50 protein-coding genes and 2 pseudogenes (1 of these 52 running past the window's edge) are annotated in these 57,320 nt (G+C 77.2%); 17 read left to right on the top strand and 35 right to left on the bottom strand.

All coding sequences use genetic code 11. The features are described from left to right. From ACI8AC_RS16670 to ACI8AC_RS16655, 4 genes are all read right to left on the bottom strand, one after another. Positions 1–790: the 5' portion of a M16 family metallopeptidase gene (locus ACI8AC_RS16670; protein ID WP_456898939.1), read on the bottom strand. Its footprint begins 575 nt before the window's first position; 790 of the gene's 1,365 nt are visible here — the first part of the coding sequence; its start codon is at positions 788–790; its stop codon lies beyond the left edge, outside the window. After that, positions 787–2,097 carry a M16 family metallopeptidase gene (locus tag ACI8AC_RS16665; protein ID WP_456898938.1) on the bottom strand — a complete coding sequence of 437 codons (1,311 nt, stop codon included), beginning with the start codon at positions 2,095–2,097 and terminating at the stop codon, positions 787–789. The genes ACI8AC_RS16670 and ACI8AC_RS16665 overlap by 4 nt, the downstream gene beginning before the upstream one ends. Positions 2,098–2,352: 255 nt before the next feature. Beyond that, positions 2,353–3,207: a DUF2510 domain-containing protein gene (locus tag ACI8AC_RS16660; protein ID WP_456898937.1), complete on the bottom strand. Its 855-nt coding sequence runs from the start codon at positions 3,205–3,207 to the stop codon at positions 2,353–2,355. A gap of 35 nt (positions 3,208–3,242) precedes the next feature. Next, the gene (locus ACI8AC_RS16655; RefSeq protein ID WP_456898936.1) at positions 3,243–4,658 is read right to left on the bottom strand and encodes a M20/M25/M40 family metallo-hydrolase; all 1,416 of its coding nucleotides are present in this window, start codon (positions 4,656–4,658) and stop codon (positions 3,243–3,245) included. 57 nt (positions 4,659–4,715) lie between these two features. Here ACI8AC_RS16655 and ACI8AC_RS16650 point away from each other — a divergent pair, with 57 nt between their 5' ends. Next, entirely contained in the window at positions 4,716–5,543 is an 828-nt protein-coding gene (locus tag ACI8AC_RS16650; RefSeq protein ID WP_456898935.1) for an alpha/beta fold hydrolase, read from the top strand. After that, positions 5,540–6,046, top strand: coding sequence for a GNAT family N-acetyltransferase (locus ACI8AC_RS16645; RefSeq protein ID WP_456898934.1), 507 nt, complete (start codon positions 5,540–5,542; stop codon positions 6,044–6,046). Before ACI8AC_RS16650 ends, ACI8AC_RS16645 begins: the two co-directional genes overlap by 4 nt. A 42-nt stretch (positions 6,047–6,088) precedes the next feature. On the opposite strand, the gene ACI8AC_RS16640 is transcribed toward ACI8AC_RS16645, so the two are convergent. The 9 genes from ACI8AC_RS16640 to ACI8AC_RS16600 all read right to left on the bottom strand — a co-directional run bounded on the left by ACI8AC_RS16640 (position 6,089) and on the right by ACI8AC_RS16600 (position 18,525). Then, positions 6,089–9,397, bottom strand: coding sequence for a UvrD-helicase domain-containing protein (locus tag ACI8AC_RS16640; RefSeq protein ID WP_456898933.1), 3,309 nt, complete (start codon positions 9,395–9,397; stop codon positions 6,089–6,091). Next, positions 9,394–12,645, bottom strand: coding sequence for an ATP-dependent helicase (locus tag ACI8AC_RS16635; RefSeq protein WP_456898932.1), 3,252 nt, complete (start codon positions 12,643–12,645; stop codon positions 9,394–9,396). The genes ACI8AC_RS16640 and ACI8AC_RS16635 overlap by 4 nt, the downstream gene beginning before the upstream one ends. A 65-nt stretch (positions 12,646–12,710) precedes the next feature. Continuing rightward, complete coding sequence (locus ACI8AC_RS16630) at positions 12,711–13,043, bottom strand: MGMT family protein (protein WP_456898931.1); 333 nt, start codon at positions 13,041–13,043, stop codon at positions 12,711–12,713. Continuing rightward, on the bottom strand, positions 13,040–14,011 hold the full coding sequence (locus ACI8AC_RS16625) for a hypothetical protein (protein WP_456898930.1): 972 nt from the start codon (positions 14,009–14,011) through the stop codon (positions 13,040–13,042). The genes ACI8AC_RS16630 and ACI8AC_RS16625 overlap by 4 nt, the downstream gene beginning before the upstream one ends. 87 nt (positions 14,012–14,098) lie before the next feature. Beyond that, the gene (locus tag ACI8AC_RS16620; RefSeq protein WP_456898929.1) at positions 14,099–14,686 is read right to left on the bottom strand and encodes a TIGR03086 family metal-binding protein; all 588 of its coding nucleotides are present in this window, start codon (positions 14,684–14,686) and stop codon (positions 14,099–14,101) included. A 118-nt stretch (positions 14,687–14,804) separates the two neighbouring features. Continuing rightward, complete coding sequence (moeZ, locus tag ACI8AC_RS16615) at positions 14,805–15,965, bottom strand: adenylyltransferase/sulfurtransferase MoeZ (protein ID WP_456898928.1); 1,161 nt, start codon at positions 15,963–15,965, stop codon at positions 14,805–14,807. 143 nt (positions 15,966–16,108) lie between these two features. Then, entirely contained in the window at positions 16,109–16,303 is a 195-nt protein-coding gene (locus ACI8AC_RS16610) for a hypothetical protein (RefSeq protein WP_117377078.1), read from the bottom strand. A gap of 77 nt (positions 16,304–16,380) precedes the next feature. Next, positions 16,381–17,136: a DUF3152 domain-containing protein gene (locus ACI8AC_RS16605; RefSeq protein ID WP_456898927.1), complete on the bottom strand. Its 756-nt coding sequence runs from the start codon at positions 17,134–17,136 to the stop codon at positions 16,381–16,383. A 330-nt stretch (positions 17,137–17,466) separates the two neighbouring features. Next, entirely contained in the window at positions 17,467–18,525 is a 1,059-nt protein-coding gene (locus ACI8AC_RS16600; RefSeq protein WP_456898926.1) for an alpha/beta fold hydrolase, read from the bottom strand. A gap of 68 nt (positions 18,526–18,593) precedes the next feature. On the opposite strand from ACI8AC_RS16600, the gene ACI8AC_RS16595 reads away from it, so the two are divergent. After that, positions 18,594–19,241: a TetR/AcrR family transcriptional regulator gene (locus tag ACI8AC_RS16595; protein WP_456898925.1), complete on the top strand. Its 648-nt coding sequence runs from the start codon at positions 18,594–18,596 to the stop codon at positions 19,239–19,241. 96 nt (positions 19,242–19,337) lie between these two features. Then, entirely contained in the window at positions 19,338–19,574 is a 237-nt protein-coding gene (locus tag ACI8AC_RS16590; protein ID WP_456898924.1) for a DUF3107 domain-containing protein, read from the top strand. A 153-nt stretch (positions 19,575–19,727) separates the two neighbouring features. Here the strand turns inward: ACI8AC_RS16590 and ACI8AC_RS16585 are convergent, their stop codons facing one another. Then, positions 19,728–20,384: a ferritin-like fold-containing protein gene (locus ACI8AC_RS16585; RefSeq protein ID WP_199522221.1), complete on the bottom strand. Its 657-nt coding sequence runs from the start codon at positions 20,382–20,384 to the stop codon at positions 19,728–19,730. Between the two features lie 423 nt (positions 20,385–20,807). Between ACI8AC_RS16585 and ACI8AC_RS16580 the strand changes: the two genes are divergently transcribed. The 4 genes from ACI8AC_RS16580 to ACI8AC_RS16565 all read left to right on the top strand — a co-directional run bounded on the left by ACI8AC_RS16580 (position 20,808) and on the right by ACI8AC_RS16565 (position 25,405). Continuing rightward, positions 20,808–22,343, top strand: coding sequence for a DEAD/DEAH box helicase (locus ACI8AC_RS16580; protein ID WP_456898923.1), 1,536 nt, complete (start codon positions 20,808–20,810; stop codon positions 22,341–22,343). A gap of 113 nt (positions 22,344–22,456) precedes the next feature. Further along, positions 22,457–23,560, top strand: coding sequence for an outer membrane protein assembly factor BamB family protein (locus ACI8AC_RS16575; protein WP_456898922.1), 1,104 nt, complete (start codon positions 22,457–22,459; stop codon positions 23,558–23,560). A 31-nt stretch (positions 23,561–23,591) separates the two neighbouring features. After that, complete coding sequence (locus ACI8AC_RS16570) at positions 23,592–24,527, top strand: alpha/beta fold hydrolase (protein WP_456898921.1); 936 nt, start codon at positions 23,592–23,594, stop codon at positions 24,525–24,527. Continuing rightward, the gene (locus ACI8AC_RS16565) at positions 24,524–25,405 is read left to right on the top strand and encodes an oxygenase MpaB family protein (protein WP_456898920.1); all 882 of its coding nucleotides are present in this window, start codon (positions 24,524–24,526) and stop codon (positions 25,403–25,405) included. The genes ACI8AC_RS16570 and ACI8AC_RS16565 overlap by 4 nt, the downstream gene beginning before the upstream one ends. A 16-nt stretch (positions 25,406–25,421) precedes the next feature. On the opposite strand, the gene ACI8AC_RS16560 is transcribed toward ACI8AC_RS16565, so the two are convergent. From ACI8AC_RS16560 to ACI8AC_RS16540, 5 genes are all read right to left on the bottom strand, one after another. After that, positions 25,422–26,264, bottom strand: a complete 843-nt coding sequence (locus tag ACI8AC_RS16560; protein WP_456898919.1) for a RecB family exonuclease — start codon at positions 26,262–26,264, stop codon at positions 25,422–25,424. Positions 26,265–26,302: 38 nt separating this feature from the next. Next, entirely contained in the window at positions 26,303–27,160 is an 858-nt protein-coding gene (locus ACI8AC_RS16555; protein WP_456898918.1) for a PHP domain-containing protein, read from the bottom strand. Beyond that, positions 27,160–27,867, bottom strand: a complete 708-nt coding sequence (locus tag ACI8AC_RS16550; protein ID WP_456898917.1) for a PH domain-containing protein — start codon at positions 27,865–27,867, stop codon at positions 27,160–27,162. Before ACI8AC_RS16550 ends, ACI8AC_RS16555 begins: the two co-directional genes overlap by 1 nt. Before the next feature lie 33 nt (positions 27,868–27,900). Then, positions 27,901–28,059 carry a hypothetical protein gene (locus ACI8AC_RS16545; protein WP_199522220.1) on the bottom strand — a complete coding sequence of 53 codons (159 nt, stop codon included), beginning with the start codon at positions 28,057–28,059 and terminating at the stop codon, positions 27,901–27,903. A gap of 146 nt (positions 28,060–28,205) precedes the next feature. Further along, on the bottom strand, positions 28,206–28,829 hold the full coding sequence (locus ACI8AC_RS16540) for a DUF6758 family protein (RefSeq protein WP_456898916.1): 624 nt from the start codon (positions 28,827–28,829) through the stop codon (positions 28,206–28,208). Positions 28,830–28,903: 74 nt separating this feature from the next. On the opposite strand from ACI8AC_RS16540, the gene ACI8AC_RS16535 reads away from it, so the two are divergent. Then, on the top strand, positions 28,904–29,896 hold the full coding sequence (locus ACI8AC_RS16535; RefSeq protein WP_456898915.1) for a putative glycolipid-binding domain-containing protein: 993 nt from the start codon (positions 28,904–28,906) through the stop codon (positions 29,894–29,896). Between the two features lie 81 nt (positions 29,897–29,977). Here ACI8AC_RS16535 and ACI8AC_RS16530 read toward each other — a convergent pair whose 3' ends face one another. Then, a complete protein-coding gene (locus tag ACI8AC_RS16530) occupies positions 29,978–30,484 on the bottom strand; it encodes a MaoC family dehydratase (RefSeq protein ID WP_456898914.1) in 507 nt (168 codons plus the stop codon). 138 nt (positions 30,485–30,622) lie between these two features. Between ACI8AC_RS16530 and ACI8AC_RS16525 the strand changes: the two genes are divergently transcribed. Next, the gene (locus ACI8AC_RS16525; protein ID WP_456898913.1) at positions 30,623–31,111 is read left to right on the top strand and encodes a hypothetical protein; all 489 of its coding nucleotides are present in this window, start codon (positions 30,623–30,625) and stop codon (positions 31,109–31,111) included. Then, positions 31,108–32,049, top strand: a complete 942-nt coding sequence (locus tag ACI8AC_RS16520; RefSeq protein WP_456898912.1) for an HTTM domain-containing protein — start codon at positions 31,108–31,110, stop codon at positions 32,047–32,049. The genes ACI8AC_RS16525 and ACI8AC_RS16520 overlap by 4 nt, the downstream gene beginning before the upstream one ends. 115 nt (positions 32,050–32,164) lie before the next feature. Here ACI8AC_RS16520 and ACI8AC_RS16515 read toward each other — a convergent pair whose 3' ends face one another. Next, positions 32,165–32,458, bottom strand: coding sequence for a WXG100 family type VII secretion target (locus ACI8AC_RS16515; RefSeq protein WP_456898911.1), 294 nt, complete (start codon positions 32,456–32,458; stop codon positions 32,165–32,167). Positions 32,459–32,608: 150 nt separating this feature from the next. Between ACI8AC_RS16515 and ACI8AC_RS16510 the strand changes: the two are divergent. After that, positions 32,609–35,680: pseudogene (locus tag ACI8AC_RS16510) on the top strand (FtsK/SpoIIIE domain-containing protein); the annotation flags it as partial. A gap of 1,220 nt (positions 35,681–36,900) precedes the next feature. On the opposite strand, the gene ACI8AC_RS16505 reads toward ACI8AC_RS16510, so the two are convergent. The 4 genes from ACI8AC_RS16505 to ACI8AC_RS16490 all read right to left on the bottom strand — a co-directional run bounded on the left by ACI8AC_RS16505 (position 36,901) and on the right by ACI8AC_RS16490 (position 41,189). After that, positions 36,901–37,407: a DUF6912 family protein gene (locus ACI8AC_RS16505; protein WP_456898952.1), complete on the bottom strand. Its 507-nt coding sequence runs from the start codon at positions 37,405–37,407 to the stop codon at positions 36,901–36,903. A gap of 88 nt (positions 37,408–37,495) precedes the next feature. Beyond that, positions 37,496–38,878: a WS/DGAT/MGAT family O-acyltransferase gene (locus ACI8AC_RS16500; RefSeq protein ID WP_456898910.1), complete on the bottom strand. Its 1,383-nt coding sequence runs from the start codon at positions 38,876–38,878 to the stop codon at positions 37,496–37,498. Positions 38,879–38,958: 80 nt separating this feature from the next. Then, a complete protein-coding gene (locus ACI8AC_RS16495) occupies positions 38,959–40,260 on the bottom strand; it encodes an AAA family ATPase (protein WP_456898909.1) in 1,302 nt (433 codons plus the stop codon). After that, the gene (locus tag ACI8AC_RS16490; RefSeq protein ID WP_456898908.1) at positions 40,260–41,189 is read right to left on the bottom strand and encodes an SAF domain-containing protein; all 930 of its coding nucleotides are present in this window, start codon (positions 41,187–41,189) and stop codon (positions 40,260–40,262) included. Before ACI8AC_RS16490 ends, ACI8AC_RS16495 begins: the two co-directional genes overlap by 1 nt. A gap of 190 nt (positions 41,190–41,379) precedes the next feature. On the opposite strand from ACI8AC_RS16490, the gene ACI8AC_RS16485 reads away from it, so the two are divergent. After that, the gene (locus tag ACI8AC_RS16485) at positions 41,380–41,661 is read left to right on the top strand and encodes a helix-turn-helix domain-containing protein (protein ID WP_456898907.1); all 282 of its coding nucleotides are present in this window, start codon (positions 41,380–41,382) and stop codon (positions 41,659–41,661) included. Between the two features lie 10 nt (positions 41,662–41,671). Here the strand turns inward: ACI8AC_RS16485 and ACI8AC_RS16480 are convergent, their stop codons facing one another. Next, positions 41,672–42,256 carry a hypothetical protein gene (locus ACI8AC_RS16480; RefSeq protein ID WP_456898906.1) on the bottom strand — a complete coding sequence of 195 codons (585 nt, stop codon included), beginning with the start codon at positions 42,254–42,256 and terminating at the stop codon, positions 41,672–41,674. A gap of 79 nt (positions 42,257–42,335) precedes the next feature. Here ACI8AC_RS16480 and ACI8AC_RS16475 point away from each other — a divergent pair, with 79 nt between their 5' ends. Continuing rightward, positions 42,336–43,193 carry a hypothetical protein gene (locus ACI8AC_RS16475; RefSeq protein WP_456898905.1) on the top strand — a complete coding sequence of 286 codons (858 nt, stop codon included), beginning with the start codon at positions 42,336–42,338 and terminating at the stop codon, positions 43,191–43,193. Next, positions 43,190–43,720: an Rv3235 family protein gene (locus ACI8AC_RS16470; RefSeq protein WP_456898904.1), complete on the top strand. Its 531-nt coding sequence runs from the start codon at positions 43,190–43,192 to the stop codon at positions 43,718–43,720. Before ACI8AC_RS16475 ends, ACI8AC_RS16470 begins: the two co-directional genes overlap by 4 nt. 478 nt (positions 43,721–44,198) lie before the next feature. On the opposite strand, the gene secA is transcribed toward ACI8AC_RS16470, so the two are convergent. The 3 genes and pseudogenes from secA to ACI8AC_RS16455 all read right to left on the bottom strand — a co-directional run. Continuing rightward, the gene (gene secA, locus ACI8AC_RS16465; RefSeq protein WP_456898903.1) at positions 44,199–47,381 is read right to left on the bottom strand and encodes a preprotein translocase subunit SecA; all 3,183 of its coding nucleotides are present in this window, start codon (positions 47,379–47,381) and stop codon (positions 44,199–44,201) included. A gap of 66 nt (positions 47,382–47,447) precedes the next feature. Continuing rightward, entirely contained in the window at positions 47,448–47,639 is a 192-nt protein-coding gene (locus ACI8AC_RS16460; protein WP_456898953.1) for a hypothetical protein, read from the bottom strand. 58 nt (positions 47,640–47,697) lie between these two features. Beyond that, positions 47,698–48,102, bottom strand: a pseudogene (locus ACI8AC_RS16455) (SDR family NAD(P)-dependent oxidoreductase); the annotation flags it as partial. 88 nt (positions 48,103–48,190) lie between these two features. Between ACI8AC_RS16455 and ACI8AC_RS16450 the strand changes: the two are divergent. Next, a complete protein-coding gene (locus ACI8AC_RS16450; protein WP_456898902.1) occupies positions 48,191–48,583 on the top strand; it encodes a pyridoxamine 5'-phosphate oxidase family protein in 393 nt (130 codons plus the stop codon). Positions 48,584–48,654: 71 nt separating this feature from the next. Continuing rightward, entirely contained in the window at positions 48,655–49,221 is a 567-nt protein-coding gene (locus tag ACI8AC_RS16445) for a GNAT family N-acetyltransferase (protein ID WP_456898901.1), read from the top strand. 45 nt (positions 49,222–49,266) lie between these two features. On the opposite strand, the gene hpf is transcribed toward ACI8AC_RS16445, so the two are convergent. The 6 genes from hpf to ahcY all read right to left on the bottom strand — a co-directional run bounded on the left by hpf (position 49,267) and on the right by ahcY (position 56,981). Beyond that, the gene (gene hpf, locus ACI8AC_RS16440) at positions 49,267–49,941 is read right to left on the bottom strand and encodes a ribosome hibernation-promoting factor, HPF/YfiA family (protein WP_456898900.1); all 675 of its coding nucleotides are present in this window, start codon (positions 49,939–49,941) and stop codon (positions 49,267–49,269) included. Between the two features lie 34 nt (positions 49,942–49,975). Then, positions 49,976–50,737 (bottom strand): ComF family protein, encoded by a 762-nt coding sequence (locus ACI8AC_RS16435; protein ID WP_456898899.1) that lies wholly within the window; start codon positions 50,735–50,737, stop codon positions 49,976–49,978. 63 nt (positions 50,738–50,800) lie between these two features. After that, a complete protein-coding gene (locus ACI8AC_RS16430) occupies positions 50,801–52,519 on the bottom strand; it encodes an LpqB family beta-propeller domain-containing protein (protein ID WP_456898898.1) in 1,719 nt (572 codons plus the stop codon). Further along, positions 52,516–54,270, bottom strand: coding sequence for an MtrAB system histidine kinase MtrB (mtrB, locus tag ACI8AC_RS16425; protein WP_456898897.1), 1,755 nt, complete (start codon positions 54,268–54,270; stop codon positions 52,516–52,518). The genes ACI8AC_RS16430 and mtrB overlap by 4 nt, the downstream gene beginning before the upstream one ends. Before the next feature lie 31 nt (positions 54,271–54,301). Next, complete coding sequence (gene mtrA, locus ACI8AC_RS16420) at positions 54,302–55,018, bottom strand: MtrAB system response regulator MtrA (protein ID WP_456898951.1); 717 nt, start codon at positions 55,016–55,018, stop codon at positions 54,302–54,304. A 466-nt stretch (positions 55,019–55,484) separates the two neighbouring features. Continuing rightward, on the bottom strand, positions 55,485–56,981 hold the full coding sequence (ahcY, locus tag ACI8AC_RS16415; RefSeq protein ID WP_456898896.1) for an adenosylhomocysteinase: 1,497 nt from the start codon (positions 56,979–56,981) through the stop codon (positions 55,485–55,487). Between the last annotated feature and the right edge of the window lie 339 nt (positions 56,982–57,320).

Genomic DNA, 57,320 nt, shown 5'->3' with positions numbered 1-57,320 from the left:
CCAGGCGCAGGTTGGACTGCACCGCCCCCGGCCGGTCGATCAGCTCGAGGTGCCCGGCGGCCAGCTGCGGCGCCGGCGGGGCGGCCACCGCCGTCCCCTCGCCGGTCCAGCCGGCCAGCGCGGCACCGGCCGCGTCCACCGCGGCCGCCGGGTCGAGGTCGCCGACGAGCACCAGCGTGCTGCCGGCCGGCAGCACCCGCTCGCGGTGCAGCTTGCGCAGCGCCTGGCTGCGGACCCCGGCGACCAGCTCGACGGCCGGCAGCTGCTCGGCGTAGGGGTGGGTGCCGTAGCGCCGGGCGGCGAGCGCGGTGCGCGCGACGACCCCGGGCTGGGAGCGCGCGATGGCGATCCGCTCGGCGACGCGGGCCCGCTCGGCCTCGACGCGGTCGGCCGGGTAGGTGGCGCCGGTGAGCACCTCGGCGAGGACCCCCAGCACCGGGGCGAGGCCCTCGGCCAGCAGGGTGGTCGAGAACAGCAGCCGGTCCGGGTCGGCGGACACCGACAGCTCGCCGCCGTGCTCCTGCACGAGCATCGCGATCCCGGTGGCGTCGTGCGCGCCCGTGCCCAGCAGCACGGCGCCGGAGAGGACCGAGGTCCGGGCCACGTGCTGCGCGGCACCGCGGGGTGTGGCCGCCGCGAAGGGCACGCGCAGGCGGAGCTCGACCAGCGGGACGCCCGGCCGCGGGACGACGACCAGCCGCAGCCCGCCGGGCAGGGTCTCCTCGGTGACGGCCAGCTCGGGCTGGGGGCGGGGCTCGCCCAGCGGGGGGACGAGGTCCGGCGGGGTCATCGGGCACCTCCGGTGGCACGCAGCTCCAGCACCGCCACGGTGCCCGGGTCCAGCCCGCGGGCGGCCACCTGCACCTGCTCGGGGGTGACCGCCGCCAGCCGCGCGGCGAGCTCGCCGGCCAGCTCGGCGCGGCCGTGCACCAGCTCGGCGGCGGCGAAGGCGAGGGTGCGGCCGAGCACGGAGTCGGCCTGGCGGAGCAGCTGGGCCTCGGCCCGGGCCTGCACCCGGGTCAGCTCGTCGGCGTCCACGCCGTCCGTGGCGACCCGCCCGACCTCCTCGTGCACCGCGGCGATGACGTCGTCGGCCGGCACGGCGGCCGGGTGGTGGACCTGGGTGGTCAGCAGCGTGGCGTCCCGGACGTCGAAGGGGTCCCCGAAGAGCCCGACGTAGCTGCTCTGCGCGACCGCGATCCGGTCGTCGTGGACCAGCCGGCGCTCCAGCCGCGAGGCGTCGCCCTCGCTGAGCAGCTCGGCGAGCAGCACGGTGCCGAGGTAGGTGTCGAGGTCGCCCACGGGGTCGGGCACCCGCCAGCCGAGCGCGAGCGCCGGGGTGGGCACCAGGCGGTCCTCGACCACGCCGCGGCGGACCGTCGTCGGGGACGGCTCGCCGGTGGCCGCCGTCGGCGGGACGTCGCGCCCCTCGATCGGGCCGAACCAGCGCCGCACCAGCCGCTCGGTCTCGGCGACGTCGAGGTCGCCGCCGAGGCAGAGGACGGCGTTGCCCGGCGCGTAGTAGCGGTGGAAGAAGTCCAGCGCGTCGTCGACGGTCGAGGACTCCAGGTCGACGAAGGAGCCGTAGCCGTCGTGGGTGTTGGCGAAGCTGTCGAAGGCGATCTGGGGCAGCTGCAGCCAGGGGAAGGCGCCGTAGGGCCGGTTGAGCACGTTGACCCGGATCTCCTCCTTGACCACGTCGATCTGGTTGCGGAGGTTCTCCGGCGTGATCGCCGGGGCGGCCATGCGGTCGGCCTCGAGGAACAGCGCCCGCTCGAGCGCCTCGGCCGGCAGCGCCTCGTAGTAGTTCGTGTAGTCCTGGTGCGTCGAGCCGTTGAACGTGCCGCCGGCGGCCTGGACCAGGCGGGCGTGCTCCATCTTCGGCACGTGCGCCGAGCCCTGGAACATCATGTGCTCGAAGAGGTGCGCGAACCCGGTGCGGCCCTCCGGCTCGTTGCGCATCCCGACGTCGTAGGACACCGTCACCGCCACCACGGGGACGCTGCGGTCCGGGGTGACGACGACCCGCAGGCCGTTGTCGAGCCGGAAGCGTTCGACGGGGTGCCGGAGGGTGAGGTCGGCAGCAGCTGCTGTCACGACCCGACACTAACCGCTGGCCCGGGCACCTCCCGCGCCGAGCGGGAGGGCCCGGCACCCCGACGCGCCGCCGACGACCCGCCGGACCAGGCTGGGCTCGACGGCGGCCGCGGTGCGACTTCCCCGCAGTCGCGCCTCAGCGGCGGGCCCGCAGGGCCCCCGAGGAGGGACGCAGCTGCTCCGGCTCAGCGCGGGCCGGGACGGCACCTGGCCGCGTCGGGGGCCGGTAGGCCGACCGAAGTCACAGCGCGCAGCTCAGAGCACCTCGACCGCGCCGATCACCCGGTCGATGACGCCGTAGAGCTCGGCGTGCGTGTTGGGGATGGAGAGGTACAGCAGCGCCGGCGTCTCCCGGCCCACGTCGACGAGCAGCAGCGCGGCCCGCTCCCCGGTGGCGTCGTACCCCTCGACGTCCCAGGACAGGTCGAACGCGAGCACGTGGGCCGGGGCGCCGTCGACGGTGATGCCCTCGTCGCGCAGCACCCGGCGCTCGTTGGGGCCGGGGTAGTAGTTGAGCCGCACGCTGTCGGCGACCTGGGCGAGGGTGCCCTGCAGGGTGGTGGGGCCGGCGTACCCGAACTCGGGCGCGAGCGGCCCGGAGGTGCACTGGGCGATGAAGGTGCCGCCGTCGGGGGTGAGGTCCTGGGTGGTGAAGAACTGCCCGGCGACGGCGGTGGTCTCCAGCACCGGGCCGAGGTCGTACTCGTACCAGCCGTCCCCGAGGAACGGGTAGGCGATGCCGGCGGCCTCGTCGACGATCCGGACCGTGCCGGGCGGGAAGGTGGGGCCCGCGGGCACGGCGGGGCCGGCCACCGGCGGGTCGGCGTCCTCCCCGCCGGTGGAGAGCCCGACCACCAGGCCGACGACGACCAGCACCACGACGGCGACCACGGACAGACCCACCACCCACGGGGTGCGGCTGCGGGCCGGAGCCGCGGGAGGGGCGGCCGGCGGGGTCTGGACGGCGACCGCCTGGACCTGCACCCCGGGCCCGGCCGGGGTGGTCACGTCCGACCAGCCCAGGCCGTTCCACCAGCGCACGGTCCCCGGCGTCCCGTCCGGGTCGGGGTACCAGCCCGCCGGTGCGCTCGGCTGTCCAGGTCCGGTCACGGCGACACCCTAGGACGGCGACGTCCCGGCCGGGCTCAGCGCACGACCGGGACCCGCGCCAGTTCCCGCCACAGGTGGGCCGCCGCCTCCGCCCCGCGGTGCAGCATCGGCAGCAGGACCCGCTCGTTCGGGGAGTGGATGCGGTCGGTGGGCAGCCCCGCGCCGAGGAAGAGCAGCGGCGCGCCGAGGGCGTCGACCAGGTCGGCCTCGGGGCCGCTGCCGCCCTCGCGGGTGAACAGGACGTCGGCGGGGTCGGTGTCGAAGGCCTGCCCGATCGCGGCGAGCAGCGCGGCCACCGCCGGGGAGTCCAGGTCGCTGGCGCACGGGGAGACCCCGCCCGCGGGCACGTGGACGTCCGCCTGGATCCCCTCGGGCAGGTTCGCGGCGACCCACCCCTTCACCTGCTCGGCGAGGTCGGCGGGGCGCTGGTCGGGCACGAGCCGGAAGGTGATCTTGGCGTGCGCCTCGGCCGGGATGATCGTCTTGTGCCCGGGGCCGGTGTAGCCGCCCCACATGCCGTTGACCTCCGCCGTCGGCCGCGCGCCGATGCGCTCCAGGGTGCTGAACCCGGCCTCACCGGTCGCGGTGCGGGAGGCGGCCGGCCCGGCCAGCCAGGCGGCCTCGTCGAACGGCACCCGGCCCATGAGTTCCCGCTCCCGATCGGTGAGCGGCCGGACCGCGTCGTAGAAGCCGGGCAGGGTGACCCGTCCCTGGTCGTCGTGCAGCGCGGCGATCAGCCGGGCCATCGCGTGCAGCGGGTTGGGCACCCCGCCGCCGAAGGAACCGGAGTGCAGGTCGACGGCCGGTCCGCGCAGGGTGATCTCGGCATCGGCGAGCCCGCGCATCGCCACGACGGCGCTCGGGACGTCGGGCGCGGCCATCCCCGTGTCGCTGACCACGACGACGTCGCAGCGCAGCCGGTCGGCGCGCTCGCGGAGCAGGGCGGCGAAGTGCGGGGACCCGGACTCCTCCTCCCCCTCGACCAGCAGCTTGACCGTGACGGCGGGGCTGGTGCGCCCGGTCGCGGCCAGGTGGGCGCGGATGCCCAGCAGGTGGAAGGCGACGTTGCCCTTGTCGTCGATCGCCCCGCGGGCGTGCAGCTCCGGACCGTCGGGGCCCTCGACGTGGGTGGGCTCGAAGGGCGGGTGCTCCCACAGCTCGAGCGGGTCGACCGGCTGCACGTCGTGGTGGCCGTAGACGAGGGCCACGGGGGCGGCGGAGTCCTCGGCGGGCCACTCGGCGAACACCGCGGGCGCGCCGGGGGTCTCCCAGACCTCCACAGTGGGGAACCCGGTGCGGCGGAGCGCGTCGGCGAGCCAGGCGGCGCTGGCGGCGACGTCGCCGGAGTGCGCCGGGTCGGCGGAGATCGACGGGATGCGCAGCCAGGCGTCGAGGTCGGCGTGCAGGTCGTCGAGGTGCGCGGTCACGAAGTCGCGTTCAGGGCTGGCCACGGCGTCCGACGGTAGCGGCGCGCGCGGGCGCCGTCCGCCGGGGCTAGCGTCGCGGCCATGCCCGGAGAGCTGCTTCAGGTGGACGTCGGCGACCTCACCTTCGACGTCCGGGCCGACGGTCCGGACGACGGGCGGCCGGTCGTGCTGCTGCACGGCTTCCCGCAGACGTCGCTGTCGTGGGCGGCGGTCACCCCCCGGCTGACCGAGGCGGGGCTGCGGACCTACGCCGTCGACCAGCTCGGCTACTCCCCCGGTGCCCGGCCGGCCGAGGTGGAGGCGTACGCGCTGCCCAACCTGGCCCGGGTGACCGCCGACCTGATGAGCGCGATGGACGTGCCCGTCGCGGACGTGGTCGGGCACGACTGGGGCGCGAACGCGGCGTGGGCGCTGGCCGCGTGGCACCCCGACCGGGTGCGGTCGCTGACCGCGGTGTCGGTGCCGCACCCGACCGCGTTCACCGAGGCCTACCGCTCCGACCCCGAGCAGAAGGAGCGCTCCGGCTACATCCGGCTGTTCTGGCAGGAGGGCAAGGCCGAGGAGGTGCTGCTGGCCGACGGCGCCCGGCGGCTGCGCCGCATGCTCGGCGACACCGTGCCCGCCGACGAGTACGTGGCGGTGCTGTCCGCGCCCGGGGCGCTGACCGCGGCGCTCAACTGGTACCGCGCGATGAGCGCGGGGACGCCGGTCGACCCGGTGACGGTGCCCACGACCTACGTGTGGAGCGACGGCGACGTCGCCATCGGCCGCACCGCCGCCGAGGGGTGCGCCCGCTGCGTGACCGGCGACTTCCGCTTCGTCGCGCTGGAAGGGGTCAGCCACTGGATCCCCGAGGAGGCCCCGGACGCGCTCGCCGCCGCCGTCCTGGACCGGATCGCCTCGGCGTGACCCCCGCGGGCGCGGTGCGGCTCCGCGTCCCCACGGACGCCGACGCCGCGTCCTGGTCCGACCTGTTCGCCGACCCGGCGGTCATGCGGTACGTCGGGACGGGCGAGGTCCGGGACCCCGCCTGGTACGCGGCCTTCGTGCGGCGGCAGCAGGAGCTGGCCCGGGAGACGCGCCTGTGCCTCTGGTCGGTCCTCGTGGAGGACCGGGTCGTCGGCTTCGCCGGGATCCAGCCCTGGCCGCAGCCGTGGGGGCCCCGCGGCGAGTCGGAGATCGGCTGGCGCCTCGGGCGCCGGTCGTGGGGGCGCGGCTACGCGACGACGGCCGCGCGGATCGCCCTCCACCGGGCGCGGGAGGTCGGCCTGCCCCGGGTCGTCGCCCTGGTCCACGCGGACAACACGCCGTCCCTCGCCGTGGCGGGGAGGCTGGGCATGACGGAGGAGGCGGTGCTCCGGGCACCGGGCGGCGCGCCGGTCCGGCAGTTCGGCCTGGTCCTCGGCGGCTGACCGGGGTGCCACGGGCGCGTCCGCCGCGCCGTGGTGCCCCGCTCACTCCTCGGCGGTGCCGGTGACCAGTGCCAGCAGGCCGGCCTCGTCGAGGAGGTCGACCGGCCGCACGGTGACCCGCGCGGCCACGTGGTGGAAGCCGGCGCTGACCCGCTCGACGGGGACTCCGGTCAGCCGCGACCACCCCAGCCGGTAGGCGGCCAGCTGCACGGCGGCGGCGGCGAGCTGCCGGCCGGTGGGCGGCGGGCCGGTCTTCCAGTCGACCACCTCGTACCCGCCGTCCCCGTCGGCGAAGACGGCGTCGATCCGCCCGCGCAGGGTCAGCGGGCCCAGCGGCGTCTCGAAGGGGACCTCGACCTCCAGCGGCTGGCGGTCGGCCCACTCGCCGGCGAGGAAGGCCTCCTGCAGCTCGGCCAGCGCGCTGTCGGGCGCGGCCAGCGCGTCGCCGGAGCCGGGCAGCTCGTCGAGGTCGACCAGCCGGGCGGCGCCGAAGCGCTCCTCGAGCCAGGTGTGGAACGCCGTCCCCCGGCGGGCCTGCGGGGCCGGCGCGGCGGGCATGGGCCGCCGCAGCCGGCGGGCCAGCTCGGCCGGGTCGCGGCGGAGGGTGACCAGCTCGGAGACCGACAGGTGCGAGGGCAGCGGGACGTCGACCGCGGGGGCGGCCGCGGCCGCCCGCTCCCGCAGCAGCAGGTCGGCGTCGCGGACCCACTGCTCGACGACGGGGTCCCCGCCGAGCGCCGCCTCGGCGTCGAGCGGGTGCGGCGGGGTGCCGGCGACCAGCTCGGCGGCGGCGGTGAGGGCCCGGCGCCGGCCGGACGAGAGCGGGTCGGCCGGCCAGACCCCGACCGGCCACTCGGCCAGCGCGGGGTTCTCCGCCCCCTCCTCCGGCGCCGGTGCCCAGGCGAGGACCGTGCCGGCGCCGGCCTCGCAGGCCTCCCGGACCGTCTCCAGCAGCGTGGACGGGCCGTTCGGCCGCAGCCCGTCGCGCCACCAGCTCCCGGAGCAGACCAGCAGGGCCCGGGCCCGGGTCACCGCCACGTAGCCCAGCCGGATCTCCTCGCCGAGGCCGAAGGCCTTCCACTCCTCGACGTACTCCTCCAGGGAGGCCTTCACCGCCGCCTGGTCGCCCGACCCGGGCACGGGCAGCCGCCACTGCGGCAGCTCGGCCCGGTCGGTCGTGCGCAGGTCGACCGGCACCGCGCCCGGGTCCTTGATCCAGGAGTCGCTGGCCTGCGAGCGGGCCGGGAACTGGTCGGCGGTCATGCCGGGGACGGCCACGACGTCCCACTCCAGCCCCTTGGCCGAGTGACCGGTGAGCAGCTGCACCGCCTCCGGGTTGACGGCGACCTCGCCGGGCTCGAGGCCGCGCTCGCGTTCCTCGGCGTCGCGGAGGTACCCGAGGAAGGCCGGCAGCGAGGGCAGGTCGGCCAGCTCGGTGAAGTCGGCGGCGACGGCGTGCAGCGCGTCGAGGTGCGCCCGGGCACCGGCCGGGCTGACCTCCGGGGCGCTGGCCAGCTCGGTCTCCAGGCCGAGGGTGCGGGCCACCTCGTCGACGAGGTCGGGCAGCGACTCCCCGAGGCGGCCGCGGAGGGCCGACAGCTCGGCGCCCAGCCGGCGCAGCCGGGCGTGGCCGGCCGGCGAGTAGGCGGCGGGGTCCCCGGGGTCGTCGAGCGCCTCGACGATGCTGCCGCGCTCGGGTGCCGGCGCGGGCTGCCCCTCGGCGGGGTCCTCGGCGGCCGCGCGGCGGGCGTGCACGAGCGCCCGGGCGCGGGCCTCCAGGGCGGCCAGGTCGCGCGGGCCGACCCGCCACCGGGCACCGGTCAGCAGCCGGCCCAGGGCGTCACCGGCGGTGGGGTCGACCAGCACGGTGAGGGTCGCCACCACGTCGGAGACCTCCGGGACCTCCAGCAGGCCGCCGAGACCGACCACCTCGACCGGCAGGCCGCGCTCGCGCAGGGCCGCGGCGATGCCGGGCAGCTGCTTGCGGGTCCGGGCGAGGACGGCCACGGTCGGCGGCCGGCCGTCCGGTCGCCGGCCGACGACCGGGTCGGTGCCGTGCCAGCAGGCGGCCAGCCGGTCGGCCAGGGCCGCGGTCTCCTCGGCGACGGTGGTGTAGAGCCCCACGGTGACGGCGCCGCGCCCGGCGGTGGGGGCCGGCGCCAGGTCGGGCAGCGGGTTCTCGGGCTCCGGCAGGGTCGCGGAGACGGCGTTCGCCACCGCGAGGACGGCGGCGTCGTTGCGCCAGCTGGTGGCCAGGGTGAGCCGCTGCGCGGGCCGCCCGGAGGTGCCGGGGAACGTGCGGGCGAACCGCTCGATCGTGCCGGCCGAGGCGCCGCGCCAGCCGTAGATGGACTGCCGGGGGTCGCCGACGGCCAGCACGGGATGACCCGTGGCGCCGCCGAAGAGCGCCTCGAGCATGCGCAGCTGGCCGACGCTGGTGTCCTGGTACTCGTCGAGCAGCACGACCCGCCACCGGGCGCGCTCCCGGCGACCCACCTCCGGGGCGGCGACCGCGATCCGCGCGGCGGAGGCCACCTGGTCGGCGTGGTCGATGGACCCCATCGCCCGCTTGCGGGCCTCGAAGGCCTCGACCAGCGGCAGCAGGGCCACCCGGGCGCGCTGACGGGCGAGGACGTCGAGCACGTCCTTGTAGGGCCCCTTCTTCCGCGGCGCGTCGGGGTAGGAGGCGAGCCGCGCCTCCAGCCGGGCGGTCCAGGTGCGCAGCGCGTCGGGCGTGACGTCGTGCTCGCCCATCTCCGCGGCGAGGGCCAGCACGTCCTCGACCGTGGTGAGCAGCGAGAAGGGGACGGCGTCCATGTCACCGGTCCAGGCCGTGACCACACCGGTCGCCTGACCCCAGCACATCGCCGGGCCGAGCACGCCCGCGCCGGGCTCGACGCCGATGCGCAGGCCGTGCTCGGCGACCAGCGAGGCGGCGTACCCGTGGTACGTGGCGACCGTCGGCTGCGCCACGGCGAGCCGCTCGCGCAGCTCCGGCTCGGTGTCGGGGTGGCGGGCCAGGGCGGCCAGCCGGAGCCGTACCCGCTCGCCGAGCTCGCCGGCGGCCTTGCGGGTGAACGTCAGCCCCAGCACCGCGTCGGGCTCGACGACCCGGTTGGCGACCAGCCAGGAGACCCGGGCGGCCATCGTCTCGGTCTTCCCCGACCCGGCGCCGGCGACGACGACGAGCGGCCGGTCGGCGGGGGCGGCCACTACGCGGGCCTGCTCCTCCGACGGGGCGTAGGACAGCCCGCAGCGCGCGGCGACCTCCGCGGGGGTCAGCACCCGGTGCGGCTCGGGGACGGCCGGGACGGCGTCGGGCAGCAGGTCGTCGAACGGCAGCTGGCTCACCCCGTCACCTGCCGGCCCCGCTCGTGCAGGGGGCAGCTGCGGCGGGCCGGGCAGCGCTGGCAGTGCGTGCCGGAGCGCACCTCGAAGGCCGCGGCGCCCATGCCCTCGCCGACCTCGGCGACCAGCTGCCCGGCCGGTGTCGCCTCGAGCGGGACGTCGGCCGGCAGCGGGTCCTGGCGCTGCTCGCGGGCCTTGGTCCCGGTGCCCACCTGGAGCAGGGCGGCCCCGCCGGGCACCGTGCCGTGCTCGGCGAACCCGCCGGCGGCGACCGCGACCTGGTAGGCGGCGAGCTGGCCGTGCTGCTCGACGTCCTTGGCCGACGTGCGGCCGGTCTTGAGGTCGACGACCAGGAGCCGGCCCTGCTCGTCGCGCTCGAGCCGGTCCACCTGGCCGCGGATCCGGGCCCTGCCGACGACGACGTCGACGTCGGCCTCGGCGGCGACCAGCTCGCGGCGGTTGGCCGCGTGCCAGCGCAGGAACCGGTCGAGCATGTCCCGCGCGGCGGTGCGCTGCCGCTGGTCGGCCCAGCCGGGGCCGAGGAAGAGCAGGTCGAGCTCGGCGGCCAGCGCGTCGCCCGCCTCGGCCGGGGGCAGCCCCTCGGCGACCCGCTGCGCGACCGCGTGCACCGCCGAGCCGACGGTCCGCGTGGTGTCCGGGGACGCCTCGGCGCCGACCGCGCCCAGCACCCAGCGCAGCGGGCAGCGCTGGTAGGTCTCGATGGCCGACGGGCGCACCCGCACCGGCTCGTCGGGTGGCACGAGGGGCGCGTCGTCCGACAGCGGGGCCAGGCCCCACCAGTCGGCCGGCGCGGCCCCCGGGACACCCTCGGCGGCCAGCCGGCGCAGCACCGCGGCGGCCGCCGACCGGCGCCCGGCGGGCGTGTGCGGGTCGGTGAGCGCCCGGCGCAGCTCGGCGACGAGGGCCGGCAGGGTGAGCGAGCGCGGCAGCTCGGTCAGCGGCCGCCCGTCGTCGGGCGGCGGGGCGACCAGGTCGAGGAAGCGCGAGGGGGTGGCCCCGGCGTCCGGACCGTCGAGGGCGCCCTGCACCGCGGTGACGACCAGGCGGGTGCGGGCCCGGGTGCAGGCCACGTAGAACAGCCGGCGCTCCTCGGCCAGCGCCAGGCTGCGCCGGTCGACCGCGGCGGAGTCGACCCCCGCCACCCGCTCGACGAGCACCTCGGTGCCGAGCAGGGAGGCGCGCTCCCGCAGGTCGGGCCACACACCCTCCTGCACGCCCGCCACGCAGACGACGTCCCACTCCAGGCCCTTGGCGGCGTGCGCGGTGAGCAGCCGGACCGTCTCGGCCCGCCCGCCCGCCGCGCCGTCGCCACCGGGCAGCTCCTGGGCCGACAGGTGGGCCAGGAACGCCCGCACGTCGGCCGAGGGCAGCCGGTCGACGAAGCCGGCCGCGGCGTCGAACAGCGCCACCACCGCGTCGAGGTCCCGGTCGGCCACCGCACCGGCGGCTCCCCCGGCCGCGCTCGCCCTCGCCCAGCGCCCGGCCAGCCCGCTGCGCTGCCACATCGCCCACAGCACGTCCTCGGCGGAGCCGTCGGCGGCCAGCGCGACGCGGCCCGCGGCGAGCACGCCGGCGACCCGCCGGGCCGGGCGGGCCACGTGCTCGGGCAGCCGGTCGAGCAGCAGCTCGTCGGCGAGGGCGGTCGCCAGCGGCGCACCGCGCTCGGCGGCGTCCACCCCCTGCTGGGCCAGGGCGATCCGCGCCGCGCGGCGCAGGCGGCGCAGGTCGAGCACCGTGGCGCCGCCCAGGGCCGAGGTCAGCAGCGCCTCGGCGGCGGGCTCGTCCGGGCCGGGCGGGCTGCCGTCGCCGTCCGGCAGCAGGGCGTCGAGCGCCAGGAGGAACGGCGCCACGGCCGGCTGCGCCGACAGCGGCAGCTCGTCGGAGGCGACCCCGACCGGGACCCCGGCCGAGGTCAGCGCGCGGCGCAGCGGGACGAGCGCCTGCGCGGTGCGGACGACGACGGCCATCTCCCCCCACGGGACGCCGTCGAGCAGGTGCGCGCGGCGCAGGACGTCGGCCAGGTAGGCCGCCTCCACCGCCGCGGACCCGAACACGTGCACCTCGGCGACCCCCTCCGGCCCGTTCCCGGCCGCGCGCAGCCGGCGGTGCTCCCAGGGGCCGGGCAGCCCGTCGGCGACCACCCGGCTGACCCGCAGCAGCTCCGGGCCCATCCGCCGGCAGACCCCGAGCGAGAGCCGGGCGGCGGGGCGGCCGTCGACGTGGCGGAACCGGGTCGGGAACTCGGTCATGCCCCGCGGCTCGGCCCCGCGGAAGGCGTAGATCGCCTGGTCCGGGTCACCGACGGCGACCAGGTTCCCGCCGCGACCGGCGAGCAGGTCGAGCAGCTCCACCTGGGCGGGGTCGGTGTCCTGGTACTCGTCGACGAACAGCCACCGGGCGCGCTCCTGCTCCTGGCGGAGCAGCTCGGGGTCGGCGGCGAGCTCGGCGATCGCCTCGCGGACCAGCTCGGCGGGGTCGAAGCCGGAGGCGTCACCGCGCCCCGCGGTCGCGAAGGCGGTGACCGCCTCGTACTGCTCCTGGAACGCCGCCGCGTGCACCCAGGCCTCGTGCCCCGACTCGCGGCCCCAGGCGGCCAGCAGCTCCGGGCCGATGCCCCGTTCGGTGGCGCGCAGCAGCAGGTCCCGCAGCTCGGCGCGGAAGCCCGCGGTGGACAGCGCCGGCAGCAGGGCGGCCGGCCACCGCACCGCCCCCTCCTCCTCGAGGTCCCCGCGCAGCAGCGCGGCGACCACGGCGTCCTGCTCGGCCGCGGTGAGCAGCCGGGGCGGGGCCTCGCCGCGCAGCAGCGCCGCCCGGCGGAGGACGCCGTAGGCGTAGGAGTGGAAGGTGCGGGCCGGCGGCTCGCGGACGGTGCGGGCGACGCGGGCGGTGACCCGCGCGCGCAGCTCGGCGGCGGCCTTGCGGCTGAAGGTGAGGACGAGGACCTGCTCGGGGTCGACCCCGCGGTCGATGCGCGCGGCCACCGCCTCGACGATCGTGGTGGTCTTGCCGGTGCCCGGTCCGGCCAGCACCAGCAGCGGGCCGCCGGGGTGGTCGACGACGGCCTGCTGGGTGGCGTCGAGCCGGGGCGGCGCGGCCGGGGTGGTCGTGGCCGGGGTGGTCGTGGCGGGGACCAGCCGGTAGACCGGCGCGGTCGTCTCCCCGCGGCGCCCGGCCGGGTCCACCCGGTGCGCCGCCCCGGTCCCGTCCGCCGTCTCCCCCCGCTGCGCCACGCCAGCGATTGGAGCACGGGCGGCCGACGCTCCCGGGACGGGGCGCCCGGCGTGTGGCGGACGGCTCAGGGCCAGCCGACGGCACCGAGGTCGACCCGGCCGCCCCGCACCGGGACACCCTCACCCGCGAGCAGCTCGAGCTGGTGGGCCCGCACCGGCTCGGCCGCGGTGCCGTCCGCCCGCACGACCCGGTACCAGGGGACGGCCGCGCCGCCCTGGGAGAGGGCCCGGGCCACCCGGCGCGGGCCCACGCCCACGAGCCGGCCGATGGCCCCGTAGGTGCTGACCCGGCCGGGCGGGATCCGCTCGACGGCGTCGAACACGGCCTCGTCGACGTCCTCCGGGTGCGCGGAGGCGCCCGGGGACCGTGGTCCGCCGGGCGCCTCCGCCGGGCTCACAGCAGGTAGTCGCTGTTGGTCGTCCACCACTGGTACAGCGTCGCCAGGTCGGCCTGGGTGCTGCCCGGCGCGGCGACGATGCCCTCGACCAGCGCGGCGTCGTCGGTCCAGTAGATGATCACCGCACCGTTCTCCGCGTCGATGGTGCACCCCACCAGGCCGGTGTTGGTCTCCGACTGCCAGGAGGTCACGCCGGTCGCGGTCGTGCAGTCCTGCCCCTGCGGGATGTCGGTGATGCCGGCGGAGGAGACGTCGTTGGTGAACACCGTGTCCAGCGTCTGCTGGTCGGGGTAGAGGTAGAACTCGGCCTGCTGCGGCCCCGGCTGCGTCGTGCTGGCACCGCAGGTGGCGTGCGCGAGGTCCCCGTCGCCGGCCGGCTCGGCGAGCTCGCAGTCGGTGAAGTCGGCCGGGAGGATCCCCAGGAAGTCCGTGTTGCCCGGGATCGGCTCGCTGGGTGGTGCGGTGGTGGTCGGCGGCGGTGCGGTGGTGGTCGTCGGTGCCGCGCTGCTGGTCGTGGCGCCGGTGGTGGCGCTCGGCGTGGCGGTCGTGGCCGTCCGCTCCCCGTCGTCGCCCCCGAGGGTGAGCCAGAGGACGACCCCCACCAGCGCGGCCACCAGGACGGCGGCCACGATGCCGATGACGAGCCCGCGCCTGCCCCCGCCACCGCCGGGTCCGCCCGGCGCCCCGTACTGCTGCGGCTGGCTGTAGGGCCCCGGCGGGCCTCCGGGCCCCGTGGGCCCGTACTGACCGGGCTGCCCGTACTGACCGGGCTGCCCGTACTGACCGGGCTGCCCGTACTGACCCGGCTGGCCGTACGGACCGGGCTGCTGCGGCTGACCGTACGGACCGGGCTGCCCCGGCTGCTGCGGCTGGCCGGGCTGGCCCCAGCCGCCCTGCCCCGGGGGCTGCTGCCCCCACCCGCCCTGTCCGGGCTGCCCGTGCGGGCCCTGGCCCGGTGGCTGACTCATGGGGTCCCCTCCTGTAGACGCCCGCGCAGCTTAGGGCGGATCGGGGACGTCGGACCCCCCGACCCGCCCGCCGGGGGTCCACCGCCGTCAGCCGCGGCGACCGAACCGGGCCAGCAGGCGGGTCCGGGCGTCGGCGCCGGGCGGTGCGGGCAGCGGCGGGTCGACGAGCCCCGGGATCCCGTCGGCGCCCAGCCGCTCCTCCGCGTACCGGGTGGCCGCCGCGACCAGCTCGGGGTCCAGGCGGGTGTCGCCGCCCACCGCCCGCGCGAGGTCCCAGGCGTGCACGGTGAGGTCCGCGGTCATCTCGGTCAGGTAGGCGTCGGCCGGCGTCGGGCCGGAGGAGAGCCGGACCGTGCGGTCGAGGACGGCGGGGTCGGCCCAGGCGGCGAGGGCGGTGTCGGCCGCGGTCTCCCAGGCGGCCAGCGGGTCGGACCCGAGCAGTTCCCGGGTGCCGGTGGGGATGCGCGGCGCGATGTCGTCCACCTGCTCGCCGGCCAGCAGCGGCGGCACCCACAACTGCTCAGCGGTCAGGTGCGCGACCAGGTCGGCGACGCTCCACCCCGGCAGGGCGGGGGTGTCCCACTCCCCCGGCTCGACGGCGTCGACCCGGTCGGTGAACTGGGCCTGGGCGCGCTGGAACAGCAGCAGGAGGTCGGCGTGGCCGGGCTGGGGCATGCGGTCAGTCAAACGCAGCCGGGCCCCGGTACGCGCGATCGCGTACCGGGGCCCGAGAAGGGACCCCCTCCCTGCCCACGACACGCTCCGCGCCGCGGGCCCCGGGGACGGGGGCCGATCAGTAGGTGGGCAGCGTCTTGTCGATCCGCGTGGCCCAGGCGGTCACGCCGCCCTGCACGTGCACCGCGTCGGAGAAGCCGGCGTTCTTGACCGCGGCGAGCACCTCGGCCGAGCGGACACCGGTCTTGCAGTGCAGCACGATGGGCTTGTCCTGCGGCAGCGAGGACAGCGCCCGGCCGGAGAGGATCTCGTCCTTGGGGATGAGCGTCGCGCCGGGGATCGACACGATCTCGTACTCGTTGGGCTCGCGGACGTCGATGAGCTCGAAGTCCTTGCCGGCGTCCATCATGTCCTTGAGCTCGTCGACGGTGATCGTCGAGCCGGCCGCCGCCTGCTGGGCCTCGTCGGAGACGACGCCGCAGAAGGTCTCGTAGTCGATGAGCCCGGTGATGGGCTCGGCCTCCGGGTCCTTGCGCACCTTGATGGTGCGGAAGGTCATCTCCAGGGCGTCGTAGACCATCAGCCGGCCCAGCAGCGTCTCGCCGACGCCGGTGATCAGCTTGACCGCCTCGGTGGCCTGGATCGCGCCGATGGTCGCGCACAGCACGCCGAGCACGCCGCCCTCGGCGCAGCTGGGCACCATCCCGGGCGGCGGCGGCACCGGGTACAGGTCGCGGTAGTTGGGCCCGTGCTCGTCCCAGAAGACCGAGACCTGGCCGTCGAACCGGTAGATCGAGCCCCAGACGTAGGGCTTGCCGAGGAGCACGCAGGCGTCGTTGACCAGGTAGCGGGTGGCGAAGTTGTCGGTGCCGTCGACGATGAGGTCGTACTGGCCGAAGATCTCCATCACGTTGTCGCTGTCCAGCCGCGTCTCGTGCAGCCGGACGTCGATCAGCGGGTTGATCTCCTTGATCGAGTCGCGGGCGCTCTCGGCCTTGGACCGGCCCACGTCGGAGGCGCCGTGGATGATCTGGCGCTGCAGGTTCGACTCGTCGACCACGTCGAACTCGACGATGCCCAGCGTGCCGACCCCGGCCGCGGCCAGGTACATGAGCACCGGCGAGCCGAGGCCGCCGGCGCCGACGGCCAGCACCTTGGCGTTCTTCAGCCGCTTCTGACCCTCCATCCCGACGTCCGGGATGATCAGGTGCCGGCTGTAGCGGCGGACCTCGTCGATCGACAGGTCGGCGGCGGGCTCCACCAGGGGTGGCAGGGACACGAGCGGCTCCTTGGGTTCCTCGACATCGGCCCGCGGGGGCCGGCGTTCGTGGGTACAACCGCGTGCCGTCCCGCCTGATTCCCGACGGAGCCGTCCCGGCGGCCCGTGGCGGCCCGGGCACGACGCGCCCGGGCCGCGGTCGCTCAGCTGCGGGCGGCCATCCGCTTCACCGTGCCGACGACGTAGACGACCGACAGCGCGAAGAACAGCGCACCGATGACCGCCCGGACGTCGTCGTCGGCCACCCCCGCCCTCCGCGCCACCGGGGGTGCCACGGTGTCGGCGACGCGTGCGCGCCAGCCCTTGAGTCCCGACTTGCCCAGAGAGATCGTGTCCATGCCGTCCCCCTACCCGCCACCGGCGCCTCCGGCACGTGGCCCGGCCGGTGGGCCGCCGGGGTCAGGGGGAGGGCCAGTCAGGGGAAGGGCCAGGCGTTCCTCGTGCAGCCCTCCAGGGCGAGGGTCTGCTGCTGCATCACCGGGGCGGGCCGGCCGGGGCCGGGGCAGGGCTGGTGGCCGTTGCCGAGCGCGTGGCCGACCTCGTGGTTGACGACGTACTGCCGGTAGGTCGCGATGTCGCCGTCGTAGTGCGGGACGGCGGTCTCCCAGCGGGCCAGGTTGATGACGGCGCGCTCGCCGTAGCGGCAGGAGGTGTACCCGCCGGTGCCCACGCCGGGGCAGTAGGTCTCCATGCTGCCGGGGCTGACCAGGCTGACCCGGAAGTCGTACTCCCCGGCCGCGACCTGCTCGGGCCCGACCCGCTGGAAGGACATCCGGCCCCCGGCCCCCCACGAGCGCGGGTCGCCCAGGGTGGCCTCCACCGCGGCGGCGAAGGCGGCGCCGTCCACGCCGATGCCGTCCTCCACCTCGACGACGAAGCGCTGCAGCGGGCCGCTGCCGTGCACACCGGAGCTCCCGGGGACGACGGTGACCGTCCCGGCCCCCTGCTCGACGTAGCGGGGCCCCCCGGACGGAGGGGCCTCGGTCGCGGTCGGTCCGGCGTCGCCCTCGGCGGTCCCGGCGGTGGGCGCGGCGGTGGGCGTGGTCCCGACCCCCTCCACCTCCGCCTCCGGGGTCGCGGCCGCCGTCGCCGCGGAGGTGCCCGCACCGGCGACCCCGCCGGTGCCGCGGCCGCCGAGGGCGAGGTCCGCGAGGGCCAGGACGGTGGCCACGGTCAGCAGCGGGATGGCGTAGGCCCGCCACCCCCAGCGGTGGACGAACCGGCGGGCCCGGCCGGGCGGCCGCGAGCGACCGGCGGGACGGCGGGGCGGGGGTGACGCGGGCCGCTCCCCGGCTCGCGGGCGGCCTGCGGGGGGTGGCACCGGTGGCCGCGCCGACTGCACGGCCGGCTGCCGCCCGGGCGTCCCCCGTCGCTGGGCCGGCCCCCGGTCGGCGGCTGCGTCCGCGGGGGTCACCGGTTCAGGCTCTCACGGCAGGCAGGCTCCCGTGGAGACCCGTTCGACACGACGCGTGATGGACCGACTCGTCCGGGTGACGACCCGTCAGGTCGCCGGCGGCGCGGCCGCGCCGTCCCCGCCGGCGGCGTCCTCCGCGAGGGCCAGGACGGCGCGGGCGGTCGGCTCGGCCGCCTCCATCATCGCCACGTGCCCGACGCCCTCCAGCAGCAGGAGGCGGCTGTCCGGCAGCGTCGCCGCCAGGCGCGGCGCCAGGGCGGGGCTGACCAGCCGGTCGCGGTCGCCCCACACCACCAGGCTGGGCAGGTGCAGCCGTGCGGCGGTCCGCCACGCCCCGGCCGGGCCGACGCGCAGGTAGGAGCGGATCAGCCCCCGCATGCTGCGGGTCAGCGCCGCGGTCGCCCACGGCTGCTCCGCGCGCTCGCGCATCTCCTCCAGCACCTGCTGCAGCCGCTCCCGCGGGATGCGGCGCGGGTCCCCGAAGCACATCTGCGCCATCCCGCGGACCTGCTGCTCCGGGGTCACGCGCGCCATCCGCCGGTCGGCCAGGGCGGGGACGCCGGGGAGCAGGAGCAGCAGCAGCTCGCGGCTGAAGGCCTCCGGCACCCGGTAGACCGGCATCGCCGGCGAGACGAGGGTGAGGGTGGCGACCAGGTCGGGCCGGCGGGCGGCGGCCAGCAGCGACACCAGCCCGCCGAGGGAGTTGCCGACCAGGTGGACGGGTCGGCCCGCGCCCGGCCCCGGCTCGGCGGACACGCACGCGAGGACGTCGAGCACCGCCGCGACGTGACCGCGCACGGAGTAGGACCGGCGGGCCGGCGGGTGCGAGCGGCCGAAGCCCGGCAGGTCGAGCGCCCACCCGTCGAAGCGGACGGTCAGCAGCGCGGCCAGGTCGGTCCAGTTGGTCGACGCGCCGCCGAGGCCGTGCACGTACAGCGCCCGCTCCCGCGGTGCGCCGTCGTCCGCCCCGCCGACCGGCCCGGTCCACGGCGTCCGCCGGACGAAGACCTCGCCGCCGCGCACGCGCACCGGCCCGCCCGGCCACGGCGGCGGGAGGGCGCCGGGCCGCGGCAGGTGGGTGGCGGCCAGCCGCGCCCGGCGCTCCCGGGGGACGTCGTCCGCTGCGGGTGGGGTCGCCTCGGGCACGGGGCCGACGGTAGGTGAGCACCCGCCGGGCCGCGCCGCGGGTGACCCGCCGGTAACATCTGCGCGTCATGCAGCTGCCCCGGTCCATCCCCGCGCCCGTCCGGCGGTCCTCGCGCCTGCCGCGCAGCGCCCGCCGGCTGCAGCTGCTGCAGGCGGCGCAGGAGGTCTTCGTCGCCCAGGGCTTCCACGCCGCGGCCATGGACGACATCGCCGACCGGGCCGGGGTCAGCAAGCCGGTGCTCTACCAGCACTTCCCGGGCAAGCGGGAGCTGTACCTGGCGCTGCTGGAGCAGCAGGTCACCGCGCTGACCGAGCGGGTGCGGGCGGCGATGGCGGGCACCGACGACAACCGGACCCGGGTGAACGGCGCGGTCGGGGCCTACTTCGACTTCATCGACGCCGAGGGCGAGGCCTACCGGCTGGTCTTCGAGTCCGACCTGCGCAACGACGACGACGTCCGGGAGCTCGCCGATCGCGGGCACCGCGCCTGCGTGGAGGCGATCGCCGAGGTGATCGAGGCCGACACCGGGCTGGACCGCGAGCGCTCGCTGCTGCTGGCCTCGGGCCTCACCGGGCTGTCGGAGAGCAGTGCGCGGTGGTGGCTGCCGAACAAGGGCAGCGTCTCCCGCGACGAGGCGGTCGAGCTGCTGACCGCGCTGGCCTGGCGCGGCATCTCCCGCTTCCCGCGGCTCGGGGACGGCGAACCCGGGCACTGAGCGCCGTTCGCTGACGGCGCAGTCGCGTGCCGGGTCGCCCCGGCGGGCGCTGGACTAGCGTGGTCGGCAGCCGCGCAACCCGAGGAGGCATCCCGAGTGGAAGTCAAGATCGGTGTCCAGCACTCCCCCCGTGAGTTGGTCATCGACAGCCCGCAGACCCCCGACGAGATCGCCACGGAGGTGGCCAAGGCCATGTCCGGCGCCACGAAGGACGGCCTGCTCACCCTGGTCGACGAGCGGGGCCGGCGCGTCCTCGTCCCGGTCGACCGCATCGCCTACGTGGAGATCGCCCAGGCCGACCAGCGCCGGGTGGGGTTCATCGCCGGGGCCTGAGGGCCCGGGCCCGGCCCCCCTGCAGGATCCCGCCGCGAGCTCGCGAGCGGCGGCGGGCAGGGGGTCCTCCGACGGGGCGTCGTCCGCACCGGACGGCGCCCCGTCGTCGTGCCCGGCGGGTGCGCTGCCCCCCGCCCCGGCGCTCGAGGCGTCTCAGGGGTTGAGGCCGAGGGTGCGCATCCGCTCGGTGTGCGCGGCGGTGATGCGGTCGACGAGGCGGGCCACCCCGGCGAGGTCGCCGGTGCCCGCGATGATCAGCTCGGCGAGCTGGTCACGCTCGGCGATGACGGCCTGGGACTGGCTGATCGCCTCACCGACCAGCCGCCGGCCCCACAGGGCCAGCCGGCCGGCCACCGTCCGGTGCGAGGCGATGGCCGCCCGCACCTCCCGGACGGCGAAGTCCGCGTGCCCGGTGTCGGCGAGCACCTCGAGGATGAGGCCGCGGTCGGGGTCGGGCAGGAAGGCGGCGACCTCCCGGTAGAAGTCGGCGGCGAGCCCGTCGCCCACGTAGGCCTTGACCAGGCCCTCCAGCCACGTGCGCGGCCGGGTGCTCTCGTGGAAGGCGTCCAGCGCCCGCACGAAGGGGGTCATGGCGGCGGTGGGGTCGGCACCCAGCTCGGCCAGCCGTGCGGTGAGCCGCCCGTGGTGGCCGAGCTCGGCGGCGGCCATGCGGGCCAGGGCCGCGTGCCCCTCCAGCGTCGGGGCCAGCCGCGCGTCCTCGGCCAGCCGGTCGAAGGCCGTCAGCTCGGCGTAGGCGAGCACGCCCAGCAGGTCGACGACGGCACGCTGGTCCACCGCATGCTCGGTCACCGTTCTCCCTCCCCGTGGATGGCCACGCCTGCCCCGGACGGGTGGTCCCCGTGGGCGGAGGCAGCGCGGCGCGCCGAGGTTATCGGCTGCACGGGCTACCATGGGAATGTGCGGGCCCCCGGGTCCGCTCGTGTATCTGTGCGCTGACGACCGCTGGACGACGCCCCGAGGGCTGTCTCCCGGGCGCGTGACGCCCGGTCTGCTGGCCGCGTCGGCGCTGGAACCGCTCCCGCGACACCCGACCGGGACGCGTGCGCAGGCGGCCGGACCCCGCCCGCCGCGGAGGCGTCCCCCAGCAGACCAGAGGCGAGAACACTGATCCAGGACCAGACCCCGAACACCCCCGACCTCGAGCACGCCGAGAGCGGCGCACCGGCCCCCGAGCAGCTCGAGCAGGCCGTCGAGCAGCTCGGCGGCGCCCCGGTGACCGAGGACGCCCCGCTGTTCAGCGACTTCGACGTCCACCCCGGCATCGTGGCCGCGCTGGCCGACGTCGGCATCACCCGGACCTTCGCCATCCAGGAGCTCACGCTCCCCCTGGCCCTGGCCGGCAACGACCTCATCGGCCAGGCCCGCACCGGCACCGGCAAGACCCTCGGCTTCGGCGTCCCGATGCTGCAGCGCGTCGTCCCCGCCGCCGAGGGCGGCGACGGCGTCCCGCAGGCGCTGGTCGTCGTCCCGACCCGGGAGCTGTGCGTCCAGGTCGCCCGCGACCTGTCCACCGCCGGCTCCCGGCGCGGTACCCGCGTGCAGGCCATCTACGGCGGTCGGGCCTACGAGCCGCAGGTCCAGGCGCTGCAGTCCGGCGTCGAGGTCGTCGTCGGCACCCCCGGGCGGCTGCTGGACCTCGCCCAGCAGGGTCACCTGATCCTGGGCAAGGTCCGCACGCTGGTCCTCGACGAGGCCGACGAGATGCTCGACCTGGGCTTCCTGCCCGACATCGAGCGGATCCTCGGCATGGTCCCGGCGCAGCGGCAGACGATGCTGTTCTCGGCGACGATGCCCGGCCCGATCGTGAACCTGGCCCGCCAGTTCATGACCCAGCCGACGCACATCCGCGCGCACGGCAACGACGAGGGCTCGACCGTCCCGCAGACGACGCAGTTCGTGTACCGCGCGCACAACCTGGACAAGCCCGAGCTGCTCGCCCGCGTGCTGCAGGCCCGCGGCCGCGGGCTGGTGATGGTCTTCTGCCGCACCAAGCGCACCGCGCAGAAGGTCGCCGACGAGCTGGTCGACCGCGGCTTCGCCGCCGCGGCCGTGCACGGCGACCTGGGGCAGGGCGCCCGCGAGCAGGCGCTGCGCGCCTTCCGCAGCGGCAAGGTCGACGTCCTGGTCGCCACGGACGTCGCCGCCCGCGGGATCGACGTCTCCGGCGTCAGCCACGTCGTCAACTACCAGTGCCCCGAGGACGAGAAGACCTACGTGCACCGGATCGGCCGCACCGGCCGCGCCGGGCAGGAGGGCGTCGCGGTCACGCTCGTCGACTGGGACGACGTGCCCCGCTGGCAGCTGATCAACAAGGCGCTCGACCTGGACTTCGAGGAGCCGGCCGAGACCTACTCGACCTCGCCGTGGGTCTACGCCGACCTCGACGTGCCCGAGGGCTCCACCGGGCGGCTGCCGCGCGCGCAGCGCACCCGCGAGGGCCTCGACGCCGAGGTGGTCGAGGACCTCGGGGAGACCGGCAAGCGCACCCGCTCCGGCGGCAGCGGCCCCGGGCGCGAGGACGACGCCAAGCCGGCCGGGGGGCGCTCCGGCCGCCCGCGCCGCCGCACCCGCGGTGGCGGTGCGGCCACCGCGGCCGCCGGCACCGGGTCCGACGCCCCGGAGGCGGCGCCGCCGGCCGAGGCCGACGCGCCCTCCGGCTCCTCCGGCGAGAGCTCGGGGCGCTCGGGTCGCCGCCGGCGTCGCCGCCGCGGCGGGGCCGGTCGCGGCTCGGCCGAGCCCGCCGCCTGAAAGAGGACCCCCCTGCCCCCCGACGCTCGCGAGCTCGCGCCGGGCCCCTGCAGGGGGGCCGTCACCCTCCGGTTCCTGCACGGTCGGAGCGGATCTCCTGGAGGTGGTCGGTGATGCGACCGCCGGTGCGGGTGTGGGTCTGGACGGCGGCCACGCTGGCCCTCGTCGTGGTGGCCGCCCTGCTGTGGCGCGGATCGGACGCCGCGGCCACGGTGAGCACCACCGCGCCCCCGGTGGACGCCCCCGCCGGCGACCTGCAGACGTCCCTCGGCACCCTGTGGAGCGCGCAGGCGGCCGGTCCCGTGGCCGTCGCCGGCGCCCGCGTCCTCGTCGCCGGCGAGCACGGGGTCCGGGCGCTGGACCCGGTCACGGGCGCCGAGGCGTGGCGGTACACGCGCGCGAACGCCCGGCTGTGCGACGCCGTGGTCGTCGACGGGCGGGTGGTCGCGGTCTTCCGCACCACCGGCCGCTGCGACGAGGCGGTGGCCCTGGAGGCCGGCACGGGCGTGCGCGCGTGGACCCGCAACGTCACCTACGAGGCCGGCGTCCGCCTGCACGCGACCGGGGGCGTGGTCCTCGCCGTCGGCAGCACCGGCGTGGTGACCCTCGACCCCGGCGGGGGCGGCACCCGGTGGCGGCAGTCGACCCCCGCGGGCTGCACCGTGGGCGGGGCGGACGTGGGCGCCGCCGGCGTCGTCGTCCTCCAGCGCTGCGACGGGTCGCCGGCCCCGCAGCTGCGGCTGTTCGACGCCTTCGACGGCACGCCGCGGTGGACCCGGGACCTGACCGACGCCACGAGCACCGTGGCCGCCGTCTCCGAGCTCGTCACGGTCGCGGGGGACGCCGCCGTGGAGTTCCTCGCCGCCTCCGACGGGAGCCCGCTCGGGACCCTGGACGCCGGCGGGGACGACGTCCTCGTCACCGCGGTCGGGGACACCACCCTCGTGCTGGCCGGCGGCACCGTCTCGGCCGTGGACCCTGCCGGTGCGGTGCGCTGGGAGGCGCCGGGGGTGGGCCTGCCGTCCCCCCGTCCGCAGGCGCCGGCGGACGGCGTCGTCCCCGTGCCGGAGGCCGGTGCGGTGGTGCTGCGCGACCTCGCCGGGGGCGCGGAGACCGGCCGCTCCGCCGCACCAGGGTCGGCCGGTGACGGCTTCGTGGACCGGGTCGGCCCGGTGCTGCTCACCCGGCAGGCCGACCGCGTCACCGCCTGGGGCTGACCGGCGGCGCCCCGCGGGGTTGACTGGGGGCATGTCACTGCCAGGGAGCCCCGGCGACGGGGACCTCGCCGCCGCCGAGCGCGGCCTCGCCATCGCGCCCGACGACCTGCGGCAGCTGGCCGAGCACGACGCTCGGCACCGGACGTTCACCGGGGGCGCCGGGCCGCTGGCCGGCCTGGACACCGGCGGGGACGCCGCGGCCGGCACCGTCCTCCTGGTGGCCGGGTACACCGGCAGCAAGGAGGACTTCGCCCCGCTGCTGCGCCCCCTCTGCGCGGCCGGCTACCGCGTCGTGGCCCTGGACCAGCGCGGCCAGTACGAGTCGCCGGGCCCCGACGACCCCGCCCGCTACGGCGTCGAGGAGCTGGGCGGCGACCTCGTCGCGGTCGGCCGGGAGCTGCGGGCGGAGTCGCCCTCGGGGGTGCACCTGCTGGGGCACAGCTTCGGCGGGCTCGTGAGCCGGGCCGCCGTCCTGGCCGCGCCGGACCTGTTCCGGTCATTGACCCTGCTCGGCTCGGGGCCGGCGCGGCTGGGAGGCCCGCGCGCCGACCTGCTCACCCACCTGGCCCCGCTGCTGGACGTGGGTGGGCTGGCCCTGGTGCAGGAGACGCTCGACCAGCTGGCGATGACCGATCCGCAGGCGCAGCTGGTGCCCGAGCCGACCCAACGGTTCCTCGCGCGCCGGTTCCTGCGCAACAGCGAGGCCGGGTTGCGCGGGATGGCCGACGCGATGACGGCCGAGCCCGACCGGGTCGCCGAGCTCGCCGCGACCGGGGTGCCGGTGCTCGTGGCCCACGGGTCCGCCGACGACGCCTGGTCTCCCGCGGTGCAGGCCGACATGGCCGCCCGGCTCGGCGCCCGCTACGAGGTCATCCCCGGGGCGGTGCACTCCCCCGCCGTGGAGAACCCGGTCCGCACCGTCGAGGTGCTGGTCGGGTTCTGGGCCTCGGTGGGGGCGCGGCCGTGAGCCGGCTGGCCGACCTGCCCTCGCCCGACGACTGGACCGCCGAGGAGGACCGGACCGGCTTCTACGGCCCGGACAGCGTCACCTGGCGCATCCACCTCGATCCCAGCTACTCCGTCGCCGGGATGCGCGCGCTCATGCTGCAGGCCCTGCACCCGGTCGCGATGGACGGCGTCGCCCGCAACTCCGCCGGCTTCCGCGACGAGTGGTGGATGCGGATGACCCGCACCGGCCAGTACGTCGAGACGCTGACCTTCGGGACGCGCACCGAGGCGCGGCGGGCGGCGGCGCGGGTCCGCGGCCTGCACCGCACGATGTCCGGGGTGGAGGGGACCACCGGGCGGGCCTACCGGGTCGACGACCCCGACCTGCTCCAGTGGGTGCACAACTGCGAGGTCGAGTCGCTGCTGACGACGGCCCGCCGGGCCGGCGTGCCGCTCCCCGGCCGGGACGCCGACCGCTACGTGGCCGAGCAGGCGGCGTCCGCGGCGCTGGTCGGCGTGCCCCCGGCGCTCGTCCCCCGGTCGGTGGCCGAGCTCGACGCCTACTTCACCGCGATCCGGCCGTCGCTCCGGGCGACGCCCGCGGCGGTCGAGGGGGTCCGCCGGCTCTTCCTGCCCCCGATGCCCGGCTGGGTCCAGGTCCTCACGCCGGCGCGACCGGCCTGGGGCGGGTTCGCGACGCTGGGCTTCGCGCTGCTGCCCGCCTGGGCGCGGCAGCACTTCTCGATGCCGGGGCTCGCGGTCACCGACGCCGCCGCCACCCGGGCGCTGCGGGCCTTCCGGGCCACCCTCTCGGCCCTGCCGGGACGGGTCCGGTGGTCGCCGATCGTGCGGACCGCCCTCGACCGCGTCGCCCGGGCCCGGCCGGTCGGCGCCTGAGCGGGGCCGGGGCCGCTCAGGCCTCCTCGGCCAGGAAGCTCCAGCTCTCCCGCGACGGCGTCGCCGCCTGGCCGGTCGGGCAGCTCGGGCGGAAGTCGCACCAGCCGCACTGCCGGCCCGGGACGGCGGGGAACGCGTCGTCCGGGCTCCGTCCCTCCTCCAGCGCGGCGGTGGCGGCGCCGATGTCGGCGGCGACGTCCTCGGCGCGGCGCACGTGGTTGGCCAGCGACCGGTCGGTGTGCTCGAAGGAGGCCACCGTCCCGCTGGGCAGGTGGTGCAGCTCGACCCGCCGGCAGGGCCGGCGCAGCGTGCGCCGCACCCCCAGCACGTAGGCCGCCAGCGCCGCCGAGCCACGCGCCTCGTCGTCGGTGCACACGCTGCGGCCGGTCTTGTAGTCGACGACGACCAGCTCGTCGCCGCGCTGGTCGATGCGGTCGACCCGGCCCGACAGCGCCAGCCGCTCGGTGGTCGCCGCGACCTGCCGCTCCGTGCCGACCGGCTCCTCGGCCGGGTCCAGACCGGCGACGTAGTCGGTCAGCCACCCGGCCGCCCGTGCCCGCCACCGGTCCGACTGCTCGGCGTCCCGGAACCCGGCGGTCGACCAGGCCCCGTACAGCAGCTGCCGGGCCGCGGCGGCGGTGCGGCGCGGCACCGGCAGCTCCCACCACGAGCGCAGCGCCGCGTGCACCGCGGCCCCCATGCTGTTGTGCGCCCAGGCCGGGCCGCGGGCCGGCGTCGGCCGGTCGACGTAGGCGAACCGGTAGCGGCGGGGGCAGTCGCTGAACGCCGCCAGCTTGCTGGGCGTGGCCGGGAACAGGCGGCGCGGCATGCCCGGCATCTCCAGCTGTGCGCTCCCCACGCCGCCACGCTAGCCGCGACCCCCGGCGGGTCGGCGGGTCAGTCCCGGTACGGCGCGGCGCCGGTCGCGGCCGCCAGCACCGCCTCCCACTCCGCGGGGTCGGTGGTGCAGGCGCCGATCGGCGTCGTCTTGTTGGTCCCGTGGTAGTCGCTCGAGCCGGTGACCAGCAGGCCCAGGTCGGCGGCCAGCCCGCGCAGGTGGGCCCGCTCCTCCGGCGCGTGGTCGGGGTGGTCGACCTCGAGGCCGAGCAGGCCCGCGGCGACCATGGTGGCGATCGCCTCGTCGCCCACCACCCGACCGCGGCGGGTGGCCAGGCCGTGGGCGAACACGGGGACACCGCCGGCGGCCCGCACCAGGGCGATGCCGTCGAGCACGTCGGTGTCGGCCTTGGCGACGTAGTAGGGGCTGCGGTGGTGCAGCAGGTCGGTGAACGCGGCGTCGACCGACTCCACGACGCCGGCCTCGACCAGGGCGCGGGCGACGTGCGGCCGGCCGACCACCCCGCCAGCGGAGCGCTCGACGATCTCCTCCCACACCACCGGGTAGCCGGCCGCGGCGAGCGCGGCGACGATCCGCTCGCCCCGGCCGAGCCGCTCGGTGCGCAGCCGGGCGCGCTCGGCGGCCAGCGCGGGGTGCGCGGGGTCGAACAGGTAGGCCAGCAGGTGCACGCTGATCGGCGGGGCCCCGGAGGGGAACCAGCGGCAGGACAGCTCCATGCCGGGGACGACGGTGAGCCCCGCGGGGCGGGAGCGCTCGGCCTCCGCCCAGCCGCCCGTGGTGTCGTGATCGGTGAGCGCGACGACGTCGAGCCCCGCCGCCCGGGCGGTGGCCAGGAGCTCGGCCGGCGACTCGGTGCCGTCGGAGACCGAGGAGTGGGTGTGCAGGTCGATGCGCATCAGCGGTCAGCCTGCCCGACCCGGCGGCCGGCCACCCGCCGGGTGCCGGGTGGCTGCCGGCGCACCCGGGGGATCGGCTCGGTGTCCCGCCGGCCGTCGGGAGGATCCCCGGCAGGCGGCCGGGGCGCGGCGGCGGGCGGTTCCGGGTTCCCCTCGTCGTCCCCGGCGTCGGCGCCGCCGGCCCCGAAGAGCAGGTCGCTGACGTCGCGGTAGAGGACGTCCGCGTGCGGGAGGAAGGTGATCTGGGAGAGCGCCTGCTGCTGGCCGGCCGACTCGAACCGGAAGGTGCCGTAGCCGAGCAGCTGGCCCAGCAGGGTCTCCTTGTAGGTGAGGTCGGTGATCCGCCGCAGGGGCAGCAGCGCCACGGTGCGGACGACGATGCCGCTGGTCAGCAGCACCCGGCGGTTGGTGACGATGAAGTGCCGCATCCACCACTCCCCCGCCCGCAGGCCGAGGTGGCCCAGCGCGACGACGAGCACCAGGAGGCCGGCCGAGCTGGAGACCCGGTTGTCCGGGTCGAGCAGGAGCAGCCACCCGCCGACGACGAGGGCGGGGAGGGCCTTGGTCACCGGGAGCAGCAGCACCGCCCAGTGCCGCCGCGTGGCGACCACCGGGGGCTGCTCGTGCGGGAGCAGGTACTTGTCGGCGTCCTTGCTCCACCGGGGCCGGCGTCCGCCGCCCCCGTCGGGTGCGCCCGGCCCGGTCACGCCGCCGTCAGGCGTCGCGGCCCGACGCCGTGCTCACACCAGGCCCTGCACGAACGTGGCCAGGGACGTCGCGGCCGCCCCGAGCGCCTCCCCGGCGCTGCGCACGAGGTCGGCGGAGCTCTCCGGCGCCTGGATCAGGTAGAAGAGGACGAAGGCCACGACCAGCCAGGTGAGGACCTTCTTCAGGTTCACCGTCACCTCCGCGGGTGCGTCGTGGGCAGGCCGGACCGTCCGTCCCCGCCGGGTGAGCCCCATGGGTAACACACGTCCCAGCACCCCCCGCGGGGACACGCCGCAGCACCGGGGCCCGGCCGGCACCGCGTCGGCGCAGGGGCCGGCTACCGCCCCGGCAGGAGGTGCTCGCTGGGCGGCCCGAGGGGCAGGTCGGGGTAGACCCGGTCCCGGAGGTCGAGCAGCACCAGGCGCTCGGCGAGCAGCCAGGCCGCCGACATCGGCCACATGACCAGCCAGAGCCACACGCCGTACGCCTCGCCGACGAAGGCGGCGCGGTCGTCGCTGGTGGGCACGGCCCAGAGCGGGGCGCGCTGGCCGGCGGCCTCGACGTCGGCCGAGGACGGGCCGGTGATGACGTCCCCCGGGTCCAGGCCCGGCAGCCCCGCGTACCCGCACCCGACGCCGGTGCCCGGCTCCTCGGCCACGAGCACCAGCTCGGCCGCCCCGCCCAGCGGCGCCGGGCCGGCGCAGTCGACGACGATGGCCCGCGCGCCCGGCTCGCCGCCCCAGGCCATGCCCGTGACCGACCAGCCCGGCGGCATGGGGTCGGGCACCCAGGCCGGCACCCGCGCGTCGGCGGTCACGGCGTTGATCGCGTCGTGGGCGACGAGGAGCGTGTGGTGGAGGGGCGTCACCGCGCCGTGCACGTGGCACCAGGCCTGGCCTGCCTCCCCCGGGCGGACGACCAGCCGCTCCCCGCAGCGCGGGCACACCGTGGAGGCAGACATCGCGACTCACCGTCCTGGCCGGAGGGGTGTTCGTCAAGCGCGGGTCGCGGCGGCCGGCGCCTACGCTCCCGGGGATGACCGCTGACCGGCCTCGCGCGGAGCCACCCCCGGTGCCCTGCGTGGGTGCGGTGGTGCTCGACGCCTCCGGCCGGTTGCTGCTGGTCCGGCGCGGGCGGGAGCCCGGCCGCGGCCTGTGGTCGCTGCCCGGCGGCCGTGTCGAGCCCGGCGAGACGCTCGAGCAGGCCGTCGCCCGCGAGGTGCGCGAGGAGACCGGGCTCGCCGTGCGCGTGGGTGACGTCGTCGGCTCCGTGCGCGTCCCCGCCGGCGCCGTCGTCTACGACGTCACCGACCTCGCCTGCACCCCCGTCGACGACGCCGCCACGCCCGCGGCCGGGGACGACGCCGACGACGTGACGTGGGCCGACGCCGCCACCCTCGACCGGCTGCCCTGCACGCCGCGGCTGGTGCAGACGCTGCAGGGGTGGGGCGCGCTGCCCACCGCGGACCCCGGGGAGCGGGTGGTCGCCTGGCGGCGGGTCGACGAGGACGCCGGCCACGGCCTGGCGCGGGTGCAGCGGCGGGCCGACGGCTGGACCTGCCACGGCACCGAGGTCCTGGCCGGGCCGGGGGCGGTGCTCGCCTGCGGCTTCCGCGTCGACCTGGACCCGGGCTGGACCACCCGCGCGGTCGAGGTCTGGTCGCTGGCCGCCGGCGGCGAGCGACGGCTGACCCTGACCGCCGACGCCGGACGACGGTGGTGGCGCGACGGCGTGCGGGCCCCGGAGCTGGACGGCTGCACGGACGTCGACGTCGCCGCGACCCCGCTGACCACCACCTTCCCCGTCAACCGGCTGGCGTCGCTGGCGGTCGGGGACGCGGTGACCTCGGCCGTGGCGCGGGTCGAGGTGCCCGGGCTGCGGGTGCTCCGGGTGGACCAGACCTACCGCCGGCTGGCCGACCGGCGGTGGGAGTACCGGGACGAGGCCCACGGAGCCTCCGAGCTGACGGTCGACGCGGAGGGCCTGGTGGTGGACCACGCCGGGTTCGCGACCCGGGTCGCTCCCTGAGGAGCGCCCGGCGGCGGACCGGCTCGGTGCCGGCCGGCGGCGGCTCCGAGCGGGACCGGCCCCGCTCGGTGCCGCCCGGGTTCAGCGGCGGGCCGGCTCCGGGCGTCCCGGCTGCTCGCCGCCGCGGCTCTCGCCGTAGGACCGCTTGGGCACCATGACCTTGCGCCGGAAGACGCACACCACCGTGCCGTCCTGCTTGTAGCCGATCGTCTCGACGTGCACGATGCCGCGGTCGTCCTTCGACCTCGACTCCGTCTTGTCGAGGACGGTGGTCTCCCCGTAGACCGTGTCGCCGTGGAAGGTCGGGGCGACGTGCCGCAGGGACTCGATCTCCAGGTTGGCGATGGCCTTGCCCGAGACGTCGGGCACGCTCATGCCGAGCAGCAGCGAGTAGACGTAGTTGCCGACCACCACGTTCTTGCCGAAGTCGGTGGTCTCCGCCGCGTAGTGCGCGTCCATGTGCAGCGGGTGGTGGTTCATCGTGATGAGGCAGAACAGGTGGTCGTCGTACTCGGTGACCGTCTTGCCGGGCCAGTGCTTGTAGACCGCCCCGACCTCGAACTCCTCGTAGTACCGACCGAACTGCATGGACTCGCTCCCGGGACGACACGGCGGACGCGGGACCCCGGCGACGGCGGGCACGGGCCCCGAGCGCGCGGTGGGCCGGGTGCCCACGATGCGGCGTCGGTGACCCATCTGGACGGGCGCTGATCCTACGATGCCCCGGTGGTACCGGTTGCTCCCGAGCGCGGCCCCGCGGAGACCGAGGTCCTGCCGCTGTCCCCCGTCGGTCGCCGGGTGCGCCTGGCGGCCACCGCTGTCGTCCTGGCGCTGCTGCTCGGCGGGACGCTGTGGGGCACCGACTCCGACTTCCCGTTCGGCCCCTTCCGCATGTACTCCACCCGGGCCGACCCGGACGCGGCCGTGGTCTCCACGCGGGTGGTGGGGGTGACCACCGAGGGGACCGAGGTGCGGCTCTCCGGGGGCGAGGTCGGGTTGCGCCGCGCGGAGTTCGAGGGGCAGCTCCCGCGGCTGGTCTTGCAGCCGGAGCTGCTCACGCTGCTGGCGGGGTCCTACGCCGAGCACCACCCCGGCGCCGAGGAACTCGTGGAGGTCCGCATCGTGCAGCGCCGCTACGAGCTCGTCGGTGGCCGGCAGACCGGCGAGGCCACCGACCGGGTCCTCGTCGCCCAGGACCTGGAGGGCACCCCGTGAGCCGTCCGTCAGCACCGGTCGAGCGGCCGGGGGACGGCCCGGGGCGGGCGCTGGCCCACCGGCTGTCGGCGTGGTGGTTCCGGCCGGTGCCGCTGGCCCGCATCGCGGTCTTCCGGACGATCGCCTACCTGTTCATCCCGGTCGACGTCTTCCTCACCACCGCGTGGGTGCGGGCGCACGCCGACGTCCCCACCGAGTACTACCAGCCGCTCACCATCGGCCAGCTGCTGCCGCTGCCGACACCCACGTCGACGGTCGTGCACGTGGTGCAGTGGGCGCTCCTCGCGGCGGCGCTGGCCGCGGCGACCGGGCGGGCACCGCGGCTCCTGGGGTCCGCGGTCTTCCTGCTCTACCTGGAGTGGATGGTCATCGCGATGAGCTACGGCAAGGTCGACCACGACCGCATCGCCTACCTCGTCGCCCTCGCCGTCCTGCCCACCATCGGCCGGGTGCGCCGGCGGGACCGGCGCTCGTCCGAGGCCGCCGGGTGGGCCGTGGCCGCCGTCTTCGTCACCGTCATGCTCACCTACTTCCTGGCCGCCTGGGCGAAGATGCGCTTCGGCGGCTGGGACTGGGCGACCGGGTCCACGCTGGCCCGCGCCATCGTGCGCCGCGGGACGGTCTTCTCCGACTGGACCCTCGAGGTGCCCGGTCTGCTCGTCGCCGCGCAGTGGGCGATCCTCGTCCTCGAGTTCGCCGCACCGCTGATGCTGCTGGCCCGGTCCGACCGCGCCCGGATCGCCCTGGTCGTGTTCCTCCTCGGCTTCCACGTCGCCGTCTTCGCCAGCGTCCGGATCATCTTCCTGCCGCACTGCGTGGCGATCCTGGTGCTGCTGCCGTGGGAGCGGCTGCCCGAGCTCACCCGGGTGGTCCGCCAGCGGGTGCCCGCGGCCCTGACCGCTCCCGGGACCCCGCGGACGGCCGCGCCCCCCGGCTGACCCGCCGCACCGCCCGGGCGGTGCGCCACGACCGTCGGCGGCCCCGGCGACGCGGTGGACGGGCGCGCCGACGACGCGGACCCTCAGGGCACCCCGGGCGGGAAGCCGTGACCGGTCACAGCAACGCACCGATGCGGGCCGCCACCTCCGCCTCGTGCTGCTGGTAGGACGCGGCCACCCCCTCGAGCAGCGCGCCCATCCCCGTGAGCGCGTCGCTCACCCCCTGCGCGCTGGCCCGCCACCGCTCGTGCAGCTCGGCGAAGCGCAGCGCGGCCTGGCTGTCGGTCCACCCGTCCAGGACCGACCCGTCGAGGCCGGCCGAGAGCGCGGCGTGCCGACCGGCGGTGTCGGCGGCCTCGGCGCGGCAGCGGCCCGCCATCGACTGCAGCGTGGCGATGTCGACCTTCACGTGTCCTCCTCCTGCCCGGGCACCTCCCGGTCGTCCGCACGCTAGGTCGGGTGGGGACCGGGGCCCGGCACACCGTCCACAGGGCGGCGGGCCGTCCACAGCCGGGCCCCGTCCGCCGCGGCCACCGGTCGCGGGCCGCACGGTCGGCGTGTGCCTGCCGGACCGCCCTCCTCCCCGCCCCCCGCCCGGTGCTGGACCCTCGTGGTCGGCGGTCACCCGCACGACGTGGTCGTCACCGCGCACGACGGTGAACGTCTCGGTGCCGTGGTGGCCGCGCTGGGTCCGGTGCCCGGGGTCGGGCCGGTCGAGGTCTGGAGCGGGTCGGCCCGCCTCCCCGGGGAGACGCTCCTGGACCACCCCGCCCTCGCGCACGGGGCGGTCCTCGGCCTCGGCGGCCCCGCCACCTCCGCGTGCCGGCCCGAGGCCGTGAGCGCGCTCGAGCTACGGGTGGTGGGTGGGCCGTCCGCGGGCACCACCGCCGCGCTGACCCGGGGGCGCCACCTGGTCGGCCGCGGCCCGGAGGCGACCGTCGCCCTCGACGACCCCGACGTCTCCCGGTCCCACGCGCTCGTCGAGGTGGGCGCCGACGGGCCGGTGGTGCGGGACCTCGGGTCCACCAACGGGACCTCGCTCGGCGGCGCGGTGGTCGGTCCCGCGGGCCGACCCTGGCCGCCCGGCGCGCTCCTGCGGATGGGGGCCAGCACGCTCACCCTCGCCGGCCCGCAGGGTCTCCCGGTCGGTCTCACGCCCGCACCGGGCGGGCGCGTCCGCGTCGAGCCGGTGACCCGGACCCCGCCCGGCCGCGAACCGGTCGAGGTCGTCCTCCCCGCGGAACCCGGGACGGCGCCACCGCGCCGCCTCCCCTGGGTGGCCCTCGTCCTGCCGGCCGCCGCGGGGCTGACCCTCGCCTGGGTCCTGTCGTCACCCGCCCTGCTGCTGTTCGGCCTGCTCGGCCCGCTCGTCGGGGTGGGCACCTGGGTGGCCGACCGGTCGTCGGGGCGGCGGACCGGACGCCGCGCCGCTCGCGCGCACGCGGCGGCCCTGCAGGAGGCCGAGGAACGGGTCACGGCGGCCGTGGCGGACGACGACCGAGCAGCCGAACGGGAGCGCCCCGACCTCGCCGTGCTGCGCGGTGCCGCCCGCCGGCGCACCGCCCCGCTGTGGCAGCGCACCGCGGAGGACCCCGACGCCGTCGTCGTCCGCGTCGGGAGCGCGCCCGGCCCGTCGCGGGTCGGCCTCGTGGAGGCCGACGGCCGGCGGCGGCCCGCCGCCTCGGCCCGGCGGCCCGTGACCGTGGACCTCGCGGTCACCGGGGGCCTGGGTGTGAGCGGCCCGGCGCCGGTGGCGACCGCGGTGGTCGCCGCGCTGGTCGCCCAGCTGGCCGTCCTCCTCCCTCCCGGGGCGCTCCGGGTCGCGCTGCTCGCCGAGCGCCCCCGGCTGGACACGTGGTCCTGGCTGCGCTGGCTCCCCCACCTGCCGGCCGAGGCCGTCCACACAGCCTCCGGGGAGGACGCCGACCTGGCCTGGGTGACCGCTCTGAGCGGCGCCGACCCCGGCGCCGCCGCCCCGGTCCGCTGGACGGTCGTCGTGGTCGACGCCGCCCTCGGTCCCCGCACCCGTGCGGCCCTGCGCGATGCCCGGTCCCGACGGGTCCTCACCCTCACCCGGGTGGCAGCCACCGGGGACCCACCGGTGAGCGCCGGGGCCCGGCTGCGCCTGGAGGGCGAGACGGGGACCGCGGGGCTGCTCACGGTGCCCGGCACCGCCGACCGGGCCGGCGTCACCGTCGACCGCCTCGCCACGGCGGTCGCCGGCGAGGTCGCCCGGGACCTCGCCCCCCTGCAGCCGGCCCGGGTGGGTGGGAGCCTGCCCCGACGGATCCGCCTGCTCGACCTCCCCCTGCCCGGGGTGACACCCGGGGCCGGCGGGAGCACCGGCGGGTCGTGGCCGCGCGGCCGGCGGTCGCTGGTGTCCCCGCTGGGCCGCACCACCGCCGGCCCGTTCGCGCTCGACCTGTGCCGGGACGGGCCCCACGCCCTCGTCGCGGGGACCACCGGCTCCGGGAAGTCCGAGCTCCTGCAGACCCTCGTCCTCGGGCTCGCCCTGTCCCACCCGCCGGACCGGTGCGCCTTCCTCCTGGTCGACTACAAGGGCGGCGCCGCGTTCGCCGAGGCGGCGCGGCTCCCGCACACCGTCGGGGTGGTCACCGACCTCGACCCGGCGGGGACCACCCGGGCGCTGCGGTCGCTGGGTGCCGAGCTGACCCGGCGCGAGGAGCTGCTGGCCCGGCACGGGGTCGCGGACCTCGCCGCACTCCCGGCCGACGTCGACGCCGCCCGGCTGGTCATCGTGGTCGACGAGTTCGCCGGGCTGGCCGAGGACCAGCCGGATTTCCTCCCGGGACTGGTCGGCATCGCCCAGCGCGGCCGCTCCCTGGGCGTCCACCTCGTCCTGGCGACCCAGCGCCCGGCCGGCGTGGTGTCCCCCGAGATCCGGGCCAACTGCTCCCTGCGCATCTGCCTGCGCACCACCGACGAGGGCGAGTCCCGGGACGTGCTCGGCCTGCCGGCCGCGGCGTGGCTGCCCACCGACGTCCCCGGCCGGGCCCTGGTGCGGATCGGCGGAGCGGCCCCCGAGCTGGTGCAGGTCGCCCGGGTCGCCGGTCGCCCGCCGACCGCGGAGGACGCCGTCCGGGTCGCCCCGTGGCGGTGGCCGGACCGCCCGCCGGCGGTCCCCGCGGAGCAGCCCGGAGGGCCCTCCGACCTGGCGTTGGTGGTGCCCGCACTGGGCCGGCGGGCACGGGAGGAGGAGCTCCCCCCGCCCCACCGCCCCTGGCGCCCGCCCCTGCCCGACCGGGTGGAGGCCGAGGACCTGGCCGTCCTGGCGCCCGGGGAACCGGCGGGTGCCGGTCGCCCGCTGCGGATCGGGCTGGTGGACCACCCGGCGTCCCAGGCCCAGCACCCGCTGGAGCTCGACCCCGATCGCGGCGGCAGCTGGCTGGCCGTCGGGGGTCCCCGGAGCGGCCGCAGCACGTGGCTGCGGGCGGTCCTCGCCGAGGCGGTCACCGCCCGCTCCCCCGAGGAGCTGCACGTGCACGTGCTCGACCACGGCGGCGGTGCCCTGGCCCGGGACGCCGCCGGTCTCCCGCACGCGGGGACGGTGGTGCGCGGTGGCGAGGTGCACCGCACCGTCCGGCTGGTGGAGCGGCTGGGGCAGGAGGTCGCCGCCCGGCGGGCGGACCCCGACCGGCCGCGCCCGGCGCTCCTGCTCCTCGTGGACGGCGTCGAGGCGCTCGGCGCCGAGCTCGACGAGGGGGATCCCGGTCGCGGTGCCGCGTCCCTGACCCGGCTGGTCCGGGAGGGTGCGGCGGCCGGCCTCACCTGCCTGCTCACCGGTGAGCGGTTCGTGCCCGGGAGCCGGCTGGCGGCCGCGGTCGGCACCCGGCTGGTGCTGCCGCTGGCGGACCGGGCCGACTACGTGCTCGCCGGGGTCCCCGCGCGGGCGGTGCCGGGACACCGCCCGCCGGGACGGGCGCTGCTGGGCGAGGAGGGCGTGGAGTGCCAGCTGGCGCTGCCCCGCTCGCTGCCGGGACGTGGCCGGGGCAGCCGGCCCCGGGACGCCCTCCACGTGGCGGAGCTCCCCCCGGCACCGCTGCTGCCGCTCCCCCGGGAGGCGGCCGACGACGGGGCCGGACCCGCCCGGGACACCGCCGCCCGGAACGTGGACACCCGCAGCACGGCCACCGGGGGCGGCGCCGCCGGGACCGGTGCCCGCGCCGCGCGGGAACTGCCGTGGCTGCCGGTGGGCCCGGGCGGGGACGAGGGGGCCGTCCTGGGCGTCGACCTCGCCGACGGGGGTGGCCTGCTGGTCGCCGGACCACCGGGGAGCGGGCGCCGCACCGCCGTCCGCTGCCTCGCGGACCACGCCGCCGCGCTCGGGACGCCGGCGCTCCGGGTGGTGCGCACGGCCGCGGGGCCGGCGGGCGCCTCGGGCAGCGGGCGGGAGGTGCCCGCCGACGACACGGCCGGGTTCCGTACCTGGCTCGAGGACCTCGCGGGCCGGCCGGGTCTCGTCGTCGTGGAGGACCTGGACTCCCTCGGCGACGCGCCGGTGCTCGTGCTCGGCGCGGAACGCGGCCTCGACGGGCGCCTGGGGTTCCTCGTGGGTGGCTCCGCCGGAGCGCTCGCGGCCACCTACCAGGGGCCGGTCCCGGTGCTGCGGCGCCGGCGCAGCGGCCTGTTCCTCGGTGGCGGCACGGCCGACGGCGACCTGCTGGGGGTGCGTCTGCCCCGCACCCCGCTGCCGGTGCGCCCCGGGTCGGGGTGGCTGGTCACCGCCGGGACCGCCCACCGCGTCCAGGTGGCGCGGCGGTCGGGCGGCCCGGGGCGACCGACCGCCGGGCGACCTCCGGCCGGGGACCGCCGGGCACGGCCGCCGCCGGGTCACAGCAGCTCGAGCACGGCCCCGATCTCCTGCCGGGCGTACCAGGCGAGCTCGTGCCCCTCGGCCTGGTCCACGACGAACTGGGCGTCCTCGCTGCCGAGGTCGGCCTCCAGCACCACCGCGACCGCGGCCGAGACGTCGGCCTCCGCCTCGGCGCCGTCGACGTGGGCGCTGGCGACGTCGCCGATCGCGATGTCGTCGTCCACCCGGACCGCGCCGTGGTCGACGTCGGGGTCGGTCAGCTCGGTGACGCGCGTGTCCGGCACGTCGGCGGCGACGACGACCCTCCGTCGGGCGGCCGAGGGGTCGACGTCGACCAGCCGCAGGCTCGCCCGGGCGGCCGCGAGCAGGGCGGCGTACTCCAGCTCCTCGATGTCGGCCTCGGCGTCGCTGACCGGGTAGGAGGAGCGCAGGCCCGGCGTCACGGCGAAGGCGGTGTGCGGACCGGGCAGGCGACCGTCGTCGACCAGGGTCCGCAGCGAGGTCGTGGTGGCAGGCAGGTACACGCGCACCCGGGGACTCCTCGATCACGGGGGGACGGACTCGGGACGGACGACGGTATCCCCCGCCGTCGGCCGACCCGGGGGCCGAGGGTCAGCCGGCGGTGTCCGCGAGGACCCCGACCTCCTGCTCCAGGAGGTCGGCCAGCACGTCGACGTCCCCCACGGTGTCCCGGTCGGCGTTCAGGCCGAAGAAGACCCGGCCGTCGTAGCTGGTGATGCCGATCGACAGCCCCTGGCCCGGCGCCAGCGGGATGACCGGGAAGACCTCGCGCATGCGGGCACCCGCGGCGTAGAGCGGCAGCTGCGGCCCGGGGACGTTGGTGACCACCAGGTTGGCCACCCGCCGGCTGAGCCCCCGGGCCGCGCGGGCCCCGAGCGCGTGCAGCGTGGGCGGCGCGAACCCGGTGAGGGCGATGAGCGTCTCGGCCCCCACGGACCGGCCGTGCTGGGTGACCCCGCGCATCGCGTAGCTCAACCGCGCCAGCCGGACCCGGGGGTTGGGCTCGCCGACCGGCAGGTCGAGCAGGTAGCTGGAGACCCGGCTGCCCGGGGCGTCCTCCCCCTCGCCCTGCACCGACACCGGGACCAGCGCCCGCACCGTCGTGGACCCCACGACCGCCTCGCCCCGGGAGAGCAGCCAGTCGCGCAGCGCACCGGAGACGACGGTCAGCAGCACGTCGTTGACCGTGCCGCCGTGCGCCTTGCGCACCGCCTTGACGTCGTCGAGGTCCGCGCGCGCCACCGCCACCCGCCGCTGGCTGCCGCGGCTGGCGTTGAGCGGGCTGTGCGGCGCGGCGGACAGCGCCGACCGCGCGGCCTGCAGCACCCCGCCGGCCACCCGGGTCACCCGGGCGCTCGTCGTCCGCGCGTCGGTGGCCGCGAGCCAGGCCGCGTCCCAGGCCGCCGACGGGCGCTGCACGTACTCGCCCACGGCCTCACGGACGAGCTGGGCCCCGCTGGGCAGCCGTCGCGGGCGCCACGGCTCGGAGGCGGGGACCGGTGCGTCCGGGGCCGGGTCCAGCAGCACCTGCCCGATGTCGACCGTGCCCAGACCGTCGACCAGGGCAGGGTGGGTCTTGGTGATGACCGCGATGCGGCCGTCGGGCAGACCCTCGACCAGGTACACCTCCCACAGCGGCCGGCCGCGGTCCAGGGGCCGCGACGTCACCCGCGAGACCAGTTCCAGCAGCTGCGCCTGCGTGCCCGGGCGGGGCACCGCCGAGCGCCGCACGTGGTACTCGACGTCGAAGTCCGGGTCGTCGGCCCACACCGGGTCGGCGAGGTGCCCCGGCACCTCGAGCACCCGCTGCCGGTAGCGCGGCACCAGCGGCAGGCGCGCCTGGACGAGCGCGGCGACGTCGTCGACGCCGCCCGGGGGCGGGTCGAGCACCAGCACCCCGGAGACGTGCATCGGGCTCCCGGGCCGTTCCAGGTACAGGAACGACGCGTCCAGGGTGGTCAACCGCTCGGCCATCGGCCTCCTCCCGGTCGGGCCCGCCACGCTACGGCCCTCCCCCTGCCCGCGACACCCGGGGCGATGCGCCCGGACCGAGGTCACACCGACCGGTGCGACGCCCCGGCGCGCCGGCGTCCCCGACGGGTGGTCGGCGCGGGACCCCCGGCGATCCGGCCGGCGAGCTCGCCCAGCGCGGCCCGCAACGGCGACCCGGGCGCCACCTCGGCCAGCGTCCGGCCCCCGGCCAGCGCCGCGTCCGTCGCCCGGCGGTCGGCCGGCAGGAAGGCGGCGACCCCGAGGCCGGTGAACCGCTCCAGCGCGGCGGCGATCTCCCGGCGCGGGTCGCCCGGAACGGGGCCGCGCCGCAGCTGGTTCACCACGACCACCGGTTCGACCGCGGGCAGGGCGTCGCGCAGGTCGCCCAGCGCCCGGACGCTGCGCTGCAGGGCCACCGGGTCCGCGCCGCTCACGCACAGCACGGTGTCGGCCTCCCCGAGCACGGTCAGCGTCGCCCCGTTGCGCCGCGGCGCCGCGGTGTCGAAGGAGAGCTCCTCGTCCTCCTCCAGGCTGAACGAGCAGTCGACCACCACCAGGTCGGCCGCCCGGCGCGCCTCCGCCAGCACCGCGGCGAGCGCCTGGGGCCGCAGCTCCGGCCAGCGGTCGGCGCGGGCCAGCCCGGTGAGCACGATCAGCCCGGGACGCACCGTCCAGGACAGCCGGGCCAGCGCAGCGGTGTCGAGGGTGCCCGCGGCCGCCTGGCGCGCGGCACCGGCCAGCCCCGGCGACTCGTCGAGCAGCCCGAGCACCTGGGCGACCACCCCGCCGTAGACCTCGGCGTCCACCAGCAGCGTGCGCACCCCGAGACGGGCGGCCTCGTCGGCCAGCCCCACGGCCACCGTGGTCCGGCCGGGGGCACCCGTGGGGCCCCACACCGCCACGACGCGGCCCGGCCCCGGCCCGGCGCCCTGCTCCTCCCGGGGGCGGCGTCGGGGCGGCAGGGCCGCGAGCGGATCGGCGACGTCCCGGCCGGTGGGTACCTCCCCGGCCACCGCCGCGCGCAGCGCGGCGGCGATCTGCCCGGGCGCGGCGTCGGCCGGCAGGACCCGCTCGACCCCCAGCGCCCGCAGCCGCTCGGCGGCTCGCTCGTCGCCCCGCTCGACCAGCCCCACCACGGCGACGCCGGCGGCGGCCAGCCGGGCCACCGCGTCCCCGTCCAGCCGGCGCAGGTCGGCCGACAGCAGCGCCGCCTGGCCGGTGCCGGTGGCCGCGGCGGCGAGCAGCTCGGCCAGGTCGACGCAGCGCCGGACGACGGTCACCCCGTGGTCGGCCCGGTCGAGCTCGCCGACCAGCTCGGACTCCCAGCCACCGCCGCTGACGGCGGTGAAGACCCGGACGCCCATCAGCCCGCCGGCCCGGTGGTGCTCGACGGGGCGGACGTCCCGGTGCGGGCCGGGGGTGCGCTCGCGGCCGGGGAGCCCGTCGGGGACCCGGTGCGGGCGGCCGTCCCGCCTGCGGTGGAGGGAGCGGTCGACGGGGCGGCCGACGTCCCGCCGCGGGAGGTCGACGCACCGGTGGCCGGGGCGCGCGTCGTCGCCGCCGCGGCCGGCGCGGCCGCCGCCCCCGCGGCCGGGGGTGCCCCCCCGCCGGCGTCGACGGAGTCGTGCACCACCACGACGAGCGGCCGGCCGCCGATCGCGGCCAGCACTGCCGCGGCGTCGTCCTCGGCCACCGAGACCACCACCTGGACGGTCGTCGTCGCCGTCGAGAGCACGCCCTCCGAGCGGCCGGAGACGGCCTGGACCGGCGCCAGGCCGACGACCAGCGAGACCCCGGGGGCACCCGCGGCCACCGCACCTGCCGCGGGGTCGGCCACCGCGTACACGTCCACGACCTGCCCCCGGTCCAGACCCGGTGGCACGAACCCCGCCTGCACCGGCAGCGCCACCTGCACGAGCCGCGCCGGCTCCTCGAGCGCCGAGCGCGGCAGCAGCTCCCCGGCCCCGACCGCGCGGGCGAGCGTGCGCCCCTCGGGGCGGGTGCTGGTGGCCAGGTAGGCGCCCGCCGCGTCGTCCAGCCGGACGTCGACCGCGACGAGGTCCGCCTCGTCCACCACCGTGCCGGAGGCGAGGTCGCCCACCGCGGCCCACACCGGGACGGTCGCGTGGGCCGCGCCGACCACCCGGGCGCCGACCAGGACCGACCCGAGCACGAGGAGGACGCCCAGCACGAGGCGCAGGTCCAGCCAGCGCGGCGGGCGCACCCGGCGCGGTGCCGGCGGTGTCGCCGCAGGGGTCTCCGGCGGCGCGGTCGTCGTGCGCGTCGCGGTCACGGCGGGCGGTCCTCTCGCTCGGGCAGGCGGAACCGGCGGGGCGATACGCCGGCCGACGGCGGGAACGGACGCAGATGATGCGACATGCGTGCGGATGCGTGCACTCGCCGTCCACACGTTCGGGTGTGGACAGCGCGCACACCACCCGGACGGGGCTGCCAGACTGGGCCGGACCGGACGGAGACCACCGATGCCCACACCGCGCTTCCTGACCCTCGACGACGTGGCGGAGATCCTCAACGTCTCGTGGTCCCAGGCCTACGCGCTGGTCCGCCGCAAGGAGCTCCTCGCCATCCAGATCGGCGGCCGCGGCCAGTGGCGGGTCGAGGTCGACGAGCTCGAGCGCTTCATCGCGCGCAAGTACGCCGAGGCGCGCGGCGAGGTGCCGCCGGAGGTCCCCGACGTGCCGGAGCCGGCCGAGGCGCCGGAGGGGAGCCCGGCGGCCGGGGCCGGAGGGCGCCGCCGGGGCTGACCTGCCCCGGTCACCCGGGCGAGGGCAGCACCGTCCGGACGACGGCCACCCCCGCCAGTGCCAGCGTGCGGACGGCGCGCACCTCCGCGGCCCGCCGTGGCCGGTCGGCCGGGTGCTCGGCCAGCTCGACGAAGTCCGCGCCGACGCGGTCCAGGGTGCCCAGCAGCGCCGTCCCGTCGTCGAGCACGACCTGGACCGTGGCCCGGTCGCGCACCAGGGCGCGCACCGCCCGCCGCAGGTCCAGCCGGGCGCGCACGACTCCCGCCGGGGCGGGCACGGTCTCCCGCGTCAGCCCGCCGACCACCGTGACCGCACCCGCCGCGACGAGCACCTCCCGGTGCTGACCGTCGCGGAGCAGCAACCAGTCGACCCCGACGTCGAGCACCACCCCGGTCACCTCCCCGGCGCCGCGGCAGCGCACCGCCACCGGCGTGCCGACCGCCCCGGCGAGGCGCTCGGCCAGCCGCACCCCGCCGACCTCCGCCCGCCGCCGCGAGCCGTCCTCGGCGCGCTCGGCCGCGACTGCCGCCTCCTCGAACTCCGCCTGCAGGTCGGCGAACAGTCGTTGCCAGCGCATCAGCACACCTCCGTCCACAGCCTAGAGGGTGCTGATCCTTGCATTTGCATGCGTTTGCATGTTTTCGTCACCTCCTAGTCCCGAGCGAGGAGCCGACATGTCGATGCACCGACTGGTCGCCACGACCACCGCCATGGGTCTGGTGGCGCTGGTGCTGCGGGCCGTCACCCCGGACCTCTCCTGGGTGGCCGCGGCGGCCGCGACCGGCCCCCGGCGGGCACTCGACCTCGCGGGTCCGGACCAGGTGCTGCTGTCGGCCGTCGCCGCCCTGGCGTGGAGCACGTGGGCGTGGGGCGTGCTGGGCCTCGCGCTCACCGCGCTGTCGGCCCTGCCCGGGGCCCTCGGCGGGGCGGCGCGGGGGCTGGCCCGCGTCGTCCTCCCCGCGGGCGCGCGACGGGCCGCGGCGGTGGCGCTGGGCGTCGGCCTCCTCGCCGGCGGACCCGTGCTGGCCGGCTGCGGTCCGGCTGCGGGGAGCGGCCCCACGCCCCGCGCCGAGGCCGCCGTTCCCGCTGCGGCGACGACGGCGACCGCCCCGGGGGCGCCGGCGGCGACGAGCGCCGGCACGCCGGTGGCGCCCCCGGCCGCGGCCACGACGACGGGGATCCCGCCCGCGACGGGGCCGGTCCCCGACTGGCCGGGGGTCGAGCCGCCCGCGGCCGCCCCCGGTCCCCCCGCCACCCCGCCCGTCCCGGCGGCCGGGGCGCCCGGGCCGCCGGGCCCGGTGCGGAGCGAGCACGTCGTCCTCCGCGGGGACTGCCTGTGGGACATCGCCGCCGCGGACCTGCGCGCCCGCTCGGGCCGGGACCCGGGCGCCGCCGAGGTGGCCGCCGCCGTGCACGCGTGGTGGCGGCTCAACGCGGGGGTCATCGGGCCCGATCCCGACCTCCTGCTGCCGGGCCAGGTGCTGCACCGGCCCGAGAACCCGGAACCACCGCGACCCGAGGACGACCGATGACCGCGACCCCCACCCCTGCCGAGACCCCGCTGAGCAGCGCCACCCTCCGGCTGGCCGTCGTCCCCACGCCGCAACCGCCGCTGAGCCCCGAACCGGTGCTCCGGCTGGTGGTCCCCGGGGCCCCGGTGCCGCGTCCCCGGCACCGCCCGGGTCCGCGACCCCGCGAGGAGGGGCGGGACCCGGAGCACCGGTGGTCCTCCCGGGCCGACCTGCCCGACCCCGCGCGGACCGGGCGGCAGCTGTTCGTCCTGACCCTGGAGGGGCTGGCCGGGCTGCGCCCGCTGGTCCACGTGCAGGGGCTGACGTCGGTCGGCGTCTACGCGGCCCTCGTCCGCGGCCGGCGTCCCCGGTGGTGCGCCGGGGGCACCGCCCCCGTGCTGCTCGGCCCGGTGCACGTCTGCGAACCGGTGGACGGCGTGGCGGAGGTCAGCGCCGTGGCCCGGCGGTCCGGTCGCGCGCACGCGGTCGCCGCGCGCCTGGAGGGCATGGACGGCCGGTGGCGGTGCACCGCCCTGCAGGTCGGCTGACCGGCGCACCCCGAGGAGCAGCCGGACGGCGCGGCCGGACCTCCGCGGCCGCGGAGGTCCGGCAGGACCATCCAGCCGATCCCCGCGCCGGCGGGCGGGTGCGGGGCGAGGGGCGCGGTGCCGGCCGGGGCCCGACCGTGGCCGGTGGCCACCTCGGCGACGACGATCCACGCCCGACCCACCGCGGTCTCGGCCACCTCCCTGGCGTGACCGGCACGGATGCCGTCGGCCGGCAACGGCCCCGCCGAGGTCCCGCACGGCCGCGGGATCGCCGCGGAGCGCGAGGCAGACCGGGACGCCGTCCTCCTCGACCGGCCGGATCCACGAGCACCCTGCTCGCCCTGGTCGCCGAGCGGGCCGTCACCCCGGCGCTGCAGCCGGAGGGGGCCGGGTGCGGCCGTCGGCGACGTCCTCGGCCGCTGCTGTGCACCGGCGCGCACAGCAGCGGCCGACCGGGGTGGACGTGCAGGTCAGGGGATCAGCTGCGCGCCCCGTGGCAGACCTTGTACTTCTTGCCGGACCCGCAGGGGCACGGCGCGTTGCGCGCGGGCTCCTTGGTGCCCGTGACGGTGGCCGTCTTCGCGGCCTTCGCCCTGCCGGTCTCGGCCGGGGAGGCGTCGAGGCTCGGCGCCGAGTAGGTCAGCTGCTCGGCGGGCCGCCGCGGCTCCTCGAGGCCCGCGACGGACAGCTCCGGGCCGCTGTCGGCAGCGGGCGGTGCCGCGGCGGGCGGCGCGGCGGGCGCGGCCGGCTCCGGGGCGGCGTGCCGCCCCGCCGACCTCGACCGGCGGGCGGCCGGGGACTTGGCCGGCGGCGCCGCCGGGGACCCGGCCGGGGGGGCCGCCGGTGCCTTGTCGAGGGACGTCGCCGGGGACCCGGCCGCGGACTCCACCGGGGCCGCCCGGCCGTCGTCGCCGGGGGCGGCGGGCCGACCGTCACCGTCCGCGGCGGCCGGAGCCGGCGGGACCGGCGCCGGGGTGGCCGGTGCCGGAGCCGGGGCGGCCGGTGCCGGAGCCGGGGCGGCCTGCGCCTGCGCCGCCTGGGCCTGCGCCGCCTTCGCGGCCGCGGCCTGGCGGGCCCGCACCCGCGCCGTCCCCGCCTGCGCGGCGGCCAGCGCGCGCGCCTCGGCCTCGGCCTGCTTGGCCCGCGCCTCGGCCTCCTGCTGCTCCTTGGTCTTGACCTCCAGGTTGAACAGGAAGCCGACCGACTCCTCCTTGATGCCGTCGAGCATCACGTTGAACATGTCGTAGCCCTCGCGCTGGTACTCCACGACCGGGTCGCGGTTGGCCATGGCGCGAAGGTGGATGCCGGCCCGGAGGTAGTCCATCTCGTAGAGGTGCTCGCGCCACTTGCGGTCGAGCACCGACAGCAGCACCCGCCGCTCGAGCTCGCGCATGACCTCCGGGCCGAGCGTGGTCTCCCGCTCCGCGTAGGCCCGGCGCACGTCGTCGAGGAGCGCCTGCTTGAGGTCCTCCGCCGACAGCGCGGCCTGCTCGCCGTCGGCCACCCGGTCGAGCAGCTCGTCGACGGTGAACCCGACGGGGTAGAGCGCCTTGAGGCCGGTCCACAGCTGGTCGAGGTCCCAGTCCTCGGCGTACCCGGTCTCGGTCGCGCCGTCGACGTAGGCGCTGACGACGTCGTCGACCATGGCCTGCACCTGGTCGGCGAGGTCCTCGCCGTCGAGGATCGTGCGCCGCTCGTCGTAGATGACGGTGCGCTGCCGGTTGAGCACCTCGTCGTACTTGAGGACGTCCTTGCGGACCTCGAAGTTCTGCTGCTCGACCTGGGTCTGCGCCGAGCGGATGGCCCGGGTGACCATCTTCGACTCGATCGGCTGGTCGTCGGGGACCCGCAGCGTGGTCATCATCGACTCGAGCATCGGGCCGTTGAACCGGCGCATGAGGTCGTCGCCGAGCGAGAGGTAGAACCGCGACTCCCCGGGGTCACCCTGCCGGCCCGACCGGCCGCGGAGCTGGTTGTCGATGCGCCGGCTCTCGTGCCGCTCGGTGCCGAGGACGTAGAGACCGCCGGCCTCGGTGACCTCCTCGTGCTCGGCCTTGACCTGGGCCTTGGCCTCCGAGAGCGCGGTGTCCCAGGCGGCCTCGTACTCCTCCGGGGTCTCCGCCGGCGACAGCCCGCGGGCCCGCAGCACCTCGTCGGCGATGAACTCGGGGTTCCCGCCGAGCTGGATGTCGGTCCCGCGGCCGGCCATGTTGGTCGCGACGGTGACCGCGCCCAGCCGCCCCGCCTGGGCGACGATGTGCGCCTCCCGGGCGTGGTTCTTGGCGTTGAGCACCTCGTGGGGGATGCCCTTGCGGACCAGCAGCTTGGAGAGGACCTCGGACTTCTCGACGCTCGCCGTCCCGACCAGCACCGGCTGCCCGGCCTCGTGCCGCTCGGAGATGTCCTCGATCACCGCGTCGAACTTCGCCGGCTCGGTCTTGTAGATGACGTCGGAGCGGTCCTGGCGGACCATCGGCCGGTTCGTCGGGATGCTGACGACGCCCAGCTTGTAGGTCTGGTGCAGCTCGGCCGCCTCGGTCTGGGCGGTGCCGGTCATCCCGGAGAGCTTGTCGTAGAGCCGGAAGTAGTTCTGCAGGGTGATGGTGGCGAGGGTCTGGTTCTCGTCCTTGATCTGCACCCGCTCCTTGGCCTCGATGGCCTGGTGCATGCCCTCGTTGTAGCGGCGGCCGGCCAGCACGCGGCCGGTGAACTCGTCGACGATCAGCACCTCGCCGTTCGTGACGATGTACTGCTGGTCGCGGTGGTAGAGCTCCTTGGCCTTCAGCGCGTTGTTCAGGTAGCTGATCAGCGGGGAGTTGACCGCCTCGTAGAGGTTCTCGATGCCGAGCTGGTCCTCGACGAACTCCACGCCCTCCTCGGTGACGGCGACCGTGCGCTTGGCCTCCTCCACCTCGTAGTGCACGTCGCGGCGCATGAGGGGCACGATCCGTGCGAACTCGACGTACCACTTCCCGGCCGACTCGGCCGGGCCGCTGATGATCAGCGGGGTGCGGGCCTCGTCGATGAGGATCGAGTCGACCTCGTCGACGATCGCGTAGTGGTGCCCGCGCTGGACCAGGTCGGCCTTGCTCCAGGCCATGTTGTCGCGCAGGTAGTCGAAGCCGAACTCGTTGTTCGTGCCGTAGGTGATGTCGCAGGCGTACTGCTCGCGGCGGTGCGCCGGCTTCTCCCCGGAGAGGATGGTGCCGACCGACAGCCCGAGGAAGCGGTGCACCCGGCCCATCCACTCGGCGTCGCGCCGGGCGAGGTAGTCGTTCACGGTGATGACGTGCACGCCCTCGCCGCTCAGCGCGTTGAGGTAGGCGGGCAGGACACCGGTGAGCGTCTTCCCCTCACCGGTGCGCATCTCGGCGATGTTGCCGAGGTGGAGGGCCGCACCACCCATGATCTGCACGCGGAAGTGGCGCTGGCCGAGCGTGCGGGTGGCGGCCTCGCGGACGACGGCGAAGGCCTCCGGGAGGAGCTGGTCGAGGGTCTCCCCCTCGTCCACGCGCTCGCGGAACTCGTCGGTCTTGGCCCGCAGCTCCGCGTCGGTGAGGTCGGCGACGTCGTCCGCCAGCGACTCGACCGCGTCGGCGATCTTGTTCAGTCGTCGGAGGAGCTTGCCCTCACCGGCTCGCAGGATCTTCGAGAACACCACCGGTCCAGAGTAGGCGGCCCCGGCCGTGCGCCGCCGACGCCGGACCGGCGCCGGGCCGCACGCCCCTCAGCGGTGCACCACCCGCCCCTCCCGCGGGTCGAGCACGACCTCCCGGCTGCCCTGCCGGAGCGCCTCGAGCACCGCGCCGGCGAGCTCGTCCGGGTCGTGCCCCGGCGGCAGCCGCGGTGGCTGCCCGGCGAGCGCGCGGCCGACCAGGCCGGTGTCGACGTGCGGCGGCCGGACGTCCAGCACGGTCACCTCGCGACCGCACCTCCCGGCGGAGCACCCCCGCCCAGGCCGACAGCGCCGCCCTGCTCGCCGAGTACTCCGCCATGTGCAGCGTCGGTGCGTCCGCCACGACCGCGGACAGCAGGACGACCGCCCCGCCGTCGGGAAGGTGCGGCAGGGCCGCCCGCACCAGGCTCATCGGTGCCAGCGTGTTGACCGCGAACAGCTCCTCGGTCACCGCGTCGTCGGCCTCGGCCGCGGGGCCGAAGGTCACGACGCCCCAGGCGACCACGACGGCGTCCAGCCCCCCGAGCGCTGCCACGGCGGCCTCGACCGCGGCGCGGACCGCGGCCACGTCCACGACGTCGGCCGCGGCCGTGGGTGCCCCGCCCAGCTCGTCGGCCAGGGCGCGCAGCCGGCCGGCGTCCCGGCCGGTCAGCGCCACGTGCGCACCGGCCCCGTGCAGGCCCCGGGCCAGCGCCCCGCCCAGCACCCCGGTGGCCCCGGCCACCAGGACCCGCGCGCCCGACAGCTCCACGACCGCCCGATGCCCAGGTGGTGCACGATCTAATCTCGTCCCCGTGGCCTCCGACCCCCGCACCCTCGGCCCCGCGACCCTGGCCTTCCTCGCCGAGCGGCACCTGGCGACGCTGACCACCCTGCGCGCCGACGGGAGCCCGCACGTGGTGCCGGTCGGCGTCACCTACGACCCGGACACCTGCACCGCCCGCGTCATCACCTCGGGCACCTCGGCCAAGGCCCGGCACGTCCGGGGCGGGCGCTCCCGGGTGGCCGTCTGCCAGGTCGACGGGCGCCGGTGGCTGACCCTGGAGGGGACGGCGGTGGTCCGCGACGACCCGGCGGCCGTGGCCGACGCCGAGGAGCGCTACGCCCGCCGGTACCGGCAGCCGCGGGAGAACCCGGCGCGGGTGGTGCTGGAGATATCGGTCGACCGGGTCCTGGGCAACGCCTGAGAAGGGACCCCTCCTCCCCACCCCCTCTCGCACGCTCGGGGCGGTGCCCTGGAGGGGGCCAGGATGGGGGGATGGACCTCGGCGGCACCGACCTCGACGGCATCGACCTCACGACCGAGGTGGTGCGCACCGCGCGGCTGGTGCTGCGCCCCCACCGGCCGGACGACGAGGACGCCGTGCTCGCCGCCTGCCAGGACCCCGAGACGCAGCGCTGGATCAGCGCGCTCCCGGTGCCCTACACGCGGGCCGACGCCCGGGCGTGGGTCGCCGAGGCGGCCCCGGCCGAGCGCGCGGGGCGCCGGGGCATGCCGGTCGTCGTCGAGGCCGGGGGACGGCTGGTCGGCTCGGCGGGAGTGCACCTGCGCGGGGGGCGGCTCGGGCCGGAGATCGGCTACTGGACGGCCCCCTGGGCGCGGGGGCGGGGGTACGCGGCCGAGGCCGCGCACGCGCTGGCCGACTGGGCCCTCGGGCTCGGCGCCCCGCGGGTGCACCTGTTCGCCGACGTGGGCAACACCGCGTCGCAGGCGGTGGCGGTGCGGGCCGGGTTCGTCCGCGAGGGCGTGGTCCGCGCCGCCCTGGCCCTCCGGGACGGCGGCCGGGCCGACGCGGTGCTCTTCGGGCGGCTGCCCGGTGGGTGAGGGCCTCGGGGCGGGCGCGCCCCGCGGCGCGCCCGCCCCGGTCGTTCAGAGGGGGGCGGCGGTGGGCTGCGCCGGACGCTGTGCGCCGGACCCGTCGAGCGCGGGGTCGACGAGCCGGATGAGGCCGTAGTCGTAGGCGTGCCGGCGGTAGACGACCGTCGGCTGCCCCGTGTCGGCGCACTTGAAGAGGAAGAAGTCGTGGCCGACCAGCTCCATCTCGTGGAGGGCCTGGTCGACGGTCATGGGGGTGGCCGGGTGGTGCTTCTCCCGGACGATCCGCCCGGGCAGGTGCTCGTCGAGGTCGGTGACGTGCGGCCCCTCGGCGAGCTGGCGGTCCCGGTCGAGGGCCTCGAGGACGCCGGTGTCGCCGCCCCCGCCGACCCGGACGGTGGCCGGGGTGCGCCGCCCGTGGTGCACGCGGCGCCGGTCGGCCGCCTTGCGCAGCCGGTGGTCGAGCTTGCCGGTCGCCAGGTCGAGCGCGGCGTAGAAGTCCGCCGCGGCCGCCTCGGCGCGGACGACCGGGCCCTTGCCCCGGAGGGTGATCTCCACCCGCTGGCACTTCTCGGACTGGCGCGGGTTCTTCTCGTGGAAGAGCTCCACGTCGATGCGCAGGATCTTCAGCTTGCCGTCGAAGCGCTCGAGCGAGCCGACCTTGTCCTCCACGTGCTGCCGGTAGTGCTCGGGCACTTCGACGTTGCGGCCACGGACCACGATCTCCATGAGACCTCCCGGTCGGGTTGTGATCTGGTCCACGCTAGTCGCCGCCCTCCGGCCCCGACAGTCGATCTCGAGCCCGGCCCGGCCGCCCCGGTGGGGTGCCGCGAGGGGCGCGCCGCGGGGTCGCCGCCACCACCGCGGCGAGCACCGGGGGCCCGCCCGGGGCGGCCAGCGGGGCGAGCACGCCGGCCGCCGCGGTGAGCGTCGCGCCGCTGGTCACGACGTCGTCGACGACCACCAGGGCGGCGCCGGGCGGCCGGCCCCGGGGGTGCAGCCGGAGCGTCCCGGCCAGGTTGGCCCGGCGCTCGGCGGCGGTCAGCCCGGCCGAGTCGCGGGCCCGGCCGGCGCGCCGCAGCAGCCGCGCCACCGAGGCCGGCACCCCCGCGGCGCGCAGCTCCGCCGCGGCCCGGGCGGCGAGCTCCCGGACGTGGTCGCGGCCGCGGGCGCGCAGGGCCGCGGCGCTGCTCGGCACCGGCACCAGCAGCACCGGCGCGCCGGGGTCGTCGAGGCCGGAGCGGACGGCGGCGACGGCCAGCGCCAGCGCCGCACCCAGCGGACGGGCGAGCTCGGCGCGGCCGTGCTCCTTGAAGGCGTTGACCGCGGGGCGGACCGGGCCGGCGTACCGGCCCGCGGCCACCGTGGGCGGGAAGCCGGCCGGGAGCCGGCGCGGCTGGGCGAGGTGCGGCACGGCCAGCGAGGAGGCGCACGACCGGCAGAGCACCGCGCCGGGGACCCCGCACCCGGCGCACACCCGCGGGAGGAGGAGGTCGGCCAGCGCCGTCGCCAGCCGCGTCCGCACGGTGGGCAGCGTCCCCGCCGGCCGGGCGCCGGGCCAGGCCCGCGCGGGATCTGTGGACGGCGCTCAGGCGGGGTAGAAGGGCTCGTCGCCGCGCAGCGGCTGCTGCCCGCGCAGGATGGTCACCCAGGTGCCGTTGACGAACTGCCAGATGGTCCCGTTCGCGCTGACCAGCGGCGGCCGGCCGGGGGCCGCCGCCACGCGGCCGGGTGGGCTGGGCAGGCCCGCGGTGGCCACGCTGGTCAGGTCCCAGCCGTCGACCCCCACCAGGTACGGGACCACCCGGCCCTCGGCGCTGTCGCCGGCCAGCAGCAGGAGGCTGCCCGCCGTCCGCCAGGACACGTCGACCACCTGCGTGAGGCCGGGGGCGACCGCCCGGAGGTCGCGCAGGGCCACCGGGCCGTCCTCGGCGCGGACCACGGTGCCGACGTAGAGGGTGTCCCCCTGCGGCCCGGCGACGACGACGGCGGCCCGCACCCCGTCGGGGGACAGCTGCAGCACCGTCGTGCGACCGAGGCCGGCGAGGGTCGGGGCGCTCACGGCCTGCGGGGTGCCGTCGGCGGGCAGCCGGACGACGGCGGCGCCGTCCCGGACGAGCCAGAACTCCGACCGGATGGCGGCCACCGTGGGCGCCGTGAAGCTGCCCCCGGACAGCACGGGCGACAGCTCGCCGCCGTAGTCGCCGGCCAGCAGCGTCACCTGATCGCCGGCGACCGCGGTGCCGACCATCTCGGTGAGCTCGCCGGTGCGGACGTCGGCGGCCACCGCGGCGCTGGTCAGCCCGTAGGCGCCGGCGCCGGCCGGCCCGGGCGCCGGGGCGTCGGCGACCGTGAGGAGGGCGCCGTCGCGGAGGAAGTGGCCGACCGCGTCGACGGGGACGCCGTCGGGGCCGTAGGCGGCCCAGTCGTCGACGGTCTGCACCGCCGGCACGCCCTCGGGCTGCAGCGGCTCGCCGTCCCGGCGCACCTCCACCGCGCGCGCCAGCGGGCGCAGCGTCCACACCAGCTGGGCCGACAACCCGGCCACCTGGGCCGCCGAGAGCTCGCCGAGGCCGCTGAGGTCGACCGTCGCGGTCTGCCCGGAGACGTCGACGGTGCTGCGCAGCGAGGCGCCGGAGAGCTCGTTGCGCACACCGGCGGCGAGCACCGCCGACGGCCCGTCGACCAGCCGCCCCACCAGCTGGCTGGGCTGCGCCTCGCCCCGGATGAGGTAGCGGGGGTCGGGGACCACCCGCTGCCCGGTGGGGTCGAGGAAGTACAGGTCGCGGCGCTCGTAGAGCCGCTCGAAGTCGGGCTCGAGGATCACCAGGCCGTCCGGCGGGTTGGTGATCCGCCACTCGCCCTCGACCTGCTGCAGCGTGAAGTCCCGGGTGTAGACCTCCTGGCCGGCGACGCTGAACACGCCCCGCTGGTCGATGGTGCCCACCAGGTCCGCGGTCACCGCCACCGTGCCGGCGTCGGTGGTCACCGTGGCGTAGTCCTGCCCGATGACGGTGATGCCGGCCTCGTCGGACCAGGACCCGGCCGCCTCGGGGGCGAGGTGCTCGCGCGCGACGGGGTGGCCGCGCACGGTGCTGGCCGCGGCGTCGAGGAAGGTCCGCACGACCTCCTCCGGCGCGGCACCGGGCTCCGGGGACAGGGGTTCGATGCCGACGAGGCCGTCTGGCCGGGTCGGCGGCTGGGTGATCTGCACCGTCGGGGACGCCGTCGGCACCGTCGAGCAGGCGGTCAGCACCGCCAGCAGCACCGCGAGCACCGCCGCGCGGACGGCGGCCGGCCGGCTCACGGTCGCTCCCCCACCCGGCGCACCACCGGCCGCAGGGGCAGCGGTGAGCTGGTGAGGTCGGCGCCGGCGGTCAGCGGCACGGTCAGCCGGAACTGGGCACCGGCCCCCGGCTGACCCCAGACCTGCAGCCAGCCGCCGTGCAGGCGGGCGTCCTCGAGGCTGATCGAGAGCCCGAGGCCGCTGCCGCCCACCGTGCGCACCCGCGAGGGGTCGGCGCGCCAGAAGCGGTCGAAGACGTGCTGCGCCTCCGCCGAGGACAGGCCGACCCCGTGGTCGCGCACGGTGACCGCGGCCGCCGTGCGGTTGGCCGCCCAGGTGATCTCGACGGGTTTGCCGGAGCCGTGCTCGATGGCGTTGCCGACCAGGTTGCGCAGGATCCGCTCGACCCGGCGGGCGTCGACCTCCGCGATGACCTCGTCCGGCGGTCCGGCGACCGTGAGCTCGCACCCGTGCCGCTCGGCCAGCGCGGCCATCCCGGAGACGACCCGGCCGACGAGCGCGCCGAGGTCGGTGGGCTCCCAGTCCAGCACGGCGGCGCCGGCGTCGTAGCGGCTGATCTCGAGCAGGTCGCTCAGCAGCGCCTCGAAGCGGTCGAGCTCGGTGTGCAGCAGCTCGGCCGACCGGGCGACGTGCGCCGGGAAGTCCTCGCGCGACTCGTGCAGCACCTCGGCGGCCATCTGGACCGTCGTCAGCGGGGTGCGCAGCTCGTGGGAGACGTCGGAGGTGAACCGCTGCTGCAGCTGGGAGAGCCCCTCCAGCTGGGTGATCTGCCGCTGGAGGCTGTCGGCCATGGCGTTGAAGCTGGTGGCCAGACGCGCCAGGTCGTCCTCCCCGCGGACGGTCATCCGCTCCTCCAGCTGCCCCTCGGCCAGCCGCTGGGCGGTCCCGGCGGCACGCCGGACCGGGTCGACCACCAGCCGGGTGATCAGCACCGCGATGCCGACGACGAGGAGCGTGAGCGCCACCCCGCTGATGACGACGGTGCTGCGGATCAGCGAGAGGCTCTCCGCCTCCTGGTCCAGCGGGAACGCGTAGTAGAGCTCGAGGCGGTCGGCCGACGAGCCGTCGCTCGGGACCGGGGCGCCGATGAGCAGCGTCGGCCGCGGGTCCCCCGTGGCGTTGGGCACCATGGCGTAGCGCAGGTACTGGCCCCCGGCGGCGACGTCCTCGCGCAGGTCGGCGGGGATGGCCGGGTACAGGTAGCGCCGGCTGGTGGCGCTGCGCTCGACCGAGCCCGAGCGCTGCACCATGACCACGTCGAAGTCACCGGCGGACCCGCTGCGGCTGGTCAGCTGCTGCACCGTGCGGTCGAGGGTCGCGCGGACGCTGGCCGCGTCACCGGTGGCGATGCCGGCGACCTCGCTCTGCGCGTAGAAGACACCGGCCTGGGCCTGGTCGACGGCGGCCTGCCGCTTGACCGAGAGCAGCTGGTCGCGGATCTGCACGAAGAGCACCATGCTCACGATCACCACGACGGTGCCGGCGACGAGCATGGTGATCGCGCCGATGCGCAGCTGCAGCGACGACCGCCAGGCCTGCAGCAGGCCGGCGCCGTGGCGGCGCAGCAGCACGCGGGCGCGGATGGCGTGGCGGCGCGCCCGGCGGCGCAGCGCGGCCGCGCGCGGACCGGTGCCCGGTGCGGCGCGCGGACCGGGGACGGGGGCCCCCGTCCCGATCGAGCGCTCGCTCCCCGGGGCGGGGGGCGCGAGTGGTGCGGGAGCGGCCTCGGGGGCCGCCGGCCGGGGGGTCACGGGCGCGCGGCCCCCCGGGGGACCACGTGGCTCACGGCGGCCCTGCCTTGTAGCCGACCCCGCGCACGGTCAGGACGATCTCGGGCTTCTCGGGGTCGCGTTCGATCTTGGCGCGCAGCCGCTGCACGTGGACGTTGACCAGCCGGGTGTCCGCGGCGTGCCGGTAGCCCCACACCTGCTCGAGCAGCAGTTCGCGGGTGAACACCTGGCGCGGCTTGCGGGCCAGGGCGACCAGCAGGTCGAACTCCAGCGGCGTCAGCGCGATCGGGACGCCGTCCCGGGTGACCTGGTGCGCCGGGACGTCGATCTGCACGTCGCCGATGCTCAGGTTCTCCGCCTGCCCGGACTCACCCCGGCGCAGCTGGGCACGCACACGGGCGACGAGTTCCACCGGCTTGAACGGCTTGGTGACGTAGTCGTCGGCACCGGCCTCGAGCCCCTGGACGACGTCGATGGTGTCGCCCTTGGCGGTGAGCATGACGATCGGGACGGTCGACTGCGTGCGGATGTCCTGGCAGATCTGCAGGCCGTTGCGGCCGGGGAGCATCAGGTCCAGCAGCACGATGTCGGGGCGGGTCTGCTGGAACACCCCCACCGCGCGGTTGCCGTCGGAGACGAACGCCGGCTCGTAGCCCTCGCGGCGCAGCACGATGCCGAGCATCTCGGCGAGGGCTGCGTCGTCGTCGACCACGAGGACTCGGCCGCGGCTGGACCCGTTCTGGGGGGCGGTGGGTGGCACGCCGACCATTCTGCGCTGGTCGCGCACGAAAAGACGGCACCCGCCCGGCCTGCCGACCGGGCGGGTGCCCTCGTGGTCCCCCGGAGGTGTGCTCCGGCCTCGGCGCGGGTCCCCTCCAGGGCCCCGCGTCGAGCGCGGTGATGTGCCGGAACGGTCTCGCTGCCGGGCCCCGCGCCGAGCCGGCGAAGGGCGGGCAGGAAGGGGCGGCCACCCTTCAGGGCCCCGCCCCGAGCCGGCGAAGGGTGGGCAGGAAGGGGCGGCCACCCTTCAGGGCCCCGCGCCGAGCCGGCGAAGGGTGGGCAGGAAGGGGCGGCCACCCTTCAGGGCCCCGCGCCGAGCCGGCGAAGGGTGGGCAGGAAGGGGCGGCCACCCTTCAGGGCCCCACCCCGAGCCGGCGAAGGGTGGGCAGGAAGGGGCGGCCACCCTTCAGGGCCCCGCGCCGAGCGTGCGAGGCGTGGGGGGAAGGGTGGTCCTTCTAGTAGCGGTAGTGGTCGCTCTTGAAGGGACCCTCGACCGGCACGCCGATGTAGTCGGCCTGGACCTTGGTGAGCTCGGTCAGCTTCACGCCGAGCGCGTCGAGGTGCAGCCGGGCCACGTGCTCGTCGAGCTTCTTGGGCAGCACGGTGACGCCGGGGGTCTGCCCCTCGTAGGCGGCCCGGTTGGTCCACAGCTCGATCTGGGCGAGCACCTGGTTGGAGAACGAGGCGCTCATGACGAAGCTCGGGTGCCCGGTGGCGTTGCCCAGGTTCAGCAGCCGGCCCTCGGAGAGCAGGATGATCGTGTGGCCGTCGGCGAACCGCCACTCGTCGACCTGCGGCTTGATGGTGGTGCGCTCGATGCCCGGGGTGCGGGCCAGGCCGGCCACGTCGATCTCGTTGTCGAAGTGCCCGATGTTGCCGATGATCGCCTGGTGCTTGGTCCGGGCGAGCTGCTCGGCGGTGATGATGTCCTTGTTGCCGGTGGCCGTGATGATGATGTCGGCCTTGCCGATGACCTCGTCGAGCGTCGTCACCTCGTAGCCGTGCATGGCCGCCTGCAGGGCGCAGATCGGGTCGACCTCGGTGACGATCACCCGGGCGCCCTGGCCGCGCAGCGACTCCGCGCACCCCTTGCCCACGTCGCCGTAGCCGCAGACCACCGCGACCTTGCCGCCGATCATGACGTCGGTGGCCCGGTTGATGCCGTCGACCAGCGAGTGCCGGCAGCCGTAGAGGTTGTCGAACTTGCTCTTGGTGACCGAGTCGTTGACGTTGATCGCGGGGAACAGCAGCCGGCCTTCGCGGGCGAGCTCGTAGAGCCGCATGACACCGGTGGTGGTCTCCTCGGTGACGCCCTTGATGCCCTGCCCGATGCGGGTCCAGTACCCGCCGTCGCGGGCCAGGCTCTCGCGCAGCGCGGCCAGGATGACCTTGTACTCGTCGGAGTAGGCGTCGATGTCGTCGGGGACGGCGCCGTCGGCCTCGAAGCGGGTGCCGAGGTGGACCAGCAGCGTGGCGTCACCGCCGTCGTCCAGCAGCATGTTCGGGCCGACGACGTCGCCGTCCTCGTCCCGGAACTCGAACAGCCGCTGGGTGCACCACCAGTACTCCTCCAGCGTCTCGCCCTTCCAGGCGAACACCGGGACGCCGGCGGGCTGCTCCGGGGTGCCGTCACCGACGACGATCGCGGCGGCGGCGTGGTCCTGGGTGGAGAAGATGTTGCAGGACACCCAGCGGACGTCGGCGCCGAGCGCGGTGAGCGTCTCGATGAGGACGGCGGTCTGCACGGTCATGTGCAGGGAGCCGGCGATGCGGGCGCCGGCCAGCGGCTGCTCGTCGCCGTACTCCGCGCGCAGCGCCATGAGGCCGGGCATCTCGTGCTCGGCGAGGCGGATCTCCTTGCGGCCGAAGCCGGCGAGGGAGAGGTCGGCGACCTTGAAGTCGGCCTCGCCGCTGGGGGTGGTCAGGGGACGGGTGCCAGTGCTGGCGGTCATGTCGCTCCAGGTCCGGCCCGGCGCCGGAGCCGGGCCCTCGATGTCGGATGCTGGGTCGCTGCGATCCCCGCGCACGGCGGGGAGAGCGAGCATGCCGAGGCTTCGGCGGGGCTCGTGCCACCGGACAGTCTACCCAGCCGCGCCGGGCCCGCCTCCCGGCTCCACGTCTCGGCGGCCGGTCGAGCGGCCCGGGCGGCGCCGGTCCGGCGGCTCGCCCGGCGCGAACGCCCTCCGGGCTCACCGTCGCGGGGGGGGGGGGGGGGGGGGGGGGGGGGGGCGGGGGGGGCCGGGGGGGGCGCGCCGGCCGTCGCCCGGCCGCGCTCCCCCGCCCCCGCCCGC

The organism is Geodermatophilus sp. SYSU D00758, from assembly GCF_054049955.1.
The sequence above is the reverse complement of the archived record's forward strand: the minus strand, read 5'-3'. Positions and strand labels throughout refer to the sequence as shown.

Coding starts and splice junctions, on each gene's coding strand:
- ACI8AC_RS16595 (WP_456898925.1), top strand. CDS start 18,594: ATGCAGCTGCCCCGGTCCATCCCCGCGCCCGTCCGGCGGTCCTCGCGC.
- ACI8AC_RS16620 (WP_456898929.1), bottom strand. CDS start 14,686: ATGCCCCAGCCCGGCCACGCCGACCTCCTGCTGCTGTTCCAGCGCGCC.
- ACI8AC_RS16445 (WP_456898901.1), top strand. CDS start 48,655: ATGGACCTCGGCGGCACCGACCTCGACGGCATCGACCTCACGACCGAG.
- ACI8AC_RS16475 (WP_456898905.1), top strand. CDS start 42,336: ATGTCGATGCACCGACTGGTCGCCACGACCACCGCCATGGGTCTGGTG.
- ACI8AC_RS16500 (WP_456898910.1), bottom strand. CDS start 38,878: ATGGCCGAGCGGTTGACCACCCTGGACGCGTCGTTCCTGTACCTGGAA.
- ACI8AC_RS16650 (WP_456898935.1), top strand. CDS start 4,716: ATGCCCGGAGAGCTGCTTCAGGTGGACGTCGGCGACCTCACCTTCGAC.
- ACI8AC_RS16575 (WP_456898922.1), top strand. CDS start 22,457: ATGCGACCGCCGGTGCGGGTGTGGGTCTGGACGGCGGCCACGCTGGCC.
- ACI8AC_RS16610 (WP_117377078.1), bottom strand. CDS start 16,303: ATGGACACGATCTCTCTGGGCAAGTCGGGACTCAAGGGCTGGCGCGCA.
- ACI8AC_RS16470 (WP_456898904.1), top strand. CDS start 43,190: ATGACCGCGACCCCCACCCCTGCCGAGACCCCGCTGAGCAGCGCCACC.
- ACI8AC_RS16535 (WP_456898915.1), top strand. CDS start 28,904: ATGACCGCTGACCGGCCTCGCGCGGAGCCACCCCCGGTGCCCTGCGTG.
- ACI8AC_RS16495 (WP_456898909.1), bottom strand. CDS start 40,260: ATGGGCGTCCGGGTCTTCACCGCCGTCAGCGGCGGTGGCTGGGAGTCC.
- mtrA (WP_456898951.1), bottom strand. CDS start 55,018: ATGGTCGGCGTGCCACCCACCGCCCCCCAGAACGGGTCCAGCCGCGGC.
- hpf (WP_456898900.1), bottom strand. CDS start 49,941: ATGGAGATCGTGGTCCGTGGCCGCAACGTCGAAGTGCCCGAGCACTAC.
- ACI8AC_RS16485 (WP_456898907.1), top strand. CDS start 41,380: ATGCCCACACCGCGCTTCCTGACCCTCGACGACGTGGCGGAGATCCTC.
- ACI8AC_RS16555 (WP_456898918.1), bottom strand. CDS start 27,160: ATGCGCATCGACCTGCACACCCACTCCTCGGTCTCCGACGGCACCGAG.
- ACI8AC_RS16625 (WP_456898930.1), bottom strand. CDS start 14,011: ATGAGTCAGCCACCGGGCCAGGGCCCGCACGGGCAGCCCGGACAGGGC.
- ACI8AC_RS16540 (WP_456898916.1), bottom strand. CDS start 28,829: ATGTCTGCCTCCACGGTGTGCCCGCGCTGCGGGGAGCGGCTGGTCGTC.
- ahcY (WP_456898896.1), bottom strand. CDS start 56,981: ATGACCGCCAGCACTGGCACCCGTCCCCTGACCACCCCCAGCGGCGAG.
- ACI8AC_RS16530 (WP_456898914.1), bottom strand. CDS start 30,484: ATGCAGTTCGGTCGGTACTACGAGGAGTTCGAGGTCGGGGCGGTCTAC.
- ACI8AC_RS16570 (WP_456898921.1), top strand. CDS start 23,592: ATGTCACTGCCAGGGAGCCCCGGCGACGGGGACCTCGCCGCCGCCGAG.